Below are 55347 nucleotides of genomic sequence, written 5' to 3'. Positions count from 1 at the left end.
GCCCGGATATCTCGAAGCCGAGGATGCCGTAGACGCCGACCTGCATGGCGCTGTACGCGACGAGGGCGACCAGGGAGGCTCCGGCGCCCGCGGTGGGGCCGAGGCCGCGGGCGATGTAGGCGTAGAAGGCGCCGGCGTTGTGGACGTGCCGGCTCATCTCGGCGTAGCCGATGCTGAAGAGCGCGAGGACGATGCCGAGGATGACGAAGAGCAGCGGCTGGCCCACGACGCCCATGACGCCGAAGGTGGTGGGCATCACACCGGCGACCACCATGAGGGGGGCGCTGGCGGCGAGTACGGAGAGCAGCAGGCCGGCGGTGCCGAGGCGGTCGGCGCGCAGGGCGCGGTCCTGGCCCTTGTACGTGCGGATCTCGGCCGGGTCCTGGAGCGTGGTGGATCTGCCCGTCGGCATGGCGGGTCCGTCCTTTCGTGTGGGCTGGGGGTCGTCCGTGGGTGGTCCGGGGCTGGTCCCGGGGTGGTCCGGGGGCTGTCCCGGGGCGGTCCGGGCCGGTCGGCGGTCAGGCGGTGCCGAGCGCGGCGCGGCGCGCGGCGAGGAAGGCCTTGTGCGGGTCGAGGTCCGGGTAGGACCACGGCGCGGGGGTGGCGTGGCTGCCGATCCGGTGGAACAGGGCGGCGGCCTCGGCGGGGCGGCCCTCGCAGAGCTTGGCGTGGGCGAGGAAGTTGAGGTCGACGCGGTTGCGGGGGTGGTCCTCGCGCTCCCACTCCAGCCACCAGTCGAAGGCGGAGCGCAGCACCTGGCGGGCGCGGCGGCCGGACCAGTGCTGGGCGGCGTTGCTGAAGGTGTGCCCGTGCGTGGCGGCGAGCACCCGGTAGCGCTCGGCGTGCGCGATGACGGGGAGCACGGCGAGCGGGGAGTCGGCCGGGGACTCCTCGGCGGCCCAGGCGGCGAAGTCGTAGACCTCGTGGAGCGGGTCGTGGCCGGAGGCGGGGGTGCGCTCGGCCAGTCTGGCGACCATCAGGTGGTGGGCGTGGTGGTGCTCGCGGTGGCGGGCGCGGACCTGGTCGAAGTGGCGGCTGAACTCCTCTTCGGTGCCGAAGGCCCGGGAGAGGAGGAGCAGGGCGAGCCAGGGGGTGGGGTCGGCGGGGAGCAGGACGGCGGCACGGCGGCAGGCCTCCTCGGCCGCGGCCGGGGTGCCCTTGCGGCGCAGGGCGGTGAAGACGGCGGCGCAGGCGAGGAGGGTGGCGGCGTCGGCGCTCTCGGGTTCGGCGAGCAGCCATTCGCGGGCCCAGGCGGTGGCCGCCGGGGTCTCGGCGAGGACGACGATGCGGTGGCCGCGGCGGTCCCAATCGTCGCCGGTGCCGACCAGGAGGGACCGGGCCTTGGCCCACCGCCCCTGGGTGAACTGGGTGCGCACGTCGACGAGTTCGGCGTCACAGAGGGCGGGATCGAAGAGCTGGGCGTCCCGCTTGCGGGCGCGGCCGAGGGGCGGCGGAGGCGGGGACATCCGCGGGTTTCCCTCCAGGGCGCGGGCGGACGAGGGGTGCTGATGAGCGGTGGCCGGAAACGTGCATGATGCACGGGGGTGGTGCGGCCGTGTGGTGTGCGGATCCTGCCGGTGAGCGAACCGGTGATCACTGACAGCAAAGCGGTACGCACAGCTCCGAGTCAAGGTCCAGTCCACTGCGTGGCGGGTTTCAACTGCTGCGGCGATGGTGTGAGTTGGGCTGGTTGACCCGGTTCTGAGGCATCGGCACGGCACCGTAGGGTGGCGCCATGGCTGCATACGATGATCTTCCGCCGTATCTGATGGCGTTTCCCGGTCCCCTGCGCGATCAGCTGGTCGCGGCCGTCCTGAGCGGGGCGAAGACCAGCACCACGGGCCTGCTCGCCGCGTACGAGGCGGAGGCCGAGCCTTTGCCGGAGCCCGGCGCCCGGTGCCTGCTGGTCGACTCCGAGGAGCAGGGGGTGGCGGTGGTGGAGGTGACGGCCGTGGACGTGCTGCGGCTCGCCGACGTCGGGCTGCAGCACGCGCTCGACGAGGGCGAGGGGTTCGCGTCGGTGGCCGAATGGCGTACGGCACACGAGGCGTTCTGGCACGGCGAGCCGATGCGCGCGGTGCTCGGTGACCCGGGATTCACGGTCGACGACGACACCCTGGTCGTCGCGGAGCGTTTGCGGGTCACCGAGCGGCTGGCCTGACGCCCTTCCAGGGTGCGCGGCCCACCGTACCGACCGGCCATCGCACCGCGTCAGCGGGCGCCGGGACCGCGTCAGCGGGCGCCGGGACCGTGTCAGCGGGCCGCCGGGACCGCGCAGGCCGGCCGCCCGGGCCCCGTCAGCCGACCGCCCGGGCGGCCGCCCGCCCCGCCGCCCGGCCCGAGAAGAGGCAGCCGCCCAGGAAGGTGCCCTCCAGGGCCCGGTAGCCGTGCACCCCGCCGCCGCCGAAGCCGGCCGCCTCGCCCGCCGCATAGACGCCGGGCAGCGGCTCGCCGTCCGCCGTCAGGACGCGCGACGAGAGGTCGGTCTCCAGCCCGCCCAGGGACTTGCGGGTCAGGACCGACAGCCGTACGGCGATCAGCGGCCCGGCCCCGGGGTCCAGGATCCGGTGCGGCGCGGCCGTGCGGATCAGCTTGTCACCGAGGTACTTGCGGGCCCCGTGGATGGCCGTCACCTGGAGGTCCTTGCTGAACGGATTGGCGATCTCCCGGTCCCGGGCGGTGATCACGCGGCGCAGTTCGGCCTCGTCGATCAGGTTCTCCTTGGTGACGGCGTTCATCCCGCGCACCAGGGCGGACAGGTCCCGCTCGACGACGAAGTCGGCGCCGTTGTCCATGAAGGCCTTGACCGGCGCCGGGACGGCCTGGCGGGCGCGGTTGATGACGTCGCGGACGGACTTGCCGGTGAGGTCGGGGTTCTGCTCGGATCCGGAGAGGGCGAACTCCTTGCCGATGATGCGCTGGTTGAGGACGAACCAGGTGTGGTCGTGCCCGGTCTTCATGATGTGGTCGAGGGTGCCGAGGGTGTCGAAGCCCGGGAAGAGCGGTACGGGCAGCCGCCGGCCCGTCGCGTCCAGCCAGAGCGAGGAGGGGCCGGGCAGGATGCGGATGCCGTGCTTGGACCAGATCGGCTCCCAGTTCGCGATGCCCTCGGTGTAGTGCCACATCCGGTCCTTGTTGATGTGGCTGGCGCCCGCCTCCTCGGCGATCCCGAGCATCAGGCCGTCCACGTGCGCGGGGACCCCGGAGAGCATCCGCTCGGGCGGGGTGCCGAGCCGGGCGGGCCACTGCGCGCGTACGAGGTCGTGGTTGCCGCCGATGCCGCCGCTGGTCACGATCACGGCCTGGGCCCGCAGGGAGAAGGCCCCGGTGGTCCCGCGGCTGCTCGCGGCGCCCCGTACGGCGTCGGAGGGCTCCAGGATCTCGCCGGTCACGGTGTCGACCGCGCCCGCGGTGCGGGAGAGCCCGGTCACCCGGTGACGGAACCTCAGCTCGACCAGGCCGCGGGCCACACCGGCCCGGACCCGGCGCTCGAAGGGTTCCACCAGGCCGGGGCCGGTGCCCCAGGTGATGTGGAAGCGGGGGACGGAGTTGCCGTGGCCCTCGGCGTCGTAGCCGCCGCGCTCGGCCCAGCCGACCACCGGGAAGAAGCGGACGCCCTGCGCGTGCAGCCAGGGGCGCTTCTCACCCGCGGCGAAGTCCACGTACGCCTCGGCCCAGCGGCGCGGCCAGCCGTCCTCCGCGCGGTCGAACCCGGCGGTGCCGAGCCAGTCCTGGAGGGCGAGGTCCCGGCTGTCCTTGATCCGCATGCGGCGCTGCTCGGGCGAGTCCACGAGGAACAGCCCGCCGAAGGACCAGTGGGCCTGGCCGCCGATGGACTGCTCGGGCTCCTGGTCGAGCAGGATCACCTTCCGGCCCGCGTCGACGAGTTCGGCGGTGGCCGCGAGCCCGGCCAGCCCGGCCCCGATCACGATCACGTCTGCGTCGTACGTCATGCGTATACCCGTCCTCCGTCGGTGGTGGGGCAGATCCTTGGCTACGGAGCGGTAACCAGTCAACAGCGGTGGTTGGATGAACCGTGTGAGTGCCGCTGATGAAGTACTGGACGTGGTGGACCGGGACGACAGGGTCGTCGGACAGGCTCCGCGGGGCGAGGTGTACGCGCGGGGGCTGATCCACCGCTGCGTGTTCGTGCAGGCCGCGGACGCGCGGGGGCGGATCTTCGTCCATCGGCGCACGGCGTCGAAGCTGGTGTTCCCCTCGCACTACGACATGTTCGTGGGCGGGGTGCTGGGCGCCGGGGAGGGCTACGCGCGGGCCGCGCTGCGGGAGGCCGAGGAGGAACTGGGGGTGACCGGGCTGCCGCAGCCGGTACCGCTGTTCAAGTTCCTGTACGAGGGCCCGGGCGGGGCCTGGTGGTCGTACGTGCACGAGGTGCGGTGCGAGCTGCCAGTGGCTCCGCAGGAGTCGGAGGTGGACTGGCACACCTTCCTCCCGCCGCAGGAGCTGGACCGGCGCGTGGCCGACGGGGAGTGGGCCTGGGTGCCGGACGGGCTGGAGGCGTACCGGCGGCTGCGGGAGTTCCGCCGTAGATTGCCCCTGTGATCGACTTCGTCAAAGACGTCCGCCTCTGGTTCGCGCCGCAGGGCCTCCAGGACGAGGGCGAGACCCCCGACTACCGCTTCTCGCTGGCCAACGAGCGGACCTTCCTCGCCTGGATCCGGACGGCGCTGGCCCTGGTGGGCGGCGGTTTCGCCGTCGACCAGTTCCTGCCGGACCTGCGGTGGGGGGTGCGGGTCGGGATGGCCTTCGCGCTGCTCGCGGTGGGCGCGGCGTGTGCGCTGCGGGCGGTCAACCACTGGATGCGGTGCGAGCGGGCGATGCGGCGGGGCGAGGACCTGCCGGTGTCGCGGTTCCCGGTGGTGCTGAGCATGGGGGTCGGACTGGTCGCGGTGGCGATGGTGGTGGTCGTGGCGCTGGGCTGGACGTCGGGGCGGTGAGCCCGTCCCGGGACGGCGAGGTGCGCGACGCGGGACTGCAGCCCGAACGGACCCGGCTGGCGTGGCGGCGTACGACGCTGGCCTCCGCGGTGGTGGCGGTGCTCGCGCTGCGGCAGGCGCTGCGCGGGGCCGGGCGGCCGCCGGAGGTGGCCGGAGCCGCGGTGATCGCGCTGGTCTGGGTGGCGTTCCTGTGGGTGGCGCACCGGCGGATCCGGGCACTGGCGGCGGGCCGGCCGCCGGAGCTCGCGCCGCGCGCGGCCCTGGCGGTGGTGGCCTGCACGATGGCACTGGCGGCGTTCGCGATGGCCATGATCGTCTGAGCTGACGGTCGGACGGTCCGGTTTCCCCGCGCCGTCCGGACACCAACCGGACAGAACGGGCGATCCTGGATGATCCGCACTAGCCTCGGCCCCATGACGACTCAGCACCTGGAACACCCGACGCACGCGCACACCCACGGCCCCGACTGCGGGCACCAGGCCGTCGCACACGGCGACCACGTCGACTACGCGCACGACGGCCATCTGCACCGGGAGCACTCCGGGCACTGGGACGAGTGCGAGAGCAGCGGGCACACGGCCCACGACGGCCACAGCCACGTGCACGGATCGGACTGCGGGCACGCGGCGGTCCGGCACGGGGACCACGTGGACTACGCGCACGACGGACACCGGCACGCCGAGCACGACGGGCACTACGACGACCACTGATGCGCCGGGCTGCTGACGTACGCGACCGCCGGCGCACGCGCCGCTGACGCACGCGCCGCTGACTGGAAATTCACGCAGGAGCGAACCCGCCCTCCCCCGGAGCCGCGACGGCTGGCAGGATGCCGACCGCCCGTCAAAGCGACCCGGGGAGAGCGCAGATGACCGTCGACAGGCCGTACCTCGTCGAGCCCGCACCGGGGGTGTACGCGTACGTCCAGCCGGACGGCGGCTGGTGCCTCAACAACGCCGGCTTCGTCAGCGACGGCGGCCGGACCCTGCTCGTCGACACCGCCGCCACCGAGCGGCGGGCCCTGGCCCTGCGCGAGGCGGTGACGGCGGCCGGGGTGCCGCTCCCCCGCACCGTCGTGAACACCCACCACCACGGCGACCACACCTACGGCAACGGCGTGTTCACCCCCGGGGCGCTGGTGCTCGGGCACGACAACGCGCGGACCGAACAGCTCGCCGCCGGGCACCAGCTGGAGATGATCTGGCCCGCGACCGACTTCGGCGCGATAGAGATCACCGCGCCCGACATGACCTACAGCGACCGGATGACCCTGCACGTCGGCGGGACGGAGGTGCGGGTGATCCACCCGGGCGTCGCGCACACCACCGGCGACTCGATCGTGTGGCTGCCCCGGCAGCGGGTCGTGTTCACCGGGGACCTGGTCTTCGCCGAGGGCACGCCCTTCCTCGCGATGGGCTCCCTGGCCGGCTCGCTGCGGGCGCTGGAGCTGCTGCGCTCCCTGGAAGCGGAGACCGTCGTACCGGGACACGGGCCGCTGACCGACGCCTCGGCCTACGAGGCCACCGGGCGCTACCTGCGGTTCGTGGCCGAGCTGGCCCGGGAGGGGCGGGCGGAGGGCCTGACCCCGCTGGAGACGGCCCGCCGGGCCGATCTCGGCGAGTTCGCGGCGTGGCGGGAGAGCGAACGGCTGGTGGCGAACCTGCACCGGGCCTACGCGGAGCTGGCCGGGGAACCGGAGGGTGCCGCTCTGGACATCCTGGCGGTCCTGCAGGACATGACGGTGATGAACGGCGGGACGCCGATCCTCTGCCACGCCTGATCCCGCCCGACACGACTTCTTCGGCAGGCGCTCTGGACTACATACCGACTGGTCGGCATGATGGCTTCCGATCCGAGTGAACAGTCACCGTCTGACTCCGTACGGAGGTGCCACCCATGACCCCAGCCCCGGACGATCCGCGAGGCCTCGATCTGGAACGGCTGCGCGGCCATCTCGACACCGCGCGGCCCGGGCTCGTGGCCGGGGCGCTGAGCGGCCGGCTGATCGAAGGGGGCCGGTCGAACCTCACGTACGAGGTGACCGACGGCTCCGCCCGCTGGGTGGTGCGCCGCCCCCCGCTCGGCCACGTCCTGGACACGGCGCACGACATGCGGCGTGAGCACCGGGTGATCGCGGCCCTGCACGGGACGGCCGTGCCGGTGCCCGAGCCGGTGCTGCTGTGCGAGGACGAGTCGGTGCTCGGCGCGCCGTTCTACGTCATGGAGTACGTGGAGGGGGTGCCCTACCGCACGGCGGGCGAGCTCGCCGCGCTCGGCCCCGAGCGCACCCGGCGGGCGGTGCTCGGCCTGGTGGACACGCTGGTCGACCTGCACGCGGTGGACCCCGGGGCCGTCGGCCTGGGCGACTTCGGCCGCCCCGAGGGCTTCCTGGACCGGCAGCTGCGCCGCTGGGGCAAGCAGCTCGCGGCCTCCCGGGGGCGGGAGCTCGCCGGGATCGAGGAGCTGCACGGCGCGCTCGGCCGGACCCTGCCCGGCTCCCCCGCGCCGACCGTCGTGCACGGGGACTTCCGACTGGACAACGTACTGATCGGCGGTCCGGACGACAGGATCCGGGCGGTGCTGGACTGGGAGATGTCCACACTGGGCGATCCGCTGACCGACCTCGGGCTGCTGGTGATGTACAGCTCCGACCTGGGCCTGCCTGAATCTCCGGTCAGCACCACCAGCGGGGCGCCGGGGCATCCGACGCCCGCAGAGCTGGTCGAACGGTACGCGGCCCGTTCCGGCCGGGACACCGGCGCGATCGCCTGGTACACGGCCTTCGCCTGGTTCAAGCTCGCGGTGATCCTCGAGGGGATCCACTACCGCTACACGCTCGGGCAGACCGTCGGCGCGGGCTTCGACCGGATCGGCGAGCTGGTCCCGGTCTTCATCGAGCACGGTCTGACCACCCTCCAGGCCCCCCACACCTTTCAGAACCGCCACGAAGGCTGAGGCACGCAACCCATGGACTTCGCATTCGACCCCCGGACCGAGGAACTCCGCGAGCGGCTGCTCGCGTTCATGGAGGAGTACGTCTACCCGGCGGAGCCCGTCGCCGCCGAGCAGCGCGCGCGGCTGGCCTCGCCCTGGGACACCCCGGCCGTCTTCGGTGAACTGAAGGCCGAGGCACGCCGCCAGGGCCTGTGGAACCTCTTCCTTCCGGACTCCGGGTACGGCGCCGGGCTGACCAACCTCCAGTACGCCCCGCTCGCCGAGATCACCGGCCGCAGCCCGCACCTGGCCCCGATGGCGACCAACTGCGCGGCCCCGGACACCGGGAACATGGAGCTGCTCGCCCAGTTCGGCAGCGAGGACCACAAGAAGCAGTGGCTGGAGCCCCTGCTGGCCGGGGAGATCCGCTCCGCGTTCGCGATGACCGAGCCGGAGGTGGCGTCCTCGGACGCGACCAACGTCGAGACGCGGATCGAGCGTGTGGGTGGCGGGGCCGACGAGTACACGGTCACCGGGCGCAAGTGGTTCATCTCCGGGGCGATGAACCCCGACTGCAAGATCTTCATCGTGATGGGCAAGACCGACCCGGAAGGCGCCGATCCGCGCCGCCAGCAGTCGATGATCCTGGTGCCGCGCGACACCCCGGGGGTCGAGGTCCGCCGGGCCATGACGGTGTACGGGTACGAGGACCACGACCACGGCGGGCACGCCGAGGTGGTCTTCGACGGGGCGCGGGTCCCGGCCGCGAACCTGATCGGCGGGGAGGGCACCGGCTTCGCCATCGCCCAGGCCCGGCTCGGGCCGGGCCGTATCCACCACTGCATGCGGCTGATCGGCATGGCGGAGCGGGCGATCGAGCTGATGTGCCGGCGCGCCGTGGAGCGTACGGCCTTCGGCAAGCCGCTGGCCGCCCAGGGGGTCGTACAGAACTGGATCGCGGACGCCCGGGTGACCGTGGAGCAGTTGCGGCTGCTGGTGCTGAAGACGGCCTGGCTGATGGACACGGTCGGGAACCGGGGCGCGCACACCGAGATCCAGGCCATCAAGATCGCGACCCCGCGGGCGGTGGTGCGGATCCTCGACGACGCGGTGCAGCTGCACGGCGCGGGCGGGGTGAGCCAGGACTTCCCGCTCGCCGAGCTGTGGGCCGCGGCGCGGACGCTGCGGCTGGCGGACGGGCCGGACGAGGTGCACCAGCGGTCGCTGGCACGGCGCGAGCTGAAGCAGTACATGTAGCGCCGGGAGGCAGGCGCCGCACCCGTACGGGTGCGGCGCCTGCGGGAGCCGCCCCCGGGGCTGCGGACCTAGGGACGCAGTGCGCGCAGCAGCAGGTCGGCGAGGTGATCGGCGACCTGCTGCGGGGTGAGCGGCCCGTCCGCGCGGTACCAGGTCGACAGGTGGTGCACGGAGCCGAAGTGGTAGTCGACCACCAGGTCGGCGGGGGTGGCGTCGGAGAACACGCCGGTGCGCTGGCCCTCCTCGATCAGCGCCCGGAAGCGCTCGTGGTAGCGCCGGCGCTCCGCCCGCACCTGCTTGAACTTCTCCGGGCTGAGCTGGTGCATCGACCGGAAGAAGATCATCGCGTCGTCGAGGTTCTCGATGGTGGTGACCACCACGTCGGCGGCGGCCGCCCGCAGCCGGTCCTCGACCGGTGCGTCGGATCCGGCCACCGCGTCGAGGCGCTGCTGCTGCCGGCGCAGCATGCGCGCGTACACCTCGTGCAGCAGGTCGTCCTTGGACCCGAAGTAGTGGTAGAGCGCACCCTTGGTGACCCCGGCCGCCTCGACGATCTCCTGTACGGAGGTGCGGTCGTAGCCGCGCTCGGCGAACAGCCGGGTGGCGACGGCCAGTAGCCGCTGCGGTACCGGGGCCTCGTGCGTGCCTTCGGGTTCCGTGGTCCTGGCAGCCATGGCGCCGACCTTCCCTTCCCAATCCAGCTGTACGACCATCCGACTGTTTTCAGCCGCGATCGCGCAGTTCCCGTCGCAGGATCTTGCCACTGGTGGTCTTCGGCAGGACAGGCAGGATCTCCACCTGGCGGGGGTACTTGTAGGCGGCGATGCGCTCGGCGCAGTAGGCGGACAGCTCGGCAGGCTCCGCGCGGGCGCCGGGGCGGAGGCTGACGTACGCCTTCACGCTCTCCCCGCGGTAGGGGTCGGGGACGCCCACCACGGCCGCCTCGCGGACCGCCGGGTGGGTGTAGAGCACGTCCTCGACCTCGCGCGGCCACACCTTGAAACCGGAGGCGTTGATCATGTCCTTCTTGCGGTCGACGACGTAGAGCCAGCCGTCCGCGTCCATGAAACCGACGTCCCCGGTGCGCAGTTCGCCGTCCGGGAACGCCTTGGCGGTGTCGGCGGGCAGGCCCCAGTAGCCGGGCACGACCTGCGGGCCGCGGACGGCTATCTCACCGGTCTCGCCGAAGGGCACCTCGGCGCCCTGCTCGTCGAGGATGCGGACGACGGTGTCGGCGCCCGGGAGACCGACGGAGAGGGTGCCGGAGGCCGGGTCTACGGGGGCTTCGAGGTGCGGGGGGACGCTGGCGCAGGGGGCGGTGCACTCGGTGAGGCCGTAGCCGTTGCGCAGGTAGAAGCCGAAGGCGCGGCGCAGCCGTTCGACGAGCGCGGGCGGCAGCGGGGCTCCGCCGGAGGAGATCACCCGGAACGAGGCGAAGTGGTCCCGGGTGACCTCCGGGCGGGCGGCCAGGGCCATGAAGGCGGTGGCCGGGCCGACGGTGTAGGCGGGGCGGTGCTCCAGGAAGGCGTCGAGCACGACCGCGGCGTCGAAGCGGTGTGCGAGGACGAGGGTGCCGGCGTTGGCGAAGCAGGCGGCGAGCTCGCAGACCATGCCGGTGATGTGGAAGAGGGGCGCGAGCGCGAAGTAGGTGGCGCCCTCGGGGAGGGGGTGGGCGGTGACCTGGCGGACGGCGTTGTACGTGAGGGCGCCGTGCGGGTTCAGGGCGCCCTTGGGGGTGCCGCTGGTGCCGGAGGTGTAGCTGATGAGGGCGGTGTCGGCGGCGGTGAGGTGCGGGTCGGCCGGCGCGGGCCGGCCCTGGCGGGCCACGGTGGCGAGGTCTGCCGTGTGCCGTCCGGGCAGGGGGGCGGGCCCCGCGACCGACGGGGAGGACCGGGCCGGGCCGCCCCGGCGGACCGTGGTCGCCGCGTCGGCCGCGTCCCCGGCCGAAGGGCCCGGCGGGCCGAAGACCCGCGGGTCGTTCCTGGTCTGGAAGTCCAGGTCGGAGGCGGTCAGGACGGTCCGTACGGCCGTGCCCTCGACGGCCTCGCGGAGGTACGCCGACCACGCGCGGCCGTCGCAGACCAGCGCGGCGGCCCCGGAGTCGCGCAGGATGTGCCCGACCTCGCCGGCCTTGTACATGGGGTTGAGCGGGACGACGACGGCCCCGGCCTTCCAGGCGGCGAGGACGGCCAGCACGAAGTGCGGGGTGTTCTGGAGCATGACGGCGACCCGGTCCCCGCGGCCGATGCCGCGCGACGCGAGGTGCCCGGCGACCGAGCCGGACAGCGCGTCGGCCTCGGCGTAGCCGGTGCGGCCGTCGAAGTAGGCGAGCGCGGTCCGCTCGGGGGCCCGGGCCACGGCCTCGCGGAAGGCGTGCAGCACCGTCGGCGGCGGGGTGACGGGCGCCCGCTGGGCCGGACTGAGCAGCGCGCGCCAGGGTTGGGCGGCGTACGGGGAGCTCACCGGGTCTCCCATGTCCGCTGGAGGTGGTTCATGCCGCTCAGCCAGCGGTCCGGGTCGGTGGCCCGGGCGGCGTAGAAGTCCGCGACCTCGGGGTGCGGGAGGATCAAGAACCGGCCCTTCTCCATGCCGTCGAACAGTGCGTCAGCAACCGCTTCCGGCTCGATCGCGGTCGGCGCGAGGACGAGCTCACCCGCCGATCCCGCGGCCGTCAGCATGTCGGTGCGCACGCCCTGCGGGCAGATGGCGTGGACCTGGACACCGCGGTGGCGGTAGGTCAGCGAGAGCCATTCGGCGAAGGCGAGCGCACCGTGCTTGGTGACACTGTACGGCGCCGCCCCGATCATGGTCAGCAGTCCGGCGGCGGAGACGGTGGACACGAAGCGGCCGCTCCCCCGCTCCAGCCAGTCCGGCAGGAGCAGCCGGGCCGCGCGGACGTGGGCCATGACGTTGGTGTCCCAGGCCGCCTCCCAGACGGCTTCGTCGGCGAACGCGTCGCCGCCGGAGGCCAGTCCGGCGTTGGCGCAGTACACGTCGATCCCGCCCCCGAGGGCCTCCCGGGCCTCGGCCGCGATCGCCGACGCGTCGCCGGGGACGGGGATCGCGCGGGCGCCGATCGCGCCCGCCACCGCGGCGGCCTTGGCGGGGTCGAGGTCGTTGACGACCACCGTGGCGCCCTCGGCGGCGAAGCGGTGGGCGAGGGCGGCGCCGATTCCTCCGCCCGCGCCGGTGACGACGACTCGCTGGTCCTGGTACGCGTTCGCGCTCACGGGGATCACCTTTCGGGGGACGGACGGCTGGGAACGGCGGCTGGGAACGGGCAGCCGGGGACGGGCGGCCGCGGATCGTGGGCATACTAACCAGTCGGTATGTCGGGGTGGAAGGGGCTTGCGCCCTAGCGTGGCCGGATGACTCTCTCGCGACGCGGGGTACTGGGACTGGCGGGGGCCATCGGTACGGCAGGGGCCGTGGGGGCTGCCGGGGCCGTAGGGGTTGCCGGGGCCGTCGGGGCGGACCGGCCGGCGGGCACGGCGGCCGGTCCGCGGGCGGCGCAGGTGCGGACCGGATTCGAGCGCCTCGCCGCGGACGGGTACGCCGAACTCGCCGGGCAGAAGGTCGGCGTGGTCACCAACCCGACCGGGATCACCGCCGACGCCCGCCACCTGGTCGACGTACTGCACGCGGACGACCGGGTGGACCTGGTCGCGGTGTTCGGCCCGGAGCACGGGTTCCGCGGGACGGCGCAGGCGGGCGGCTCCGAGGGGGCCTCCCGGGATCCCGCGACCGGGCTGCCGGTGTACGACACGTACGACAAGAGCGGGCAGCGGCTCGCGGACGTGTTCACGGCAGCCGGGATCGACACCGTCGTCTTCGACATCCAGGACGTCGGAGCGCGCTTCTACACCTACATCTGGACGCTCTACGACTGCATGCGCGCGGCCGCCCTCGCCGGCAAGGCCGTGGTGGTGCTGGACCGCCCCAACCCGGCGGGCGGCCGGCGGGCCGCGGGGCCGGTGCTGGAGCGGCCGTACGCGAGCTTCGTGGGCCGGGAGCCGATCGCGCTCGCGCACGGGATGACGGCGGCCGAGCTGGCGCTGCTCTTCAACGGCGAGTTCCTGTCCCGACTGCCTGAAAAATCAGTCAGGCTGCGCACGGTGGCGATGGCCGGATGGCGGCGGGATGCGTTCTTCGGCGGGATCGGGCTGCCCTGGGTGCCGCCCAGCCCGAACATGCCGACCCCCGACACGGCCCTCGCGTACGCCGGCACCTGTCTGTTCGAGGGGACGAACCTGTCCGAGGGCCGCGGCACGACCACCCCCTTCGAGGTGCTGGGCGCGGAGGGCGTCGACCGGCGGTGGGCGGAGGCGGCGAACGCGCTGGACCTGCCGGGGGTGTGGTTCCGGGAGGCGTACTTCACGCCGTCCTTCTCCAAGCACGTCGGGAAGGTGTGCGGCGGGGTGCGGCTGATCGTGCACGACCGGGAGGCCTTCGATCCGGTACGGGCGGGGATCGGGCTGCTGGTCACGGCCCGGCGGTCGTGGAGCGGCTTCGCCTGGCGCACGGACCACTGGATCGACAAGCTGACGGGCTCGGACCGGGTGCGGAAGCTCGTGGACGCGGGGGCCGGGGTGGACGAGATCGCCGGTGACTGGGCGGCGGGGCTCGCCCGGTTCGAGGCGGTGCGCGCGGAGTACCTGCTCTACGGATGAGCCGGTGGCGTCCGGGGTCTGGCCGGGCGGGCGGACCCGCAGGATGCTGGATCCACCGGGCGCACGGCGTGGAGGGGGACGTGTCATGGCGGACAGCGGAGCCGGGATCGGGATTGGGGCCGGGATCAGGGCCGGGGTCGCGGCCGGGGTCGCGGCCGGGATGGGGATCGGGGTGGGGCCGTACGCGGAGCTGACCTTCGACTCAGAGGGCGACGTGGACCGGGGCACACAGGCGGCGGTGGCCCGGATCGATGCCACGGACCTGCTGGTCTTCGCGCACGGCTGGAACAGCGACCGGTCCACGGCGACCCGGCTCTACGACCGCTTCTTCGCGCCCTTCCCCGGGCTGGTGGGGGCCGGGGTACGGCTGGGATACGTGGGCGTCGTGTGGCCCTCGATGCGCTTCTCCGACGAGCCGATCCCGGACTTCGAGGAGCCGGGCGCGCTCGCGGACCCCGGCTTCGGAGCCGCGCTTGGTCCCGGGACCCGTCAGGCGCTCGGGGAGTTCTGGCCCGGGCGGCAGGCGGAGCTGGACCGGGTGGCCGAACTGCTCGAGGAGCGGCCGGAGTCGGAGGCCGCCTTCATCGAGTTCGGGGCACTCGTACGGGAACTCGCGGGTGTGGACGTGGTGGACGGCGTTCCCGCGGTCGGCATGCCTTCGGCCGAGCCCGTGCCCGCCGTGTTCGCGGAGGACGTGCTGGAGGTCTGCCGGGCCCTGACCGACGCGCTGGTCGAGGCGGGAGCGCCGCCGGGGGACTCGCCTGGGCGGGGCCTCGCGTTCGGCGGCGGGCTTCGCCCGTTGTGGAGCGGCGCGAAGGAGCTGCTGCGGCAGGCCACGTACTACAAGATGAAGAAGCGCGCGGGTGTGGTCGGCGAGCGCGGCCTCGGCCCGGTCCTGGCCGACCTGGCGGCCCGTCGTCCGGGCCTGCGGATCCATCTGGTCGGGCACAGCTTCGGCGCGCGGCTGGTGTCCTTCGCGCTGCGTGCCGTACCCGACGGCGCCCGGTACGTGGCATCCCTGACCCTGCTTCAGGGAGCCTTCTCCCACTACGCGTTCTCGCAGCGGCTGCCGCACGACGGGAGCCGCGGCGGCGCCCTGGGCGGCCTGCAGCGCAAGGTCCACGGACCGGTGGTGGCCTGCCACTCCCCGCACGACACCTCCCTGCGGGTGTTCTACCCGCTGGCCTCCCGGATGGCGGGCGATTCGGCCGGACTGCTGGGCTTCGACGAACGCTGGGGCGCGATCGGGCACGACGGGGTGCAGGCCGTACCGGGTGCGCCCCGGCTGACCCTGGACACCGCCCTGCGCGAGGGGGTGCCCGCGACGGGCTGCGTCAGCGTGGACGCGGGCTCGGTGGTGCGGCGCGGCGGCGCTCCCTCGGGGGCGCACAGCGACATCTGCCACGAGGAGCTCGCCCGGCTGGTGGTGGTCGCGGGGCGCATGGGGCGCTGACTTCCGGCCATGTGCCACCCGCACGCCTCGACCGCCCCCGCATGCGCCCGGCACCCGCAGGGCATGTTGGGCACATCGGTGGAGGTGAAGGTGTGATGGCGGGATTCCGGAGTCTGGCCTACCAGGTGCGCGATGCGCGCAACGACCGGGCCCTGCGGCGCCATTCGCTGCGCCGCTGCCTGGAGCGGTTCGCTCCCTACGGGCACCGGGCCACGTGGTGGCACCTGTGCGACCGGCACGGGATCGCCCCCGAGGACCGGGGGGCCGACCCCCTGCGGCTGGTCGCCGCGCTGGAGGAGCTGGAGGACGCGCGGGCGGTCTGGCTGGAGTACGAGCGCCAGTTCGCGGAGCGGCGCCGGCGGGAGAAGCACCACGGGCTGCGCCGTCCGGAGTGGGCGTGGGGCGGGAGCGGGGACGCGGTGGTGCGGTGTGCGGATCCGGGCGTGCGGCCGGAGGGGGCGCTCGGCGAGGTGCTGCGACGGCTGGTGAGGGCGCTGGAGTCGGCGCCGGGGACGGCGTGCCCGGTCTGCGGTGAGGAGGAGCTGCGGTGGCCGGCCGCGCCCGCCGTCGGCGCCTGGGAGGGGGCGTGGGCCTGGGACGGTCCGGTGTGCGCGGGCTGCGGGATCGTGGTGCCGAGACCGGCGCTGGCGGACACCCCGACGGCGGGCGCGGCGTGAGGCCCGCGGCGCCCGCGCCGGGGGTGTCGCTGAACGGTGCCCGGAGCGCCGCCGACGGGGCGGCCGTGCCGATGTCGCCCCGGGACCTGGCGGAGGCGGCGCTGGCCGCGGTCGCCGCGGGGGCCGGGGAGGTACTGGTGAGTCCGCGGACCCCGTGCGGACGGCAGAGCCTGTCGCCGCGGGTGGTCGGGCCGGTGCTGGACGCGATGCGGAGCACGGGGGTCTCCGTACCGCTGTCGGTGCCGGTGAGCGTGGAGAGCGAGCCCGATCCGGCGGGGCGGCTGGAGCGGGTCCGGTCCTGGACCGTGCTGCCGGACCGGGCGGAGGTGGGCTTCGCGCAGGCGGGGGCCGTGGAGTTGGCGGAGGCGCTGCTGGCCCGGGGGGTCGCGGTGGACGCGGTGGTTCCGCTGGGCGGACCGGGCGGACCGGCCGGACCGGAGCCGATGGCCCGGTTCCTGGCCTGGCCGGTGCGGTCGCCCGGGCGGGTGCGGCTCGCGGTGGAGCTCGCCGCGGCCGATCCGGCGCTGGTGGCCGGGCTGCGCGGGCTGCCGCCGGTGGCGGTGGTGCTGTACGGGCGGGAGGCCGCCGCCTGGCCTGTGCTGCGGCTGGCCGCGCGGTGCGGTACGGGCGCGCGGACCGGTGTCGGCGATGTGCTGCACCTGCCGGACGGGCGGCCTGCGCGGTCGAACGCCGAACTGGTGGCGGCGGCCCGGGAACAGCTGGCGCGGCACTCGCCGGTTACAGCCGCGAGCCGGTGAGCCGTTCGCCGAAGACGTCGTCCGGGTTGGACAGCGCACAGGTCTCCATGGAGAGGCAGCCGCAGCCGATGCAGTCGGTCAGATGGTCGCGCAGCCGGCCGAGCTGGCTGATCCGCTGGTCGAGTTCGGTGCGCCAGGCCTCGGAGAGGCGGGCCCAGTCCTCGCGGGTGGGGGTGCGCTCCTCGGGGAGTTGGGCGAGTGCGTCGCGGATGCTGGCGAGCGGGATGCCCACGCGCTGGGCGGCGCGTACGAAGGCCACCCGGCGCAGCGCGTCGCGGGTGTAGCGGCGCTGGTTGCCGGAGGTGCGCCGGCTGCTGATCAGGCCCTTGGACTCGTAGAAGTGGAGCGCTGAGACGGCGGCGCCGCTGCGGGCGGACAGCTGGCCGACGGTGAGTTCGTGGATTTTCTCGGGAATCTGCGGCACCCGGTCGAGGGTAGTCGGCGGTCCGTTGACATACACATACGGTCCCAGCATGCTGAGCAAGCGCTTGTTCGCCCCGGCGCAATCCGTGAGTGAGAGGCAGGAGCAGGGCATGGCCGAGCCGAGGATCTTCACGTCCGCCGAAGAGCTGCGTGCCGGGACGGGCGAGCCGCTCGGGCCCAGCGGGTGGCTGGAGGTGGACCAGAAGCGGATCGACCTCTTCGCGGACGCCACCGGCGACCACCAGTGGATCCATGTGGACCCGGAGCGGGCGGCGAACGGACCCTTCGGCTCCACGATCGCGCACGGCTACCTGACCCTGTCCCTGCTGCCGAGCCTGGTGCCGCAGATCATGCGGGTCGAAGGCCTGAGGATGGGCATCAACTACGGCGTGGACAAGGTGCGTTTCCCGGCACCGGTGCCGGTCGGATCGCGGCTCCGCGCGACCGCCGTGATCACGGAGGTCGCGGAGGCCGGGGGCGGCGTACAGGTCGCGGCCACCGTCACGGTGGAGCGCGAGGGCGGCGACAAGCCGGTGTGCGTGGCGGAGTCGGTGTCCCGCTACTACTTCTGAGCCGCCTGCGGGCTACGTGCGGGGCCGCGCGCCCACCATGCGGAGCACGAGGTCGGCGTAGAGGGCGCCGACCTCGTCGGGCGTGCGGTGCCCGGACACGCTGAACCAGCGGGCCACGTCGATGCAGAGCGACAGCACGGCGAGGGTGGTGCCGGGCAGGTCGGGGACGGCGAACTCGCCCGCCTCGACGCCCTCGGCGAGGATGCGGCGCACGGCGGCGTCGCTCTGGCGGCGCAGTGCCACGATTTCGGAGCGGTGCTCCGGAGCGAGGGCATCGAGCTCGTACTGGACCACGCGCGCGGTGGTGTGATGCGCGGCGTGCCACCGCACGAAGGACCGTACGGCGGCATCGAGCCGCTCGGCGGCGCTGCCAGGACCCTCGGCCGCGGTGGTGAGGATCTCCAGGGCCTTGTCGTGGCCGATCCGGCTGATCCGGTGGAGCAGTTCTTCCTTGGTCTTGTAGTGGATGTAGAGGGCGGCCGGGCTCATCCCGGCGCGGCCCGCGATGTCACGTGTGGTGGTCGCGTGGTACCCGCGCTCCGCGAAGGCCTCGACGGCGGCGACGAGCAGCCGCCGCGCGGCGTCGGGCGTGACCTCGGACCACGGCTGGTAGCCGCCGGCTGTCTCCGCCGCGCTGTCCATCGCTCACTCACCCTCTTCGCCGTGTGGAAGTGAACACCTTACCGGAGGGTGAGCAAGCGCTTAGCGCGCCCGCGCGGACGTACGTGCTCAGAAGGCGGAAACGCCCGTGCGGGCCCGGCCGATGAGCAGCTTCTGGATCTGGCTGGTGCCCTCGTAGAGGGTCATCACGCGGGCGTCGCGGAGCAGCTTGCCGGCCGGGTACTCGTCGATGTATCCGTAACCGCCGTGCACCTGGAGGGCGTTGCTCGCGGCGCGGACGGCGGCCTCGGAGGCGAAGAGCTTGGCGGTGGAGGACTCGGTGGCGAAGGGCTGCCCGCGGTCGATGAGGTCCGCCACCCGCCAGGTCAGCAGGCGGGCGGCGTCCACGTCGACCGAGATGTCGGCGATCAGCTCCTGGACCAGCTGGTGCTGGGCGATCGGCTTGCCGAACTGCTCGCGCTGGGCGGCGTACGAGACGGCCGCGTCCAAGGCCGCCTGGGCGATGCCGACGCAGCCGGCGGCGACCGACATCCGGCCCTTGGCCAGCGCGGACATGGCGACCGAGAAGCCCTTGCCCTCGGGGCCGAGCAGGGCGGAGGCGGGGACGCGGACCCCGTCGAGGGCGAGCTCGGCGGTGGCCTGGCCGCGCAGGCCGAGCTTGCCGTGGATCTCGCGGCGGGTGAGGCCGGGGGTGTCGGTGGGGACGAGGAAGGCGGAGACCCCGCGGTGGCCGGGCTCGTCGCCGGTGCGGGCGAACAGCAGCACGACGTCGGCCCAGGTGCCGTTGGTGATGAACATCTTGCTGCCGGTGAGGACGTACGCGTCCCCCTCGCGCACGGCGCGGGTGGTGAGGCTGCCGGCGTCGGAGCCGGTGCCGGGCTCGGTCAGGCCGAAGCAGCCGAGCGCGTCCCCGGAGCACAGGCGGGGCAGCCAGGCGTGCTTCTGCTCCTCGCTGCCCCAGGCCGCGATGGTCTTGGCGACCAGCCCGAGGGAGACGGAGACGATGCCGCGCACGGCGGAGTCGCCCCGTCCGAGCTCCTCGGTGACCAGGACGTACGCGAGGTGGTCGCCGCCGGAGCCGCCGTACTCCTCGGGGACGGTCAGGCCGAGGAAACCGAGCGCCCCGAGCTTCTTCACGATGCCCCGGTCCACGCTCTCGGCGCGGTCCCACGCGGCGGCGTACGGGGCCACCTCGCGCTCGGTGAACTCGCGGGCGAGCCGGCGTACGGCGCTCTGCTCCTCGCTCAGCTCCAGGTTCACCGGGCACCTCCGGGCGTCTCGTCCGGGCCGTTAACTAGCACCGGTAGTTTATGGCGGGCAGGCCCTACTATGTGGCGCATGGCCAGACCGCGCAAGCCCCTCCTCAGCAGAGCCCGCATCGTCGAGGCGGCGGGTGCGCTGGTGGACGCCGAGGGACTGGAGGCGGTGTCGACGCGGCGGCTGGCAGCCGCGCTCGGGGTCAGCGGGCCGTCCCTGTACAACCACTTCCGCACCAAGGACGAGATCCTGGACGCGGTGGCGGACGCGGTGAGCGCGCGGGTCGACTTGTCGATGTTCGAGGCCGACCGCCTGGACTGGCGGGGCGCTTTGCACGCCTGGGCGCACTCGTACCGGGACGCCCTGTCCGACCATCCGAACATCGTCCCGGTGCTCGCACGGGGCCCGGGCCGCCGCCCGGCGGGCCTCCGGCTGGCGGACGCGGTCTTCGGCGCGATGACGGAGGCGGGCTGGCCCCCGGCACAGGCGACCCGGATCGGCGCGCTGATGCGGTACTTCATCCTGGGATCGGCGATGGCCTCGTTCGCCCGGGGCTTCGTGGACGACGAGACGGCATACGACCCGGCGGACTACCCCCACCTGGGCCAGGCCCACCTGCTGGCAGAGCGCCGGCAGGAGGTGGACGAGGGCGCCTTCGAAACGGGCCTGGCGGCCCTCCTGGACGGACTGGCCCTCCAGTTCGAGGCGCTGGCGCGGGGGAAGACCGGGGCCTAGCGGACTTCGGCCCCCCGGAACTCCGAGGGGGGCCGGTACCGGCGGGCGGCCTAGAAGACGACGAGCGAGCGGCCGCCCTTGCCCGCCAGCATGGCGTCGAACGCGGCCGGGATGCCGTCGAGGGTGATGCGGTCGGTGACGAGGGAGCCGAGGTCGAGGCGGCCCGCGCGGACGTGCTCGGCGATCACCGGGAGGTCGCGGGCGGGGTCGCTGTTGCCGTAGACGCAGCCGGTGAGGGTGCGCGCGAAGTGGAAGATCTCCAGGGCGTGGAAGGCGACCTGCTGGTCCTTTCCGCCGATGCCGACCACCGTCGTGCGGCCGCCCCGGCGGGTGGAGTCCCAGGCCGCGCGGATGCTCGCCGCCCGGCCGGCGCATTCGACGGCGACGTCCGCGCCCTGGCCGCCGGTCAGGGCGCGGATCTGCTTCGCGGTGGTGTCGTCGGAGGCGAGCACGAACTCGGTGGCTCCCGCCGCCCGCGCCAGCTCCTCCTTGGCCGGGGAGACGTCGACGGCCACGACGGGGCCCGCCTGGGCGATGCGGGCGGCCTGCAGTGCGGCCAGGCCGACCCCGCCGACGCCGAACACGGCCACCGACTCGCCCGGGCGGACCTGGGCGCTGTGGTGGACGGCGCCGTAGCCGGTGAGGACCGCGCAGCCGAGCAGGGCGGCCTCGGCGAGCGGAATCCCGGCGGGCGCGGGCAGCACGCAGTTGGCCGCGACGACGGTCTCCTCGGCGAACGCGGCCACGTTCAGCCCCGGGTGCAGCTCGGTGCCCTGCGCGTCGTGCGCGTAGACGGCCCCGACGCCCGTGAGCGCCTGGGCGCAGAGCCAGACCTCGCCGATGGAGCAGTGGTGGCACTGCCCGCAGGACGGCGCCCAGTTGAGCACCACCCCGTCGCCGGGGGCGACGTGGGTCACTCCCTCCCCGACGGCGAGGACCGTACCCGCGCCCTCGTGGCCGAGGACGGCGGGGACGGGCACCCGCATGGTGCCGTTGGTGAGGGAGAGGTCGGAGTGACAGACCCCGGCTGCGGCGAGCCGGACCCTGACCTGCCCGGGGCCGGGATCGGGCAGCACTATCTCCCGTATCTCGAGCGGGGCTCCGACGGCGGGCAGGATGGCGGCGCGGACCATGGTCGTCTTCTCCGAATCGCGGCGGCTCAGAACGGGCGGGACAGCTTAGAACTGCAGGGACTTGGTCTGGAGGTACTCCGCCAGACCGTGCGGGCCCAGCTCCCGACCGACGCCCGACTGCTTGTAGCCGCCGAAGGGCGCGAGCACGTTGAAGCGGCCGCCGTTGATGTCCACCTGCCCGGTGTCCATACGGCGGGCGAAGGCCACGGCCGTCTCCTCGTCCGCGGCCCAGACCGCGCCGCCCAGGCCGTAGACGGTGCCGTTGGCGATGCGCAGCGCGTCCTCCTCGTCCTCGTAGGCGAGGATCGACAGCACGGGGCCGAAGATCTCCTCCTGGGCGATGGTCATGTCGGGCGTGACGTCGGCGAACACGGTGGGGGCGACGAAGTACCCCCGCTCGTGGGGTGCGTCGGCGCCGCCGGCGACGAGGCGAGCGCCTTCCTCGACACCCTTGGCGATGTACCCGCGCACGCGCTGGTGCTGCTTGGCGTTGATGACCGGGCCCAGGCGGGTGGCCGGGTCGGTGGGGTCGCCGGTGGGGTACGCGGCGACGGCGGCGGCCGCGAGCGAGACGGCCTCCTCGTACTGGTCCCGGTGGACGAGCATGCGCGTGAGCGCGTTGCAGCTCTGGCCGGTGTTGTTCATGACATGGCCCACGCCGGTGGCGACGGCCTTGGCCAGGTCGGCCCCCGGCAGGATGACATTGGCCGATTTTCCGCCCAGCTCGAGGGCGACCCGCTTGACGGCGGCGCCAGCGGTGGCGCCGATCTGCTTGCCGACGGCGGTCGAGCCGGTGAAGGAGACGAGGTCGACCCCCTCGTGCGCGGCCAGTGCCTGCCCGGCGACCGGACCGGTTCCGGTCACCAGGTTGAACACTCCGGCCGGGATGCCCGCCTCGTGCACGGCTTCGGCGAAGAGCTGTGCGGTCAGCGGGGTGTCCTCAGCCGGCTTGAGGACGAGGGTGCAGCCGGCGGCGAGAGCGGGCGCCACCTTTGCAACGACTTGGTGCAGCGGATAGTTCCAGGGCGTGATGGCCCCGACCACACCGACCGGTTCGAGCAGCACGGTGGAGTTCCCGAGCCGCTGCTCGAAGGCGTACGAGGCGCCGAGTTCGGCGTACGAGGAGGCCACCGCGAGCGGCGCCCCGACGTGGACCATTTCCGCGAAGCCGAGCGGGGAGCCGAGCTCTGCGGTGATGGTCTCGGCGATCTCGCTCTTGCGGGCGGCCAGCACGTTGCGCAGGGCGCCGATCAGCGCCGCCCGCTCGGCCGGAGCCGTGGCCGCCCAGCCCGGGAAGGCCGCGCGGGCCGCGCGTACGGCGGCGTCCACGTCCTCGGCGGTGCCGGCCGGAACCGCGCCGATGACCGTCTCGTCGGCCGGGTTGACGACCTCGATGCGGTCGCGTCCGGCGGCGGGCCGCCAAGCGCCGCCGATGTACATCCCGTCGTGGGCCTTCATGGCATTCCTCCCGAGCACGCACGAGCGCGTAGACCAGACCTCGCGGACACCCTACAAACTAGCGTCGGTAGTTTTCGGCGCGCCAGGGGCGGCCGGGATCAGATGATGCCGAAAAGCATCCCCGCCGCGAGGACCACCAGGGAGGTCAGGGCCGCCCATTTCACGGTGAAGCGGGTGTGGTCGCCGAACTCGACCTTGGCCATGCCGACGAGGACGTAGACGGCCGGAACCAGCGGGCTCGACATGTGCAGCGCCTGCCCGACCAGGGAGGCGCGGGCGATCTCGAGCGGGGAGACGCCGTGGGCGGCGCCGGCTTCGGCGAGGACGGGCAGCACGCCGAAGTAGAAGCCGTCGTTGGACATGAAGTAGGTGAGCGGCAGGCTGAGCAAGCCGGTGACCAGCGCCATGTGCGGGCCCATGCCCTCGGGGATGGCGCCGACGAGCCAGTCGGCCATGTGTTTGACCATGCCGGTGCCGGAGAGGACGCCCGTGAAGACGGCGGCGGCGAAGACCATGCCGGCGACGTTGAGGACGTTGTCGGCGTGGGCGGCGATCCGCGCCCGCTGGTCGGGCATGTGCGGGAAGTTGACCGTGAGGGCGAGGGCGGCGCCGAGCAGGAACAGCACCGGGATGGGCAGCAGCTCCATGATCATCGCGGTGAGCAGGGCGAGGGTGAGGCCGGCGTTGAACCAGTACAGGCGCGGGCGCAGGGTGGCGCGGTGGGGGTCGAGGCCCTGGAACCCGTCCTCGGAGCCGCCCGTCGCGGTGGACGGCGAACGGCTGCCGCCGGGGCCGGCCGGACCTGCCGGGCCCGACGGGCCGGCGGGGCTTTCGGCCGAGCCGCCCGTACCGGCGGCGACCAGCGCGGACGCGGTCTCCGGGGTGCGCTCGACGACGGTGGCGGTGGACGTGACGCCGTCGTCCTGCGGCATGACCAGGAGGCCGACCCGGCGGCGCTCCTTCACGCCGAGGACGTAGGCCAGCAGGAACACGAACAGCAGGCCCACCGCGAGGGCCGGGATCATCGGGACGAAGATGTCGCCGGCGTCGAGCTTGAGGGCGGTCGCGGCGCGGGCCGTGGGGCCGCCCCAGGGCAGGGTGTTCATGACGCCGTTGGCGGTGGCCGCGACGCCCGTCATGACCACCAGGCTCAGACCGAGCCGCTTGTAGAGCGGGTACATCGCCGAGACGGTGATCATGAAGGTGGTCGACCCGTCTCCGTCGAGCGAGACGATCGCGGCGAGGACGGCGGTACCGACGACCACGCGCATGGGGTCTGCCTTGCAGAAGCGCAGGATGCCGCGCACGATCGGGTCGAAGAGGCCGACGTCGATCATCACGCCGAAGTAGACGATGGCGAACATCAGCATCGCGGCGGTCGGCGCGAGTTTGCCGACGCCGTCGATGACGTAGTCGCCGAGGTGGGCGCCCTTTCCTGCGAACACGCAGAACAGCGCGGGGATGAGGACGAGCGCCGCGATGGGCGACATTTTCTTCAGCATGATCAGGACCAGGAAGGTCGCGATCATGGCGAAGCCGAGGATGGTCAGCATGGAGGGAACGTAGGTGCCTCCTCCTTCCGCCAACAAGACGTCAACGCGTGAGCAATACGAGCAAAACCCCAGCTCAGGGCAGGGGTGCCAGCACGACGGGGAAGCCGTTGAGCACGGCCGTGCCCGAGAGCGGGTCGAGCCGGGTGCCGTCGAGGAGCTGGTTGACGTTCACGCCGGGTGCGGCGGCGGCCACCGAGAGCCGGACCCCCGCGCGGTCGTGGCCCCAGCCGTGCGGGAGGCTCACGACTCCGGCGCGCAGGGTGTCGGTGATCTCCACGGGGACGTCCAGGCTGCCGCCGTCGGCGGTGATCCTGGCCCGGCCTCCGTCGGTGAGCCCCAGCCGGTCCGCGTCCTGCGGGTGGACCTGGAGGGTGCACCGGTTGGAACCTCCGGTGAGGGCCGGGACGTTGTGCAACCAGCTGTTGTTGGACCGCAGATGGCGGCGGCCCACGAGCACCAGGCCGGCGGGGCGGTCGGCGAGCGCCGCCCGCAGCCCGGGGAGCTCGGCCGCGATCGGGTCCGGGAGCAGCTCGATCCTGCCGCTGCGGGTCTTCAGCACGCCCGGAAGCCGGGGCTCCAGCGGGCCCAGGTCGATGCCGTGCGGGTGCTCGAGCAGCCGCTCCAGGCTGAGGCCGGGCGCACTGGGCGCGGCGGGCGCGACGGAGAGGTCCGCAGGTGACTCGACCGCGGAGTCAGCAGCGTTTCCGGCAACGGACTCGGCGGAGGGGGCGGCAAGGGGCTCGGCAACGGGACCGGCAACGGCAAGGCCGAACCGGTCTCCGTACGGCCCGAGTCGGAGCATCAGATCGAGCCGTCGCTCCGGGCCGCTCCCGCCCGCGAGCAGGCCGGCGAGGCGCGCCGGGTCCTGCCCGTGCAGCGGGGAGTGCGCGGCGGCGGTCTCCTTGGCCAAGGCGGACTGGATGGCCAGCTCGTCGACGCCCGCCGGGTCGGCGGATCCGTGCAGGCCGGAGACGGCGAGGATCAGCCGCGCGTGGATCTCGCACTCGTCCATGCTCCCTTCCCCCAGCGGGACTGCGGCGGGCGAGTAACGGGCCTGGTTGCGTACGGCGAACCCGTTGAACGCGAAGTCGAAGTGCGCGCTCTGGGAGGGCGGCGGCGGGGGCAGCACGACATGGGCGTGGCGCGAGGTCTCGTTCAGGTAGGGGTCGACGGAGACCATGAAGTCGAGCCCGGTCAGCGCCCGGTCGAGCCGGTCGCCGTCGGGTGCCGACAGGACGGGGTTGGCGGCGATGGCGAGCAGCACCCGGATCTGCCCGTCGCCTGGGGTCTCGATCTCCTCCGCGAGCGCGGCGGTGGGGAGTTCGCCCTTGGCCTCGGGGTGGCCGCTGACCCGGCTCACCCAGCGGCCGAGGGCGAACCCCTTGCCGGGACCGGGCGGCCGGGAGCCCGGGGCCGTCGCGGAGAGCGGGAAGAGGGCTCCGCCCGGCCGGTCGAGGTTGCCGGTGAGGATGTTCAGTACGTCGACCAGCCAGCTGGCGAGCGTGCCGTACTCGACGGTGCAGCTGCCGATGCGGGCGTACACGGCGGCGGTGGGTGCGGCCGCGAGCTCGCGGGCGAGGGTGCGGATCTCGGCGGCCGTGAGGTCGCAGGCGGGTGCTACGGCCTCAGGAGTGAAACTCCCGAGCGCGGCGGCGAGTTCCCCGATCCCCTCGGTGTGTTCCTCCAGTGCGCCGGGGGCCGCGAGCTTTTCCTCGATCAGCGTGTGCGCGAGGGCGGCGAGCAGCAGCGCGTCGCTGCCGGGGCGCGGCGCGAGGTGGCGGTCGGCGAGCTTGGCCGTGCGCGTGCGGCGCGGGTCGACGACGACGAGGGTGCCGCCCCGTGCGCGCAGGGCCTTGAGCCGGCCCGGGAAGTCCGGGGCGGTGCACAAGGAGCCGTTGGACTCGACCGGGTTGGCGCCGAGGAGCAGCAGGAAGTCGGTGCGGTCGAGGTCGGGGACCGGGATGGCGAAGGGGTCGCCGAAGAGCAGCCCGCTGGAGACGTGCTTGGGCATCTGGTCGAGCGTGCTGGCGGTGAACAGGTTGCGGGTACCGAGCGCCTTGAGGAGCAGCGGCGGGTAGAGGGCGCCCGCCATGGTGTGGACGTTCGGGTTGCCGAGGACGAGGCCGACCGCCTGGGGTCCGTACTCCCGGACGAGAGCGGGGACGGCGGCTGCGATGGCGTCGAAGGCCTCCTCCCAGGTGGCCTCTTGGAGCCGGCCGTCGCGTCGGACGAGGGGGGTGCGCAGCCGGTCGGGGTCGGAGTCGAGTGCTCCGAAGGCGGCGCCCTTGGGGCAGATGAAGCCGTTGCTGAAAACGTCCTCGCGGTCACCGCGGGCGCCGGTGACGGCGGCGCCTTCGATGGTGAGCGTGAGGCCGCAGGTGGCTTCGCACAGGGGGCAGATGCGCAGGGCGGTGCGGGGCATGGGCCCTCCAGGGGCGGCAGGCTGCGGCACGGGCACGCGGGTGCACCGAGCATACCGACCGGTTGGCACGGAGGCGAGAGGTCTTGGGGCGCCGGTCGGCTTGGCGTGGCGTCGGTGGGGACGGCAGGTGGGTCGACGGCCGGAGCCGGGCCCGGAGCGCAGCCGGGGCGCATGGGCGGGGCGCATGGGCGGGGCGTCAGTCCAGTACGCGCGCCAGGTAGGCCTGCATCATCGCCCGGGTCTCCGCGACGATGCCGGGATCGCCTGCCGGGTCGGACCGGAAGGCCAGTTGGATCAGCGCGTCCGTGGCCTCGACGGCGACGAGGACGGCCCGGCGCAGAGTGGCGTCGGGGGTCAGGCCGAGGTGTGCGCAGAGCAGTTCGGTGAGGCGGGCGGCGACCAGGTGGTTGGGGTCGGCCTCCGGACCCTCGGGCGGCGGCGCGGGCACGCCGAAGTCGACGAGCGCGAAGCCGGGAACGCTCCGCTTCATGGCCAGGTACTCGTCCAGTACGGCGTCGACGACGGGTCGCCAGTGGGTGGCGGGGAGGTCGGCGAGCCGGTCCGCGATGCCGTCGGCGTAGCGGTCCAGGTTGCGGTGGGCGAGGGCGATGGCCATGGCCCGCTTGTTGCCGAAGAAACGGTAGACCGAACCGATCGGCACGCCGGCGCGCAGGGCGACGGCGCGGGTACTGAGGTTCTCGTACCCGGTCTCGTCGAGCAGCTCGGCGCAGGCGTCGAGGATCCGGGCGAGCCGGTCGGCGCTGCGCTGCTGGATCGGGGTGCGGCGCAGGGAGTGGGCGGGAGGCACGGGGTCCATCATGCCGCTCCTCGCTTCTGTGTCGAGCGGGGGCTCAGTTCAGCAGGAGGCTCAGCCCGCCGATGGTGTACGTGATCATCAGCGCGAGCAGCGGCAGCTGGCCGGCCACGGCCTTCGCGGGCGGGAAGAGCCGCACGGACCGGTCGTGGGCGGCGACGACGCCCAGGACGTGGCCGGTGACGACGGCGATGACCTGGAGGGCGGCGAGGCCGCCTGGACCCAGGAGCGGGACGGCTTCGGGGGCGTTGTCAGTGCCGAGTGCCATGCTTACTGTGCGTGGTCCTTCGGTTACGAGAAGGGAGAAGTAATGGGCGATGAGATAGCCGAGAGAGATCGGCACGAGTGAGTGCGCGAAGGCGGTGAGCGGTCCGGGGTGCGGGCCGCCGACCAGGCGGGTGGCCGCCGCGCAGAGGCAGTACAGGGTGGCGACGAGGGCGACGGAAGCGAGCAGTCCGAGTGTGGCCGTGGGGGTGCGGCCGAGGGGGGAGGTCTGGAGGACGTTGATCCAGGAGGGGTTGTCGGAGAAGCCGTCGTAGGCGGTGGAGCCGAGCAGGACGCAGACGGTGGCGACGAGTCCGGGCCGCTCGGGTGTCGCGTCGAGTCCGTGGAAGGGGTTACGGAGAACCAGGTGGCCGTCGCTTCGACGGCCGAGGGGGGAGAGGCGGGCCAGGAGGGCGGAGTAGGCCTCGAAGGCGTCGGCGTCGTCGAACCAGCGCTCGCCGAAGCGGGCGGCGAGCAGCAGGTGGGCGCCGGCGTAGGTGGTGAGGGCGATCAGGAGGGTGGTGGTGGATGCGGGATCGGGAGCGACGAGTTCGAGCCAGGTGAAGGCGAACAGCCCAGCGGCGGCCGGCCATTGGCCGAGCCGGGCGGGGAGGGGGCGGTCGGGGACGGGGCGGTCGGGGACGGGGCGGTCGGAGGCGCGGTGGCGGCGGGCCCGGGTGAGCAGGCGGTGCAGGGTGCGGAGCGGGTTGAGCAGGCGCCAGACCGGGCCGAGGAGAAGGGAGGCGGGGACGAGTCCGACCCAGAAGAGGACGTAGACGGCTCCGGGAGCGGGGTTGCGCGCGGGGTCGTCGGGACCGAGGAGGAGGTGCAGGAGGACGGCGAGGGCGGCGGCGAGGCCGAGTCCGCGCAGGGCGGTGCGGGTGGCGGGGGCGTCGGCGGCCCGCTGGAGGGCGGCGGGCAGGGGGTGCCCCGAGCGGTCGCCGCGGAATCGGGAGGTGGACCAGAGCAGGCCGAGTGCGAGGAAGGAGACGAAGAGCGCGGCGAAGGCACCGGCGAATGCGTAGAAAGGAGAGATCGGCAGATCGTGCTGGGACCCGATCCCGTGCGCGAGCGCGGTGAGCGGATCGGCCGGGTGCAGGACCACGCCCTGGCCGGCGCCGCCACCGCCGGCGCCCGGGGCGGGAACCGGACCGGCGGGGGTCAGCATCGGCCCTCCCATGGCCCGGCACCTGGGGCCGCCGCTCCCCCGGCCCGGGGCGGAGTGGGCGGCGCCGGCGGGGTCATCGGACGAGGAGCTGGGTCAGGACGAGGGCGGACTCGTGGGTCTCGACCTCGAAGAGGCCCGTGCGGTCGGCCGTCAGGACCAGGGTGGCCTCCTGGCCTGCGGGCAGGGCGAGTTCCTTGTCGTAGCCGTGGACGTGCAGGACGTCCGCGCGGTCGCTGGTGACGCGCAGGGCGACCCGTTCGCCGCGCCGCAGCTCGGTGCGGGCGGGAGCGGGGCTGACCTTGCCGTCCCGGACGCTGACGGTGACCGTCCGGTCGGCCTGCTCCTGCGGCGTGCTGCCGTGGTCGTGGCCGCCCGGCTGCCCTGGCGCCGGGGCGGTAGCAGTGAGCTGGGTCGCGCCCTCGACCGGCTTGCCGGAGACCGCCCAGGCCGTGTGGTCGTCGGCGTACAGGCGGACGGTCAGGGTGTGCGAGCCCTCGGGGACCTGGGCGGCGGACAGGTGGAACCAGGGGCCGTACAGCCGGGCCAGTTTGCGGCCGTCGAGCTCCAGGTGGGCGTGGCCCGCGCCCGGGAGGGCGGCGCCGCCGGCGCTGTCGGGGGTGAAGCGGAAGTTCTTCACGGCCAGTTGGAGGTTCCAGCCGTCCTCCGAGTCCGGGCGGGCGGTCAGCCGCACCTCCGGTGCACCACCGGCCGGGACCTCGCGGAGCCGGTGGCCGGCGCCGTCGTCGGTGGTGAGCAGCGTGCCCGTGTTCCCGGAGGCCTGCTCGTGGCTGGTGCCGGGCTTGTGGTGGGTGGTGGCCCGCCCACCGCAGCCCGTCACCGCCGCGCAGGCGAGCAGCAGGGCCAGGCCGAGCAGGACCGCGGTGCGCGCCGGGCCGGCGGTCACGGCCGGCCTCCCTTGGGCGGGGCGATCGGGTGGGCCCTGGGTTCCGGGGGCGGGGCGGGCGGTCATGGGTGGGCTCCCGGGGTGGGGGCTGCCGAGTCCGGGCCTGCGTCGGGCCGGGGTTCGGGGGCTGCCGCGGCGAGGGTCGGGGAGGGGTCGGTCGGGGCCGGGCCGCGGTCGCCCGCGGGGTCGGGGCCGGGGCCGGAGGGCTGGACCGGGGCTTCGGGGCGGGCCGAGGCGACCACGGCCCACAGGACCCAGACCAGGGCGAGCAGCGCCCGTACCCAGGCGGGGCTCAGCGGGGTCCAGGGGATCATCAGGACGGCCTTGTCGAAGGCGTCCAGCAGGGTCAGCCCGGCCAGCAGCAGGGTCAGGCGGGCCAGCCAGGGGCGGGTCGGGCGCAGGGCCAGCCCGACTCCCGTCCACCACAGGCCCAGGAGGAGGAGGGCCAGTGCCGGAACGAAGGTGGCGACCAGCCCGGCCGTGGAGCCGGCCACGTCCAGGGCCAGGCCCGCCAGGCCCAGCAGCGAGGCCGCCGTGCCCAGGTGCGAGCCGCGCAGCCGGCGCCACCACAGCACGCCGCCGACCAGGAGCAGGACGCCCGCCACGGCGAGCGCGATCTGGGTCTCGACCCGTTCCAGACCGCGGGCGCCGTACCAGTCGCAGCCGGCCGGGAGTTTGCGCGCCTGGACGCTGTAGTCAGCGCAGACGAGCAGTTGGACCAGCTTGACCGGTTCGCCGACCAGGCGGGCCGAGGCGCCCGAGACATCGCCGCGCGCGCCCCCGCACTGCGGCACGGTGCCCGGGGTGGAGCCGTCGGGGCCCTCCTGCCAGCAGTTGCCGCGGCCCTGGCCGTCCCACCACACGTCCATGCCGTTGGGGCGGGCGGCACCGGTCTTGTCCTTGCCCAGGGTGTTCCCGGCATAGCGGTTGTGGTGGGAGGTGTCGGCCTGCTTCGACCACTGCTCCTCGCCGCGGATGAAAGCGGGGACCGCGCTGAGGAAGAAGCCCGCGCGCTGGTGCCCGTACACCCAGTTGTCCTCGTAGATGTTCCAGTTGCCGCCCGCGGTGATGATGCCGGTGCCCGGCGGCATGGAGATCTGCGGGCAGACGACGCCGCGTTCGTAGCCGCGCTCGACCGGCGGCTTGGCGCAGGTGCCGTCGGCGACGTACCGGTAGTAGTCCTGGTTGTTGTCGTGGATCAGGTTCCGCTCGAACTTGGCGTGGTTCTGCGGGAGTCCGGGGTGGCCGGGGAAGGCGCTGTCCATCGAGGCGCCGCCCATGTTCTGGTCGAACTCGTTGTCGTGCACCCACACCGAGTCGCCCGCGGTACCGGAGTAGCCGACCATGTTGTGGTGGCTGCGGCAGCCGGTGATCTCGATGGAGTAGCGGGGCACGTCGTAGCCGCGGCCGTCGTTGATGTTGGACGCGCTGCCGGGGTAGATGCCGGAGTCGCCGTTTCCGTACGACTCGCAGTTCTTGTAGAGCCCGTGGTCGCTGGCGAAGGTGAGGAAGCCGTACTCGTCGTTCCAGCGGGTCAGGACGTCGTCGATGACGAAGCCGTCGCCGGCGAGGACGTACAGCGAGTTGAAGGTGGTGCGCTGGGCGGTGAAATTGCGGAAGTAGATGCCGTTGGACTTGTCCGCGCGGATGGCGTTGAGCTTCTGGTACTTGGCGTCGATGACGACGTCCATGCGTGAGGCGCCGGTGCCCTCGATCTGGAGGTTCGTCTTGCCGAGGATGGCGACGAGGTTCTGGTTGTGGCGGCAGGCCACCTGCTGCTCGTAGCTGAGGATCTGGTAGCCGAGCGAGGAGTCCGGGGCCTTGAGGGCGGCGCACTCCCCCGTCGGCTTTCCGAGCGAGGGCTCCTCCTCGTACAGGCCGGGGAGGATCGCGATGTTCATCCCGGGCCGGTCGACGGCGTCGACGGCCGCCTGGAGGTGGCGGTAGCCGCTCTTCTCACAGCGCTCGTACAGGGCGAGGTTGCGCTGCCTGAGCTCTTCCGGGAAGGCGGATATCCGGCGTTCGAAGTCGGGCCGCCCGGTCTTGCAGACCACGAGGTCGGGCTCGGCCTTGCGGTACTCGGGTACGGAGCCGGAACCGTCCGGGAGGGTGACGGGGCGCTCCTCGTGCGCGCGGGCGGCGGGCGCGGCGGCGAAGAGGGACAGGAGGGCGAGGAGGGCGGCGAGGAGCGCCGCCGGCACGGCAGGGAACCTGCGGGTCCACGACATGCGCGTGAGAGTAGAGCAATGTTCATCTTTTGGGACCCCCCTCTGCGCGAATCCGTTGCGCCCGGCGGGGGCCGCCGCGCCAAGGCCACCGTTGACGTGCGGGCCGCGGAATCCTACTGTCGACCATAGGATTCCTTCGACGGAGCGGGAGCAGCACATGAGCGAGCAGGCCAGGAAGACGGCGGAGGGGCTGGAGTACCTCACCGGCTTCGGCAACGAGCACAGCTCGGAGGCCGTCCCCGGCGCCTTGCCGCTCGGCCGGAACTCGCCCCAGCGCGCCCCCCTGGGCCTCTACGCCGAGCAGCTCAGCGGCTCCGCCTTCACCGAGCCGCGCACCCACAACCGCCGCTCGTGGCTGTACCGGATCCGCCCCTCGGCGGCGCACCCGCCCTTCACCCGGATCGACAACGGGGCCGTGCGCACCGGGCCCTTCACCGAGATGGCGGCGGACCCGAACCGGCTGCGCTGGAACCCGCTGCCCGAGCCGGCCCCCGGCACCGACTTCCTGGCCGGTCTGTGGACCCTCGGCGGCAACGGCGACGCCACCCAGCGCACCGGCATGGCCATCCACCTCTACGCCGCCAACGCCTCCATGGCCGACCGGGTGTTCAGCGACTCCGACGGCGAGCTGCTGATCGTCCCCGAGCGCGGCGGGCTGCTGCTGCGCACCGAGTTCGGCCTGCTCGGCGCGGGCCCCGGCGAGGTCGCCCTGATCCCGCGCGGCGTGCGCTTCCGCGTCGAACTCCTCGGGGACGATGCCCGCGGCTACGTCTGCGAGAACTACGGCCAGCCCTTCGAGCTGCCGAACCTGGGCCCGATCGGGGCCAACGGCCTCGCCGCGGCACGCGACTTCCGGGCCCCGGTGGCCGCGTACGAGACCCCCGACCTGCTCGACCGCCCGACCGAGGTGGTCAACAAGTTCTGCGGCAACCTCTGGTCCGCCACCTACGACCACTCGCCGCTCGACGTCGTCGCCTGGCACGGCACCCACGTCCCGTACGTCTACGACCTGCGCCGCTTCAACGTCCTAGGCTCGATCAGCTACGACCACCCGGACCCGTCGATCTTCACGGTGCTGACCTCGCCCTCCGACACCCCGGGGCTGGCGGGCGTGGACTTCGTGGTCTTCGCCCCGCGCTGGCTGGTCGGCGAGGACACCTTCCGCCCGCCGTACTTCCACCGCAACGTGATGAGCGAGTACATGGGCCTGATCGAGGGCGCCTACGACGCCAAGGCCGAAGGGTTCGTACCGGGCGGCGGCTCGCTGCACAACATGATGTCCGCGCACGGCCCGGACCGGGAGACCTTCGACCGGGCCAGCGCCGCCGAGCTGAAGCCGCAGAAGATCGACGACGGCCTGGCCTTCATGTTCGAGACCCGCTGGCCGATCACCGCCACCGCCCAGGCGGCCGGCGCGGATCACCTCCAGCGCGGGTACGACGACGTGTGGCAGGGCCTGCAGCGCCACTTCCGTGCCTGACCTGCACTGCATACCCTGCGTACCGCGCCTGCGCCGCGCAGCATCGCCGTCCAGCCGTACGGAGAACCACCCGTGACCGCCTTCGCCCCCGACTCACTGGTCCTGAACCGGAAACTGCCCCTCTGGTACCAGGTGTCACAGTCGTTGCGCGCCTCGATACTGGGGCGCACCCCGGACGCCTCGCTGCGCCTGCCCACGGAGGAGCAGCTGGCCGAGCACTACGGGGTGAGCGTGCTGACCATGCGGCAGGCGCTCAAGGAGCTGGAGGGCGAGGGGCTGATCAGCCGGCACCGGCGGCGCGGCACCTTCATCGAGCCGGGCGCGCGGCGCGGCTCCCCGGTGCGGCTGCTGGGCTCGGTCGACGCGATCGTGGCCCAGCAGTCGGGCGACCGTACGACGATTCTCGGCCACGGGCGCACGGTGGTGTCCGGGGAGCTGCTGGAGCACTTCCCGGGCACGCCCGAGGTGGTCACGTACCGCCGGCTCCGCCACGACTCCGCGAGCGGCGAGCCGACCAACTGGGTCGAGAACGCGGTCCTTCCGGAGCTCGCCGAGGCGGTCCGGCTCGCCGATCTCGAACGGTGGCCGATGACGAAGGTCCTGCGGGACGTCGTCGGGGTGCGCATCAGCCGGATCACCGACACGGTGGAGGCGCGGCTCGCCGATCCCGAGACGGCCGAGCTGCTCCAGGTGCCGCTGCTCAGCCCGATCCTGCACTACACGGGCGTGACCTACGACGAGGACGGGCGGGTGGTGGACGTGGCCCGCATCCGCTACCGCGGCGACCGGTTCTCGTTCACGGTGACGGTCGACGCGCACTGACGGGGGTCACTTCTCCACGCCACGTCTCCGAGTCACTTCTCCTCGCCGCTTCTTCTCTTCTTGTCGCTTCTTCTCGTCACTTCTTCTCGTCGTCGTCCTTGCCGCGCTCACCCTCCGCCTGCGACGGCGTGGTCCGCTTCGTCTGGGGGTGCAGCTGCTTGCGCTGGGCCTCGTCCATGTCCTCGTCCAGCCGCTCGCCCTCGGCCTGCGAAGGAGTCGAGTATTCGTCGTACTGACTCATGGCCGTCTCCTGTTTCCTCGGTCGATACGGTACGTATACGTACATAAGGAGCGTAGCGCTTCGGCCTGGACACAGCCCGGCCACCGGATCCCGTCGCTACCATCGGCGGCGTGAGCGAAGACGTACCGCTGCTGGACGATCTGATGCCCTGGGCCGTGGGCGGCCTGCGCCTGGGCCGGGACTGGGTGGCCGCGCCCGATCCGGCCGCCCTGCGCGCCCGCTGGGCTGCCCTGACCAGCGCCGAAGGGGCCGAGCGGGACCGGCTGTTCCGGCCGAGCCGCAGCCGTACGCCCGCCGCCGGCGCGGCCGCGCTGCCCGGCCAGCGCTCCGCGGCCACCGCCCGTTTCACCGATGGGCCCGGCCCGTGCCCCGATCCCGTACGGGTGCTGCGCGAGCCCTTCGACGAGCAGTGGCTGCTGCCGGACCAGCGGCTCATCGACACGGCCCGCCCGGAGCTCTGGCGGGTCCTGGACGAGCACCAGCTGTTCCTCCTGGAGACCCCGGATCCGCTGGTCACCGCCCACCTCCCGGCCGGCCGCCTCGGCCGGATCCGCCCGCTGCACCGGCGCCCCGGCGGCGCCGAGCCGAACCTCGCCCCCGGCCTGCTGCCGCTGCTGGGCGAGCGGTACGGCGGCTGGGTCGCCCCCGAGGACGTGCTGTGCTGGATCCTCGCGGCGGGCCGCCCCGGGCCGCGGGGGTACGAGGTCCCGTTCGCCGCCGATCCATCGCGCTGGCGGGCCGGCCTGGAGCTGGGGCACCGGCTGCTCGCGGTCCAGCTGCGCGCGGCCCGCGGGGGCGAGCCGCCCCGGCTGCCGGGCGGGCGCCGCCCGTACGTCCGCTCGGCGGTCACGGCATGGCCGCACGAGGTCGCGTACGACGCCGGGAGCGAGACGCTGAGCCTCGGCGGCGGGACCGTGTCCCCCGTGCCGACCGGCGCGTGGGAGTACGAGGCGCAGGGCGTGCGGGTGCTGGAGGCCTGGTTCGCCGCCCGCGGCGCGCACCGCGACCCGGCCGCCGACGGGCTGGAGGCGCTGGGTCCGGCCGAGTGGCCGCAGGCCTGGACCTCGGAGCTGCTGGCCCTGGTCACCACCTTGGCGCTGCTGGCCGATCTGGCCCCGGAACGGGCCGCCTTCGCACCCGGCCCCGCCTTGTCCGCGGCCGAGCTGCGCACGGCCGGGGTGCTGCCGCCGCCGCGCTGGACCAGGCGCCCGGCCTCGGTCCTGGACCACCAGGAGGAGGGCCCCGGCGGGCAGTTCGCGCTGCTCTGAGGCGCTGCCGAGCCGCCGCAAGCCGCCGAGCCGCGCCCGGCCCTACGGACCCCAGGCCTCCAGCAGCCGCGACATCGAGCGGTCGAAAATGGCGGCCATGTCCAGCCCCGCACCGGGGACCGGGCCGCCGCCCTTGACGGCCGCCGCCAGCCGCGGGTACTGCCCGGTCGCCAGGCGCGAGCCGAGCCAGGCCGTCCGTACGCGCTGTTCCTCCGCCTCGCTCCAGGGCAGCGACCGGGCCCGCTCGGCCAGTGCCAGTTCGCCCGCCACGTAGGTGGCGACGGTGCCGTTGACCGCCGCGACCAGCTCCAGCTTCTCGGCGTCCGGCGCGTCCAGCGGCGCCAGGCAGTCCAGGCTGTACTCGAGGTAGCGCAGGGCGTTCGGGCTGAAGCCGTAGACGGGGCTCAGCAGGCGCGGCAGCCACGGGTGGCGGTGCATCAGCGCCCGGGTCTGGCGGGCCAGCGCGAGCACGTCGGCCCGCCAGTCGCCGGTCGGCGGGGGGAACTCGTACTGCCCGCCGACCGCGTCGACCATCAGCTCGTACAGGTCCTCCTTGCGCGGCACGTAGTTGTAGAGGGACATGGTCCCCGCACCGATCCCGGCCGCCACGCGCCGCATGGAGACGGCTTCGATCCCCTCCTCGTCGGCGATCCGCACCGCCTCGGCGGCGATGGACTCGCGGCTGTGCGCGGGCCTGGGTCCGCGGCCGGCCCGCTGGGGGCGGGACCAGATCACTTCGGGTTCAGCGGGTCGCCCGCCGGCTGTCATCGCTCAGATCACCTCGTCGTCTCGCCCCCATCTTAGTTACGTACACCGTACGTAGTGAGGTACGGTGTCGCACATGACGACTACGTACGCTGTACTTAGTGAGGGTTTGGAGAAGAACTACGGGGAGGTCCACGCGCTGCGCGGCCTCGACCTCGCCGTGCCCGAGGGCACGGTGTGCGGTCTCCTGGGCCCCAACGGCGCGGGCAAGACCACCGCCGTCCGGATCCTCACCACCCTCACCGCGCCCGCCGGCGGCCGCGCCCTCGTCGCGGGCCACGACGTCGCCCGCGACCCCGCGGCCGTCCGCCGCGCCATCGGCGTCACCGGCCAGTACGCCTCGGTCGACGGGGACCTGACGGGCCGCGAGAACCTGCGCCTCTTCGCCCGCCTCGCCGGACTGCGCGGCTCCGCGGGCCGGGACCGCGCCGACGCGCTGCTGGAGCGCTTCGGCCTCGCCGAGGCCGCGGACCGGGTGACCGGCACCTGGTCGGGCGGTATGAAGCGGCGCCTGGACCTGGCCGCCGGGCTGGTCACCCGCCCCCGCGTGCTCTTCCTCGACGAGCCCACCACCGGCCTCGATCCGGCGGCCCGGGAGCAGATCTGGACCGCCGTACGGGAACTGGCCGACGAGGGCACCACGGTGCTGCTCACCACCCAGTACCTGGAGGAGGCCGACCGGCTCGCCGACGACATCGTGGTCGTCGACCGCGGCCGCGCCGTCGCGCACGGCACCCCCACCGACCTCAAGGCGCGGATCGGCGCCTACGCCGAGGTCACCGTCCCCGCGCGCGAGGCCCTCCCCGGCGCCGCCGCCGTACTGGACCAGCTCACCGGCGGCCGGCCGGTGCTCGACGAGGAACGACTGACGGTCGGCGTCACCGTGCTCGACTCCGGGCTCACCCTGCCCCGCATCATCCGCGAACTCGACGGCTCCGGGGTCCCGGTCACCGACGCGAGCCTGCGCCCGCCCACCCTCGACGAGGTGTTCCTGCGCCTCACCCGAATCCCCGACGCGACGCAGAACGCGGCACAGAACGCGGCACAGAGCGGAACCCGGAACGGGACCCAGGGCAAGACCCAGAAGGAGAACGCGGCATGAGCACCCTGCTGTCCGACGGCGGAGCCGTCCTCACCCGCCAGCTCCAGAAGGCCCGGCACGCCCCCGCGCTGCTGATCCTCACCCAGACCATGCCGGTCACCATGCTGCTGTTCTTCGGCTACGTCTTCGGCAGCGCCCTCGCGATGCCGGGCGCCGAGTACCGCGAGTTCCTGGTCCCCGGACTGCTCGCCGCGACCGCCGCGAACGGCCTGATGACCGGTATGTTCACCGCCGCGCAGGACGCGCACCGCGGGGTGATGGACCGGTTCCGGACGCTGCCCATGAGCCGCAGCGCCGTACCGCTCGGGCAGACCGCCGCGGATCTGCTCACCACGGCGGTCTCCATGGTGCCGCTGATGCTGGTGGGGCTGGCGATGGGCTGGCGCATCGAGAACGGCCTGCCGGGCGCGCTGGGGGCCTTCGGACTGCTGCTGCTGTTCCGCTTCGCCACCGCGTGGGTCGGGACGTACCTCGGCCTGGTGAGCAGGAGCGAGGAGGCGGCCGGCCAGCTCGGCAGCGCCACCTTCGTCCTGCCGATGCTGTCCAGCGCGTACCTGCCGACCGCCGGCCTGCCCGGGTGGCTCCGTACGGTCGCCGAGTGGAACCCGATCAGCGCCGTCGCGACCGGCGTGCGCGAGCTGTGCGGAAACGCCGGGGCCGAGGACGTGGCGGGTGCCGCCTGGCCCGCCGCCCATCCGGTCGCCGGGGCCGTCGTGTGGTCGCTCGTCCTCCTCGCGCTCTTCGTGCCGCTGGCCACGCGCCGGTTCGCGCGCGGCCTCACCGCGTAGGTCCCGAGCGCGAGGGAGTCAGGGGGGTGACAGGACGGGGCCCGACGGGATAGGCATCGGTGCCATGGACACCGAAACCGCCGCGCCCGCATCAGAGCCCGAGCCCCTCCCCCTCGCCGGTATCACCGTCGTCGCCGTCGAACAGGCCGTCTCGGCCCCCTTCGCCACCCGCCAGCTCGCCGACCTCGGCGCCCGGGTGATCAAGGTCGAGCGTCCCGACGGCGGCGACTTCGCGCGCGCCTACGACACCACCGCGCACGGCCTCGCCTCGCACTTCGTGTGGGCCAACCGCGGCAAGGAGTCGCTCGCGCTCGACCTCAAGGACCCGCGCGGCCGGGAGATCCTGCACGGGCTGCTGGCCGGCGCCGATGTCTTCGTACAGAACCTCGCGCAGGGCGCGGCGGCCCGGCTCGGGCTCGACTCGGCCGCGCTGTGCGCACGGTACCCGCGGCTGGTCGCCGTGGACGTCTCCGGCTACGGCGCCGAAGGCCCGTACGCCCACAAGCGCGCCTACGACATGCTCGTGCAGTGTGAGGCGGGCCTGGTCTCGGTGACCGGCACCCCGGAGCAGCCCGTCAAGGCGGGGATCCCGGCGGCCGACATCGCGGCGGCCATGTACGCCTTCTCGGGGGTGCTCGCGGCCCTGTTGCGGCGCGGTGTCACCGGGCGCGGAGGCAGGGTGGAGGTGTCCATGCTGGACGCGCTCGCCGAGTGGATGGGGCATCCGCTGCACCACACCATGCACGGCGGCGAGCAGCCCGTGCGGACGGGTCTCGCGCACGCGGTGATCGCGCCCTACGACGCCTACCCGACGGCCGACGGCGACCGCGTGCTGCTGTCGGTGCAGAACGACCGGGAGTGGCAACGCCTCGCACAACAGGTGCTGGAGCGCCCCGAGTTGGCACAGGACCCGGCCTTCGCGACGAACGCGGCGCGCACCGGCAACCGGGAGAAGACCGACGCGGTGGTGGCGCAGGCCCTGGGCCGGCTGGACGCGGACGAGGCGATCGGGCGGCTGGAGGCGGCCGGCCTGGCCTGCGCGCGGCTGAACTCGGTGGCCCAGCTGGCCGGCCACCCGCAGCTGGCGGCCCGGGACCGCTGGCGGGAGGTGGGATCACCGGCCGGTCCGCTGCGGGCCCTGCTCCCGCCGATCGGACTGCCGGGCGGCGCGGCACCGCACATGGGTGCGGTGCCCGCGCTGGGTGAACACACCGAGACCCTGCTGCGCGCCCTGGGGATGACGGGCGCGCAGATCTCGGAACTGCGCCGGGAGGGTGTGGTGGCGTAGGGCCGGGGAGCCGGAGCCGAGCCGAAGGGAAGGCTGCGGTACGGGGACTGTTACGAGCGGCGGCTGCCGAAGAGCGTGCGACGCAGACGGCGCAGCGGCGCGAAGAGCGAGACGCGCGCGCTCCGGCTCCGCAGACGGTGCGTGTGGTCGCGGGAGGTGAGCTCGCGCATCAGCAGGGTCGCCTCGGCGGTCTCCCGGTGCGGGACGGCAGGTCCGCCCAGCACGGCGAGATGGCGGTCGAGGCGCGAGCTGGTCGCGTTGCTGCCGCAGGTGATGGCAGGCACGCGAGGCGGCCTGCTGCGCATTGCTATCTGTTCCATGTTCTCTCCCCACCCGTACGAGGGCACCCGGCCCGGGCAGGTTAACCCTATCGTCCCCGCGTCGCGCTCGGGTATCCCGGTGGTGTGAATTACCCCTATCAGTACGGGGAGTTGACGGTTACTCAGCGGAGTCGACAGTCACTCTCCGCACAGGCGCGCCGGTTTCGGAGGTCCGGTGCGCGAGTCGCGTCACGACAGGGGCCACTTCACGCGCCCTGCGCTAACTTGAAGTGATCGCCTGGTGACCCCTGGGGGCGCGTGTGAGTGGGAATGTGGCCGATGTGGACGGGGAATCGAGCGGGGAACCGGGTCCCGATCGTGTCATCGCCGGCCGGTACCGCCTGTTGGATCCCCTCGGCCGCGGGGGGATGGGCATCGTGTGGCGGGCCCGGGACGAGGTACTGGCCCGCGAGGTCGCCGTCAAGGAGGTACGGGCGCCCGCCGGACTGGAGCCCGCCGAACTCCAGCGGATGTACCGGCGGCTGGAGCGGGAGGCCTGGGCGGCGGCCCGGGTCTCGCACCGCGGGGTCGTCACGGTCTACGACGTGGCCTCCGAGGACGGCCGGCCCTGGATCGTGATGGAGCTGGTGCGCGGGCTCACGCTGGCCGACGTACTGGAGGCCGAGGGGCCGATGACCCCGCAGCGCGCCGCGCACCTCGGGGAACAGGTGCTGGCCGCGCTGCGCTCCGCGCACGAGGCGGGGGTGCTGCACCGGGACGTGAAACCCGGGAACGTGCTGATCGCCAACGACGGCCGGGTGGTGCTGAGCGACTTCGGGATCGCGAGCCTGGAGGGCTCCTCTGCGATCACCATGACGGGCGAGGTGGTCGGCTCCCCCGAATTCCTCGCCCCGGAGCGGGCGTTGGGGCGCGATCCGGGGCCCGAGTCGGATCTGTGGTCGCTCGGGATCATGCTGTACGCGGCCGTCGAGGGGGTCACGCCGTTCCGCCAGGGGACCCCGCTGGACACCCTGCGGGCCGTGGTGGACGCGGAGTTGCCGCCGCCGCGCCGGGCCGGGCCGCTGGAGCCCGTACTGGTGGGGCTGCTGCGGAAGGACCCGGCCGAGCGGCTGCCCGCGGCGGAGGCGGCCCGGATCCTGCGGGTCGTGGGCGCGGGCGGGGCCGTACGGGCCTCCGGCGGGCCGGTGTCGGGGCCGGACTCGCCGACGGCCGTCGCGCAGCACCACCGGCAGCACCACCGGCAGGAACCGCGGCCGGCGTACGGGGAGCCGTACGGGGAGCCCACCCCGCCGATGCCCGCACCCGCGCCCCCGCCCGCGTCCGGGCAGCCGCCGCGCGACGGCCGGGCCGGGGCGGTGCTCACCGCCGGGATCGTGGTGCTGCTGCTGGCGCTGGCCGCTCTGGGATGGGTGCTGCTGAAGGAACGGCAGGACGCGGACGGCAGCAGCGGCGGGGTCGGCCCGACCGGCACGGCGACCACCGCCCGGGCCGCCACTCCGGCTTCCGCGCCCCCGTCCGACCCCGTGTCCGCATCCGCATCCGCTTCGGCTTCCGCCACTGCGGGGCAGCACGTCTCCGTGTACGTGGACACCGTGCGCGCCTCGTACCGCGGCAGCTGCCCGCCGCCCGCGGACCGCGCACCCTCCTTCACCGCCACCGTGGAGGTGGAGAGCGCCCCGGTCCGGCTGGAGTACCGCTGGGCCACCCGGAGCGGAAAGACCTCCGGCCCGGGCTGGCAGGCCCTCACGTACGAGGAGGGCGGGCCGAGGAGCCGGCGGCTGGAGCACGCCGAGCTCACGCACGTGCCGGGCGCGGGCTACGAGGACGCGGTCCGGCTGGAGGTACGGGGGCCGGCCGAGGTGGCCACGCAGTGGGTCGCCGTCTCCGTGACGTGCGAGGAGGAGGCCCCGACGGGCGGGGCCCCCTCCCCTGGCGCCAGTACGTCTCCGAGCCCGCCGGCCGGGGAGGACCCGTCGGCGGGACCGTCCGTCAGTCCCTAGCGGGTCAGGCGGCGTTGGTGAAGACCGGCAGGTAGCCGCTGGACTGTCCGGCGGCGGTCGGGTGGTACGACTCGCCGATGTTGAGCCAGTTGACGCTGTGCAGCCACGCGCTGCCGGAGCAGATCTCGTGGCCCGTGAAGGCTCCGACGACCGAGGCGTAGGCGAATCCGTGGTCGGCGGCGCGTTTGGCGATGGCGGCGTTGAGGTGGTCGGCCGCGCCGTTGATGGCGGCGCGCTCGCCCTCGGTCAGGCCGGCGGTGCAGGTGCCGTTCAGCTTGTAGAAGCGGGGATAGCCGATGACGACGACACGGGCGTTCGGGGAGCGGCTGTCGATCGCGTTGTAGACCTGGTCGAGCTGGCCGGGGAGGGTGGAGTCCACGTACGCCTTGGCCTGGTTGACGCGGCTGACGCAGGTGGACTCGGACTGGAGCACACAGGTCGTCATGACGTCGGAGAATCCGGCGTCGTTGCCGCCGATGGTGATGCTGACCAGGTCGGTGCCGGAGTTCAGCGGGGTGAGCTGGTTGGCGAGCACATCACCCGTGCGGGCGCCCGAGCATGCGGTGAAGGAGAAGGTCTGCGGGGCGTGGGCTGCGGCCCACAGGGCCGGGTAGGCGCGGGTGGTGCGCTTGCAGGCGCCGCTCCCGCTGTCGTAGTTGCCGGCGCCGACGCCGGAGGAGTACGAGTCGCCGAGGGCGACGTATCCGAAGTCGGCCTGGGCGGCGGCGGCCGCCTGGCCGGCGCCGAACAGGGCGGCGCCCGCGGCCAATAACAGGGTGGAGGCGAGCGCGGCGAAGCGCGGCATTCTCATGCTCATGTGTGCGGCTCCTTGTGGGGGTTACTCCTGAGTCCGTGGTACAAGGAGCCGGGGTTGGCTGGAAGTGTTCATGCCAAGAATTTTCGGAACAGAGTTGCTGTCCGAATCTTCACTCCCGAGGTGTTTGAAGAGGGAACCCGTCCACCCGATCCGGCGAAACACGGGTGCACGAGGGCATCGCGTGCCGGATCATGGGCGCCATGCCAGCCAACCCGCATGACGCGCTGCCGATCCGGCTCAACGTCGACGACAGCGATTCGCCGTCGGACGTCGTCGATGCGCTGTTCCTCGGCCGGTTCGCGTCCGGTGAGCAGCCGTTCTCGCACAGCGTGTCGATCGACCGGGTCAAGCCGGATGTCACCCTGCTGCCGCCCGAGGCCACGGTGTTGCGCTCGGCACGCGACAGCGATCGCAGTGCCACCCTCGCCGAGGGCGAGGGCTGGACCATGCTCGTGTCCCGCTGGAGCCGGGGCGCGGACGTCACGGTCACGGCGGTCAGCGACGAACTCGCCGCCGGTGTGCTCGGACAGGCCACGGAAGGGGCGCAGGACGATCCCGAACCGCAGCCGGAGAACGTCACGATGGGGTTCTGGTACGTCTCCCCGCGCCGCGGCCCGTACCGGACGACCCGCCAGATCGCGGCCGGGACCTGGGCCGAGGTCCGGCCCAACTACACGGCGCCGGTGGCCGGGGCGATGGACCGGCTGATGAAGGTGACCCCGGACGACATCGCGGGCCGGCTGCTCCTGCTGCACGGTCCGCCGGGGACGGGCAAGACCTCGGCGCTGCGCACGCTGGCCCGTTCCTGGCGGGACTGGTGCCAGGTGGACTGCGTCCTGGATCCGGAGCGGCTGTTCAACGACGTGGGCTACCTGATGGACATCGCGATCGGCGAGGAGGAGGGCACGGCGAAGGGCCGCTGGCGGCTGCTGCTGCTGGAGGACTGCGACGAGCTGATCCGCGGCGAGGCCCGGCACACGGCCGGGCAAGCGCTGTCGCGCCTGTTGAACCTGACGGACGGTCTGCTGGGGCAGGGCCGCAACGTCCTGGTCGGCGTCACCACCAACGAGGACCTCGAGCGGCTCCACCCGGCGGTGGTCCGGCCGGGGCGCTGCCTGGCCCGCATCGAGGTGGGCCGGCTGACCCACCGCGAGGCGGTGGACTGGCTGGGCACCGACGAGGGCGTCTCCCGCGAGGGCGCCAGCCTGGCCGAACTCTTCGCCCTCCGCCGCGGGACCGGCCCGGCCGCGGTCCTCCCCCCGCAGCCGCACTCGTCCGAGGCGGGCCTGTACCTGTAACCGCGGCTCCGCTAGTCGGCGGCGTAGCGGGCCCGCAGTGCTTCGGATGCGGCCGAGAGGGCGTCGGCCTCGGTCAGACCCAGGCGGTGCGCCCGGTCGGCGAACGCCTGCGCGGCGGCTGCGGCCTCCCGGGAGGCGCCTTCCCCGGCGGCGATGAACGTCCCGTTCCGGCCCCGCGTCTCGATCACCCCGTCCGCCTCGAGCGCCCGGTACGCCTTCGCCACGGTGTTGGCCGCCAGCCCCAGCTCCTCCGCCAGCCCCCGCACCGTCGGCAGTTTGAAGCCCGCCGGCAGCCTGCCCGACCGGGCCCGGTCGGCGATCTGCGCGCGCAGCTGTTCGTACGGCGCGGCCGAGCCCGCCGCCGCATTGATGGTGATCTTCAGGTTCGTCGAGGTCACGGCGCGATTGTCCCCCATCGCCGGATAATTGGGAGGCGCGGGACGCGCCCCCGCCCGTAGCGTCGGCCACATGACTGTTCTGATCCGCGACCTCCGACCGAGCGGGCCCGGCCGAGCGGACGACGCGGAGTCCGTCGTACGAGTACGCCGCTCGGCCCTGCCCTTCCTGATCGCCACCGCGGAGGGCGTCGCCTTCGAGGTCGACTCCGCCCACCCCGACGCGCACTACCGCCTCCTCCTCGCACACACCGGCGAGGGACTCGTCATCGGCACCGCCCAGGTCGGCATCGCCCACGACAGCCCCGAGCCCGGCCAGTCGTACGTCAACGCGTTCGTCGACCCCGCGCACCGCGGCCTCGGCGCCGGCAGCCTGCTGCTCCGTGCGGCCGAGGAGCACCTCGCCGCCCACGGCGCGGTGGACACGTACGCCTGGGTCCTCGACGACCCCGCCCACCGCGCCTTCGCCGAGCGGCGCGGCTACCGCCCCAGCCGGTCCGCGCACTTCCTGCGCCTGGACCTGGCGGCGGGCACCCTGCCTCCGCTCCCCGCGGCCCTCCCGGCGGGGGTCGAGCTGCGCCCCGCCTCCGCCTTCGCCGCGGACCCGCGTCCGCTCTTCGAGGCCGACGCGGAGACGACCTCCGACGAACCCGGCGATGTGGCGGCCGAGTTCGACGACTACGAGGAATGGCTCGCGCACACCTGGAACAGCCCGGACCTCGACAAGGAGCTGACCGTCGTCGTCCTCGTCGACGGCGCGGTGGCGGCCTTCACCGCCGCCAAGACCGACGGCGCCACCCGCTACGCCACGGCGATGACTGGCACCCTGCGCGCCTTCCGCGGCCGGGGCCTGGCCAAGCTCGCCAAGACGGCGTCCCTGCACCGGGCCCGCGCGGCCGGGTACACCGAGGCCTTCACCGGCAACGACGCGGCCAACGGCCCGATGCTCGCCATCAACAAGTGGTTCGGATACGAGATCTGCGCGAGCGAGACGCGCTACACGAGGAAGCTGGAGACCGCATGGCCGAGCAGCTGACCGTCGTCCTGACCAAGGCCGGCCGGACCAAGATCCGCTACCCGGCGGCGCGCGTCGCCGACGACGGCGACCGGATCTCGGTGCGGGCCCCCTGGGCGGCCGAGGGCGTGCGGGACTTCGGCTTCGTCCGCTTCGAGCCGGGCGACGTGTTCGTCGAGCACTTCTGGCGGACCCGCTGGTACGCGGTCAAGGAGGTGTGGACCGGCGACGGCGTCCTGAAGGGCTGGTACTGCGACGTCACCCGCCCGGCCCTGGTGCGGGGCGGGGAGATCCTCGTGGACGACCTGGACCTCGACCTGTGGGTCTCCGCGGACGGGTCCTGCGTACTGCGCCTGGACGAGGACGAGTTCGCCGGGAGCGGGCTCACCACGAGCGACCCGGAGGCCGCCGCCCAGGCCATCCGCGCCCTCGACGCCCTCGACGACCAGGCCAGGACCCCGGCGGGCCTCCCCGCGCTCCTCGCCTAGCGGGCCCCGGAAGGCGTCTTCTGTAGGCCCCGCTTAGCGCTTCCTTAAGCGGATCCTAAGGATCACCGGGTGGGGGCCGATCGCGGGGAAACGCGGGGTTCGGGGGGCTAGCTTGGCAGGGCCAGGACAGGAAGGGCCGGATGTGGCGCCGCCGGGGGGCGGCGCCGCAGGGCCCGCTTCCGATTCCGCTGGCGCGCCCCTGCCTTGTGCCCGAAGGAGACCCGCCCATGTCCGCACGCCGCCGTACCGTGACGCTGACCCGTATCGCCGCCGCCGGCCTCGCCCCGCTGGCGGTGGCCGCGTACGCCGCCGCTCCCGCGGTCGCGCACGGCTCGATGACGGACCCGGTCAGCCGGGTCGCGGCGTGCTACGCGGAGGGCCCGGAGTCCCCGCGGTCCGCGGCCTGCAAGGCGGCGGTCGCGGCGAGCGGGGCCCAGGCGTTCTACGACTGGAACGCGGTGAACATCGCCAACGCCGCCGGCAACCACCGGGCGCTGATCCCGAACGGGCAGCTCTGCTCGGCGGGCAACGACAAGTACCAGGGACTGGACCTGGCGCGCGCCGACTGGCCCGCGAGCCCCATGACGGCCGGCGCGCACACCTTCCGCTACAAGGGGACCGCCCCGCACAAGGGCTCCTTCGAGCTGTACGTGACGAAGGACGGGTACGATCCGGCGAAGCCGCTGGCCTGGTCGGACCTGGAGCCCGCGCCGTTCGCGAAGGTCACCGACCCGGGGATGCAGAACGGCGACTACGTGTTCTCCGGGACCGTCCCCGCCAAGTCCGGCCGCCACCTGATCTACAGCATCTGGCAGCGCTCGGACAGCCCGGAGGCCTTCTACACGTGCTCGGACGTGGTCTTCGGGAAGGACAACGGCGGTTCGGGCACCAAGCCGAGCGGCAAGCCCAGCGCCAAGCCGAGTGCCGAGCCGAGCGCCAAGCCCGGCGACGCCAAGCCGGCCGGGGCGACCTCCGACACCCCCTCGGCCCCGAGCGACCAGCAGATCGCCGACGGCGCGGACAAGTCCACCGTGGAGCACAACGGCCACGACGACAACGACCCGAAGACGAACGGGAGCGCGGCCGCGGCGTCGTCCCCCGCCCCGCAGAAGGACAACCTCGCGGAGACGGGCGGCAGCAGCGCCACCCCCGCGATCGCGATCGGTGGCGCCGGCGTCCTGGCCGTGGGTGCGGCCGTGCTGTTCGGACTGGCCCGCCGTCGCGCCACCGGGGGCTCCCAGCGGTAGCCGGGGGAGACGGGCCGCCACGGCCTAGCCGCACCCTCGCGGGCCGCGTGCGCGTCAGTCGAAGACCGACGCGCACGTGGTCCGTTCTGCGTGTGCCGGGTCGAGGGCGTTCAGCGCCTCGTGCCAGGCGATCCGGTCGGTGAGCCCGATGGTGACGTGCTCCGAGAAGTCCAGGGCGCACAGGTCCTGGAGTACGACGTTCTTGACGTTCGGCCCGTCCAGGAACGCGCTCCGGTACGGGGTGACCACCTCGTCGTACTTGGTGGCGATCACCGTGTACTTCACCCCGGGCACGGTGTCCCCGCCCTCGTTGAGCTTCTGCTGGAAGGGCGATCCGGCGATCTGGTCGGCGAGGCCCGGGGTCGCGGTGCTGATCAGGTCCTCTGCCCCGGGGAAGTACGGGAGGAGCTTGGTGAGTCCGAGCAGGGTGGTGCCGTGGTTGTCGGGGGCGAGTCCGACCAGCGCGTTGACCTTCTCGGCGCCGCCGAGGAACTTCAGGTAGTAGCGCGGCATCATGCCGCCCTGCGAGTGCCCGATGATGTCGGTCTTGGCGGAGCCGGTGGCGGCGAGCACCTTGTCGACGAAGACGTCGAGCTGTCCGGCGGACTTGTCGATGGGTCCGAGCCCGTTGAAGAGGGGCACGCCGGGCAGTTGCCCGTAGTCGAGCGAGTAGACGCAGTAGCCGCGGTGCACGAGGTACGGCGCGAGGCCGAGCCAGTTGTCCCACGAGTTGCCGAAGGTGCCGTGCACCAGGACGACGGGGCGCGGATGCGCGGCGGACGGTTTGCAGGACCAGTCGTTCCAGCCGCTGCTGGGTGCGGTCGCGGCCTGCGCGGCGCCGGTGGGGGCGACGAGTGCGGCGGCGGTGAGGGTGAGGACGGCCAGCGGGCGGAGCAGGCGTCTCCAGGGCAGCATCGTGTGATCTCCTTGCGGGTCGACTCAAGGGGATGGAGCGTGGGGGTTCGTCCCGTGATCCGGATCACAAAGGGGCGCTGCTGCCGCTAAATTACGGGTGAGTAGCAACACAGGGAAGTTACGCGTCGGTAAAAACTCGCGTGTCTTGCGATTCTCGATGCTCGCTCAGGCCGCGAGCGAGCCGCGGGCGATGGCGTGCGGCCCGAACCGGGCGCGGACGCGGTCCGTGACGGCCTCCAGGCGGCGGGCCTTCTCGTCCTCGGGGTCGAGGCTGAGCTGCCGCGCGGCCCGTTCGGCCGGGATCAGGTCCTCGGCCCGCAGGGACAGCGCGCGGACCCGGGCCCGTTGCAGGCCGAGGCCCTCGTAGAGGGCGTAGGCCGTGGCGGTCAAGGTGGCGCAGTGCGCGGTGGGTTCGGCCAGGGTGCGGGTCCGCGTGAGCGTGGTGCGGTCGGCGCAGCGGACGGTGAGCGAGAGGGTGCGGCAGACCTGGCCCCGGCCCTCTTCTTGTGTACGAAGCGTACGGAGCTTCGTACCGAGCTCGTCGGCCAGCGAGAGCAGGGCCCGCCGGTGCCGTACGGGATCCAGCTCGTCCCGGTCGAAGGACCGCTCGGCGGCGACGGCGCGGGCGGCCGCGCCGGGCCGGACGGGGGTCCTGTCGATGCCGAGGGCGCGCTCCCGCACCTCGCGGCCCAGCCGGGCGCCGAGGATCCGCCGCAGGGCGGCGGGCGGGGCGGCGGCGACCCGGCCGACGGAGTCGAGGCCGTAGGAGCACAGGGTGCGGGCGGCCTTGGGGCCGACGCCGTCGAGGGCGGTGACGGGCTTGCCGGCCAGGAACGCACGGACGGCGGCGGGCTCGTCGGGGACCACCAGGGTCCCCCCGGGCCGGGCCTCGCGGGCCGCCGCCCGGGCCAGCATGGGGTTGCCGGCCACGCCGACCGTGCAGTCCACGCCGTACAGGGCGAGGGCCCGGACCCGGATCACGGCGGCCAGCCGGTCGGCGTCGCAGCCGAAGTACCGCAGCGCGGCCCGCACATCGGCGAGGGCCCCGTCGGGCGGCAGGGCCTGCACGGCCGGCGTGACCCCGCCGAGCAGCGCGAGGACCCCGGCGTACTCCGGAGCCCCGAGCGGCCCCTCGTCCGCGGGGTGCAGCCGCAGGCACATCACGGCCCGGTCGGAGGTCATCCCGCGCTCCCCGGGCTGGAGTGCCACAGCTTGCGGCCCGTCGCGGGGCCGGTGCCGGGGGGCTGGAGGTCTGCCCAGGGGCTCATCTCGTACCCCGTGGAGAAGTGGATCCGGCGGCCTGCGCCCCGCTCACCCGGCGCGCCGTCGCCGTCGCCGTCGACCACGCCGCCGTGGTCGCCGCCGCCGTCACCGGCACCACCGCCGGAGGCGGCCAGGCGGGCCGCGACCGCCTCCAGGCCGCCGGCCGTGCGCAGTTCCACCAGTTCCGCCAGGTTCCACGCCGCCGCCCCGACCACGCTCAGGCTCTGCGGGCCCCGCCGCTGCACGACGCCCCGTACCAGCAGCAGGAAGGAGTGGAAGACGGTGTGCGCGCACCGCTCGTGGCTGTCGTCGAAGAAGGCCAGGTCCACCAGGCCCGTCCCGTCGTCCAGCGTCGTGAAGATGACCCGCTTCCCGGACCGGATCGGCGGGGTCTGGGTGGCCGCCTTGGCGCCCGCGACCAGGACCGTCTGCCCGTGCCCGGCATCGCGCAGCCGCCGCGCCGGGATCACCCCCAGCTCGGCCAGGAAGGCGTGGTGGTCCACCATCAGGTGCCGCGAGGCGTCCATCCCGAGGACGCCCAGCTCGGCGCTGAGCCGTTCCGCGTCGGTCAGGTCGGGCAGCCCGACGGAGGCCGTGGAACGGCCGCCCTCCAGCGGGAGTTGGGGGCCGCGCACACCGGCCGCCCGCTGCGCGCCGTGCAGTTCCGTCAAGTGCAGCAGCAGGTCCCGCCGGTTGGTGCCGAACGCGTCCAACGCCCCGACCTGCGCCAGGCGTTCGGCCACCGGCCGGCCCGGGTGCGCCCGGTCCCAGAAGTCGCGCAGGGAGGCGTACGGCTGCCCGGCCGCGATGCGGCCCGCCTCGGCCTCGCTGATGCCGTGGACGTCGGACAGCCCGAGCCGCAGCCCCCACACACCGGCCGCACCTTCGTCGGACACCAGTTCGATGCGGTGGGCGGCCGCCGACCGGTTCACGTCCAGCGGCAGCACGGGCACGCCCCGCCGCCGCGCGTCCGCCAACAGCAGCCGCTTCGGGTACATCCCCGGATCGTGGGTCAGCAGCCCCGCGTAGAAGGCCGCCGGATGGTGCGCCTTCAGCCACGCCGACTGGTACGTGGGCACCGCGAAGGCCACCGCGTGCGCCTTGCAGAAGCCGTACGAGCCGAAGGCCTCCACGACCTCCCAGGTACGGGCGATCACCTCCACGGGGTAGCCGCGCTCGCCCGCCTTCGCCGCGAACCAGACCTTGATCCGCCCCTGCGACTCGGGATCGGACAGCCCGCGCCGCACCCGGTCCGCCTCGTCCCGTCCGCAGCCGGTCATGATGTGCACGATCTCGATGATCTGCTCGTGGAAGACCACCACCCCGTACGTCTCGCGCAGCGCGTCGGCCAGGTCCGGGTGCGGGAAGCGCACCGGCGCCCGCCCGTGGCGGGCCTCGATGAACGGCCGCACCATGTCGGCGGCCACCGGGCCCGGCCGGAACAGCGAGATGTCGACCACCAGGTCGTGGAAGGTCGACGGCTGCAGCCGCCCCACCAGGTCGCGCTGGCCCGGCGACTCGATCTGGAAGCAGCCCAGCGTCTCGGCCGAGCGGATCAGCTCGTACGTGGCCCGGTCCCCCGGCGGCACCTGCGCCGGGTCGTCGAGGTCGAGCTCCCGGCCCGAGCCGCGCCGGATCTCGGCGACCGCGTGGGCCATCGCCGACTGCATCCGTACGCCGAGCACGTCGAGCTTGAGCAGGCCGAGCTCCTCCACGTCGTCCTTGTCGAACTGGGACATCGGGAACCCCTCGCCGCTGGTGGGCACCACCGGCGTACGGGCGAGCAGGGAGGCGTCGGAGAGCAGCACTCCGCACGGGTGCATGGCGGTCCCGCGCGGCAGCGCGTCCAGCGATTCGACGAGCTCCCACAGCCGCCCGTACGACTCCCCGCGCACGTCGCGCAGTTCGGGGAGCTCCTGCAGCGCGGCGCGGGCGTCGCGGGCCCGGATGTGCGGGAAGGCCTTGGCGAGCCGGTCGACGACGGCCGGGTCCATGGACAGGGCGGCGCCGACGTCGCGGATGGCGTGCCGGACCCGGTAGGTCTCGGGCATGGAGACGGTGGCGACGCGCTCGGTGCCGAACCGGCCGATGATCCGCCGGTAGACCTCCAGCCGGCGGGCGGACTCCACGTCGATGTCGATGTCGGGCAGGACGCGCCGGCGCTTGGACAGGAAGCGCTCCATCAGCAGGCCGTGCGCGACGGGGTCGGCGTGCGCGATGCCGAGCAGGTGGTTGACGAGGGAGCCGGCGCCGGACCCGCGGGCGGCCACCCGGATGCCCATATCCCGTATGTCGTCCACTACTTGAGCGACCGTCAGGAAGTACGAGGCGTAGCCGTGGTAGGCGATGATGTCGAGCTCGTGGTGCATGCGCTCCCAGTACGCGCGGTCGTCCGCGTAGCCGCGCAGCACCATGCCCGCCGAGGCGCGGGAGGCGAGGACCCGCTGGGCGCTGCGGTGGGCCGCGCCGACGAGGCGGGCCTCGGGGAAGTGCACGGATCCCATGCCGAGGTCGTCCTCGGGGTCCACCGCGCAGGCCTCGGCGGTGTGCCGGGTCTCCGCGAGGAGGCGCCGTGCATCGGCGGGGCGCAGGCCGGCGGCTTGGGCGATCCGGTCGGCGGCCCCGGCCATGGCGGCCGGGTCCTTGAGCCAGCGTTCGCCGCTGTCGAGGGGGCCGCGGGGGTCGATGGGGACCAGGCGGCGGGCCGCGTCGAGGATGTCGGCGACCGGGCCCTGGCCGGGGTCGGCGTAGCGGACGGCATTGGTCAGTACGGCCGGGACGCCCTGCTCGGCGGCGAAGCCGACGGTACGGGCGGCCAGCCGGAGCGAGCCGGGTCCGGTGCCGGTGCGGCCGTGGTGGACGGCCTCCAGGCGCAGGGAGTCGCCGAAGACCTCCCGCCAGGGGGCGAGCAGCCGGGCGGCCCGGTCGGGACGGCCCGCGGCGAGCGCCCGCCCCACCTCGGAGCCGGGGCCGAGCAGGACGAAGACGCCCTCTCCGCGCAGGGCGTCCCAGGGCAGCAGCGGCACCTCGGCGGCGCCCGCGTGGGCGGCGGTGACCATCCGGCACAGTTCGGCCCATCCGGCGGCCCCGTCCCGGGCCAGGAAGACCGCGCGGGGAGCGGACTCGTCGATGAAGGCGCCGCCCTTGACGGGGTTGCGCCGCCGGTACGAGGCCTCGCCGGATCCTGCCCGGTCCGCCGGTCCGGACCCCGCCCGGTCCGCCGGTCCGGACCCGCGGACGCCCGTACGCACGCCGCCTCCGGCGGGGTCGGCCGAGCCCCCCGACCCGGCCGGCCCCGCCGGAGGCGACACGGCGAGGTCCACCCCGAACAGGGGCCGGATCCCGGCCTTCGCCGACGCGTTCGCGAACCGCACCGCCCCCGCGAGGGTGTCGCGGTCGGTCAGGGCGAGGGCGTCCATGCCCCGGTCGGCGGCACGTTCCGCCAGCTGTTCCGGGTGCGAGCCTCCGTAGCGCATGGAGAACCCCGAAACGGTGTGCAGATGCGTAAAACCAGGCACCCGCGGCCTCCTGCTTCCCTCGTATGAACACCTCCCCCGCTCTCCACCATAGAGCAATTCGAATATCCGTGCGAAACACTTGTTCGATCATCCGGGGAGGTCATCCGTTCGGCCCACCCCCTGCTGCGACCTATCCCCCGTACGCCGAGCGTGGGGGCATGACCCAGCCCACCGAGAGCACCGACGCAGGCCCGTCCGGCGGCTTCCTCGCCGAGATCAAGGACGCCGTGACCACCCGGGCAGCGCTGCTGGTCCTGGGGGTGCTGGCCCTCCAGCTCGCCTTCATCACCTCGTACATCGGTGCCTTCCACCACCCGAAGCCCAGCGAGATCCCGATCGCCGTGTCCGCGCCCGCCGCACCGGTCGCCGAGCAGTCCGCGCAGCGGCTCGCCGCCCTGCCCGGCAAGCCGCTCGACCCCCGTACGGCCGAGGACGAGGCCGCCGCGATCCGCATGATCGAGAACCGGGACGTGGACGGCGCGCTGATCGTCGACCCGGCCGGGCGCACCGACAGGCTGCTGGTCGCCTCCGGAGGCGGGGCCTCCCTCTCGCAGGCCCTCGAAGAGATCGTCGGCGCGGTGGAGAAGGCCCAGGGGCGGACCGTCCGGGTCACCGACGTGGCCCCGGCCGAGCGGGGCGACAGCCGCGGCCTGAGCTCCTTCTACCTGGTCGTCGGCTGGTGCGTGGGCGGCTACCTGTGCGCCGCGATCCTCGCCATCAGCGCCGGCGCCCGGCCCGCGAACTCCGCCCGCGCCGTCATCCGGCTCGGCGCGCTGCTCGTGTACGCGATCGCCGCGGGACTGCTCGGCGCGGTCATCGCCGGGCCGGTCCTGGACGCGCTGCCCGGCTCGCTCACGGCCCTGTGGGGACTGGGCACCCTGGTCGTCTTCGCGGTGGGCGCGATCACCCTGGCCTTCCAGGGGCTGGCGGGCGTGGTCGGCATCGGCCTGGCGATCCTGCTGGTGGTGGTGTTCGGCAACCCGAGCGCGGGCGGCGCCTACCCGTACCCGCTGCTGCCGCCGTTCTGGAGGGCCATCGGCCCGGCCCTGCCGCCGGGCGCCGGTACGTACGCCGCGCGCTCCATCGCGTACTTCAAGGGCAACGGCACGACCGGGCCGATGCTGGTACTGGCCGCCTGGGCGGTGGCCGGCTCGGCGATCACGATCGCCTGCGCGCTCTTCCGCGGGGGCCGGCCGGGAGCCGCCGTGGGCAGCGGCCTCCCCGACGACGCGCCGTCGGTCGCCCGGTTCGCGGGCGAGGGGACGGAAGCCCGGTGATCAGCGGCGCGGTGGTGGGCGGCCGCGTGCTCGGCCGGCCGCTGCGCGATCCGCTCCGCGACCGCGTCGAAGACCACCGCGGGCTGCTGCTTCTGAGTGGCCGTCACGGGTCCCCCTCCGGGTCGTGGCTGTGCTTCCATCAAAAGAGTCGTCGTCATGAGACCAGGGACATCGGCAGGAAGCCGGAAGACCGCGGAGGTGTCGTGCGCGTTGAGGTGAAGGCAGAAGACGGACGTCTGATCGTGGCCGAGGTCTGGGGAGCGCCGGACGGGGTTCCCGTGCTCCTGCACCACGGAACACCGGGATGCAGGCTCGGGAGCGCGCTGCGCGACATCACGGAGATCCGTCCGGACCTCCGCTTCTTCTCCTACGACCGGCCCGGCTACGGGGACTCCGAGCGGGCCCCGGGGCGGACGGTAGCCGACGCCGCCCGCGACTCCGCGGCCGTCGCGGACGCCCTGGGCGTGGACACCTTCGCCGTCGTCGGCCGCTCCGGGGGCGGTCCGCATGCCCTGGCCTGCGCGGCGCTGCTCCCGGAGCGGGTGACGGGGACGGCCGCCCTGGTCAGCCTCGCGCCGAGCGACGGGGCGGGGCTCGACTGGTTCGGCGGCATGACCCCCCACAACGTGGAGCACTACCGCCTCGCGGTCGACGATCCGGCGGCGCTGGAGCGCCGGCTCACTCCCCGGGCGGCCGCGATCAGCCGTGATCCCGGCCGGCTGCTCGATGAGCTGCGGAAGGAACTCGCCGACGACGACTTGCGGGTCCTCGCCGACGGCCAAGTGCGCCAGTCGATCCTGGACAGCTACCGGGAGTCGCT

At 73.6% G+C, this 55347-nt stretch carries 52 protein-coding genes (2 of these 52 running past the window's edge); 27 read left to right on the top strand and 25 right to left on the bottom strand.

The features are described from left to right. Both ACIPUC_RS34700 and ACIPUC_RS34695 read right to left on the bottom strand, forming a co-directional pair. Positions 1–412 carry the start of an APC family permease gene (locus tag ACIPUC_RS34700; RefSeq protein WP_446594354.1) on the bottom strand. The gene continues 1133 nt to the left of window position 1, outside the view, so 412 of the gene's 1545 nt are visible here — the first part of the coding sequence; the start codon lies at positions 410–412; the stop codon falls past the left edge of the window. 106 nt (positions 413–518) lie between these two features. Then, a complete protein-coding gene (locus ACIPUC_RS34695; RefSeq protein ID WP_446594353.1) occupies positions 519–1466 on the bottom strand; it encodes a hypothetical protein in 948 nt (315 codons plus the stop codon). A 269-nt stretch (positions 1467–1735) separates the two neighbouring features. On the opposite strand from ACIPUC_RS34695, the gene ACIPUC_RS34690 reads away from it, so the two are divergent. After that, on the top strand, positions 1736–2161 hold the full coding sequence (locus ACIPUC_RS34690; protein ID WP_446594352.1) for an ASCH domain-containing protein: 426 nt from the start codon (positions 1736–1738) through the stop codon (positions 2159–2161). Positions 2162–2297: 136 nt separating this feature from the next. Here the strand turns inward: ACIPUC_RS34690 and ACIPUC_RS34685 are convergent, their stop codons facing one another. Beyond that, entirely contained in the window at positions 2298–3953 is a 1656-nt protein-coding gene (locus ACIPUC_RS34685; protein ID WP_446594351.1) for an FAD-binding dehydrogenase, read from the bottom strand. 76 nt (positions 3954–4029) lie between these two features. Between ACIPUC_RS34685 and ACIPUC_RS34680 the strand changes: the two genes are divergently transcribed. The 7 genes from ACIPUC_RS34680 to ACIPUC_RS34650 all read left to right on the top strand — a co-directional run bounded on the left by ACIPUC_RS34680 (position 4030) and on the right by ACIPUC_RS34650 (position 9149). Further along, on the top strand, positions 4030–4563 hold the full coding sequence (locus ACIPUC_RS34680; RefSeq protein ID WP_446594350.1) for an NUDIX domain-containing protein: 534 nt from the start codon (positions 4030–4032) through the stop codon (positions 4561–4563). Beyond that, positions 4560–4958, top strand: a complete 399-nt coding sequence (locus tag ACIPUC_RS34675) for a YidH family protein (RefSeq protein ID WP_446594349.1) — start codon at positions 4560–4562, stop codon at positions 4956–4958. Before ACIPUC_RS34680 ends, ACIPUC_RS34675 begins: the two co-directional genes overlap by 4 nt. After that, positions 4955–5278, top strand: a complete 324-nt coding sequence (locus ACIPUC_RS34670) for a DUF202 domain-containing protein (RefSeq protein ID WP_446594348.1) — start codon at positions 4955–4957, stop codon at positions 5276–5278. Before ACIPUC_RS34675 ends, ACIPUC_RS34670 begins: the two co-directional genes overlap by 4 nt. Positions 5279–5371: 93 nt before the next feature. After that, on the top strand, positions 5372–5668 hold the full coding sequence (locus ACIPUC_RS34665; protein WP_446594347.1) for a hypothetical protein: 297 nt from the start codon (positions 5372–5374) through the stop codon (positions 5666–5668). A gap of 158 nt (positions 5669–5826) precedes the next feature. Beyond that, complete coding sequence (locus ACIPUC_RS34660) at positions 5827–6738, top strand: MBL fold metallo-hydrolase (protein WP_446594346.1); 912 nt, start codon at positions 5827–5829, stop codon at positions 6736–6738. 116 nt (positions 6739–6854) lie between these two features. Further along, on the top strand, positions 6855–7913 hold the full coding sequence (locus ACIPUC_RS34655; protein WP_446594345.1) for a phosphotransferase family protein: 1059 nt from the start codon (positions 6855–6857) through the stop codon (positions 7911–7913). A 12-nt stretch (positions 7914–7925) separates the two neighbouring features. Beyond that, on the top strand, positions 7926–9149 hold the full coding sequence (locus tag ACIPUC_RS34650) for an acyl-CoA dehydrogenase family protein (protein WP_446594344.1): 1224 nt from the start codon (positions 7926–7928) through the stop codon (positions 9147–9149). Positions 9150–9217: 68 nt separating this feature from the next. Here the strand turns inward: ACIPUC_RS34650 and ACIPUC_RS34645 are convergent, their stop codons facing one another. Genes ACIPUC_RS34645 through ACIPUC_RS34635 form a run of 3 tightly spaced genes read right to left on the bottom strand, consistent with a single transcriptional unit; the run spans position 9218 to position 12379 of the window. Then, positions 9218–9823 carry a TetR/AcrR family transcriptional regulator gene (locus tag ACIPUC_RS34645; RefSeq protein ID WP_446594343.1) on the bottom strand — a complete coding sequence of 202 codons (606 nt, stop codon included), beginning with the start codon at positions 9821–9823 and terminating at the stop codon, positions 9218–9220. 49 nt (positions 9824–9872) lie between these two features. Beyond that, the gene (locus ACIPUC_RS34640) at positions 9873–11624 is read right to left on the bottom strand and encodes a class I adenylate-forming enzyme family protein (protein WP_446594342.1); all 1752 of its coding nucleotides are present in this window, start codon (positions 11622–11624) and stop codon (positions 9873–9875) included. Then, positions 11609–12379: an SDR family oxidoreductase gene (locus tag ACIPUC_RS34635; protein ID WP_446594341.1), complete on the bottom strand. Its 771-nt coding sequence runs from the start codon at positions 12377–12379 to the stop codon at positions 11609–11611. Before ACIPUC_RS34635 ends, ACIPUC_RS34640 begins: the two co-directional genes overlap by 16 nt. Before the next feature lie 138 nt (positions 12380–12517). Between ACIPUC_RS34635 and ACIPUC_RS34630 the strand changes: the two genes are divergently transcribed. The 4 genes from ACIPUC_RS34630 (at position 12518) to ACIPUC_RS34615 (ending at position 16707) form a co-directional block, all read left to right on the top strand. Next, positions 12518–13819, top strand: coding sequence for an exo-beta-N-acetylmuramidase NamZ family protein (locus ACIPUC_RS34630; protein ID WP_446594340.1), 1302 nt, complete (start codon positions 12518–12520; stop codon positions 13817–13819). 160 nt (positions 13820–13979) lie between these two features. Beyond that, positions 13980–15272, top strand: coding sequence for a serine-threonine protein kinase (locus ACIPUC_RS34625; RefSeq protein ID WP_446594383.1), 1293 nt, complete (start codon positions 13980–13982; stop codon positions 15270–15272). Positions 15273–15367: 95 nt separating this feature from the next. Further along, entirely contained in the window at positions 15368–15949 is a 582-nt protein-coding gene (locus ACIPUC_RS34620) for a hypothetical protein (RefSeq protein WP_446594339.1), read from the top strand. 71 nt (positions 15950–16020) lie between these two features. Next, a complete protein-coding gene (locus tag ACIPUC_RS34615) occupies positions 16021–16707 on the top strand; it encodes a 3-keto-5-aminohexanoate cleavage protein (RefSeq protein ID WP_446594382.1) in 687 nt (228 codons plus the stop codon). Here ACIPUC_RS34615 and soxR read toward each other — a convergent pair. Further along, positions 16688–17131, bottom strand: coding sequence for a redox-sensitive transcriptional activator SoxR (soxR, locus tag ACIPUC_RS34610; RefSeq protein WP_446594338.1), 444 nt, complete (start codon positions 17129–17131; stop codon positions 16688–16690). The two genes, ACIPUC_RS34615 and soxR, sit on opposite strands and share 20 nt — an antisense overlap. Before the next feature lie 109 nt (positions 17132–17240). Here soxR and ACIPUC_RS34605 point away from each other — a divergent pair, with 109 nt between their 5' ends. Then, positions 17241–17702, top strand: coding sequence for a MaoC family dehydratase (locus ACIPUC_RS34605; RefSeq protein WP_446594337.1), 462 nt, complete (start codon positions 17241–17243; stop codon positions 17700–17702). 12 nt (positions 17703–17714) lie between these two features. On the opposite strand, the gene ACIPUC_RS34600 is transcribed toward ACIPUC_RS34605, so the two are convergent. Together ACIPUC_RS34600 and ACIPUC_RS34595 are read right to left on the bottom strand one after the other, a co-directional pair. After that, positions 17715–18344, bottom strand: a complete 630-nt coding sequence (locus ACIPUC_RS34600; RefSeq protein WP_446594336.1) for a TetR/AcrR family transcriptional regulator — start codon at positions 18342–18344, stop codon at positions 17715–17717. An 87-nt stretch (positions 18345–18431) separates the two neighbouring features. Next, the gene (locus ACIPUC_RS34595; RefSeq protein ID WP_446594335.1) at positions 18432–19583 is read right to left on the bottom strand and encodes an acyl-CoA dehydrogenase family protein; all 1152 of its coding nucleotides are present in this window, start codon (positions 19581–19583) and stop codon (positions 18432–18434) included. Positions 19584–19661: 78 nt separating this feature from the next. Between ACIPUC_RS34595 and ACIPUC_RS34590 the strand changes: the two genes are divergently transcribed. After that, on the top strand, positions 19662–20315 hold the full coding sequence (locus ACIPUC_RS34590; RefSeq protein ID WP_446594334.1) for a TetR/AcrR family transcriptional regulator: 654 nt from the start codon (positions 19662–19664) through the stop codon (positions 20313–20315). Between the two features lie 50 nt (positions 20316–20365). Here ACIPUC_RS34590 and ACIPUC_RS34585 read toward each other — a convergent pair whose 3' ends face one another. The 8 genes from ACIPUC_RS34585 to ACIPUC_RS34550 all read right to left on the bottom strand — a co-directional run bounded on the left by ACIPUC_RS34585 (position 20366) and on the right by ACIPUC_RS34550 (position 32259). Beyond that, positions 20366–21448 carry a Zn-dependent alcohol dehydrogenase gene (locus ACIPUC_RS34585; protein WP_446594333.1) on the bottom strand — a complete coding sequence of 361 codons (1083 nt, stop codon included), beginning with the start codon at positions 21446–21448 and terminating at the stop codon, positions 20366–20368. Positions 21449–21493: 45 nt separating this feature from the next. Beyond that, positions 21494–22906, bottom strand: coding sequence for an aldehyde dehydrogenase family protein (locus ACIPUC_RS34580; protein ID WP_446594332.1), 1413 nt, complete (start codon positions 22904–22906; stop codon positions 21494–21496). Between the two features lie 98 nt (positions 22907–23004). Continuing rightward, positions 23005–24459 (bottom strand): CitMHS family transporter, encoded by a 1455-nt coding sequence (locus tag ACIPUC_RS34575; protein WP_446594331.1) that lies wholly within the window; start codon positions 24457–24459, stop codon positions 23005–23007. 73 nt (positions 24460–24532) lie between these two features. After that, positions 24533–26881, bottom strand: coding sequence for a molybdopterin oxidoreductase family protein (locus tag ACIPUC_RS34570; RefSeq protein WP_446594330.1), 2349 nt, complete (start codon positions 26879–26881; stop codon positions 24533–24535). 196 nt (positions 26882–27077) lie between these two features. Beyond that, positions 27078–27698: a TetR family transcriptional regulator gene (locus ACIPUC_RS34565; RefSeq protein ID WP_446594381.1), complete on the bottom strand. Its 621-nt coding sequence runs from the start codon at positions 27696–27698 to the stop codon at positions 27078–27080. Between the two features lie 34 nt (positions 27699–27732). Continuing rightward, a complete protein-coding gene (locus ACIPUC_RS34560; protein WP_446594380.1) occupies positions 27733–29064 on the bottom strand; it encodes a hypothetical protein in 1332 nt (443 codons plus the stop codon). Positions 29065–29200: 136 nt separating this feature from the next. Continuing rightward, positions 29201–30031, bottom strand: a complete 831-nt coding sequence (locus ACIPUC_RS34555) for a hypothetical protein (RefSeq protein WP_446594329.1) — start codon at positions 30029–30031, stop codon at positions 29201–29203. A gap of 62 nt (positions 30032–30093) precedes the next feature. Beyond that, positions 30094–32259, bottom strand: a complete 2166-nt coding sequence (locus ACIPUC_RS34550) for a right-handed parallel beta-helix repeat-containing protein (protein WP_446594328.1) — start codon at positions 32257–32259, stop codon at positions 30094–30096. A gap of 157 nt (positions 32260–32416) precedes the next feature. Here ACIPUC_RS34550 and hmgA point away from each other — a divergent pair, with 157 nt between their 5' ends. After that, the gene (hmgA, locus tag ACIPUC_RS34545) at positions 32417–33739 is read left to right on the top strand and encodes a homogentisate 1,2-dioxygenase (protein ID WP_446594327.1); all 1323 of its coding nucleotides are present in this window, start codon (positions 32417–32419) and stop codon (positions 33737–33739) included. Between the two features lie 72 nt (positions 33740–33811). Beyond that, a complete protein-coding gene (locus ACIPUC_RS34540) occupies positions 33812–34561 on the top strand; it encodes a GntR family transcriptional regulator (RefSeq protein ID WP_446594326.1) in 750 nt (249 codons plus the stop codon). Positions 34562–34637: 76 nt separating this feature from the next. Here the strand turns inward: ACIPUC_RS34540 and ACIPUC_RS34535 are convergent, their stop codons facing one another. Then, positions 34638–34802: a hypothetical protein gene (locus tag ACIPUC_RS34535; protein ID WP_446594325.1), complete on the bottom strand. Its 165-nt coding sequence runs from the start codon at positions 34800–34802 to the stop codon at positions 34638–34640. 143 nt (positions 34803–34945) lie between these two features. Between ACIPUC_RS34535 and ACIPUC_RS34530 the strand changes: the two genes are divergently transcribed. Beyond that, positions 34946–36070, top strand: a complete 1125-nt coding sequence (locus ACIPUC_RS34530) for a type ISP restriction/modification enzyme (protein WP_446594379.1) — start codon at positions 34946–34948, stop codon at positions 36068–36070. Between the two features lie 42 nt (positions 36071–36112). Here ACIPUC_RS34530 and ACIPUC_RS34525 read toward each other — a convergent pair whose 3' ends face one another. Beyond that, the gene (locus tag ACIPUC_RS34525; protein ID WP_446594324.1) at positions 36113–36838 is read right to left on the bottom strand and encodes a TetR/AcrR family transcriptional regulator; all 726 of its coding nucleotides are present in this window, start codon (positions 36836–36838) and stop codon (positions 36113–36115) included. 73 nt (positions 36839–36911) lie between these two features. Between ACIPUC_RS34525 and ACIPUC_RS34520 the strand changes: the two genes are divergently transcribed. The 3 genes from ACIPUC_RS34520 (at position 36912) to ACIPUC_RS34510 (ending at position 40013) form a co-directional block, all read left to right on the top strand. Next, the gene (locus ACIPUC_RS34520) at positions 36912–37937 is read left to right on the top strand and encodes an ATP-binding cassette domain-containing protein (RefSeq protein WP_446594323.1); all 1026 of its coding nucleotides are present in this window, start codon (positions 36912–36914) and stop codon (positions 37935–37937) included. Beyond that, positions 37934–38725 (top strand): ABC transporter permease, encoded by a 792-nt coding sequence (locus ACIPUC_RS34515; RefSeq protein ID WP_446594322.1) that lies wholly within the window; start codon positions 37934–37936, stop codon positions 38723–38725. The genes ACIPUC_RS34520 and ACIPUC_RS34515 overlap by 4 nt, the downstream gene beginning before the upstream one ends. A 64-nt stretch (positions 38726–38789) precedes the next feature. Next, on the top strand, positions 38790–40013 hold the full coding sequence (locus ACIPUC_RS34510; protein WP_446594321.1) for a CaiB/BaiF CoA transferase family protein: 1224 nt from the start codon (positions 38790–38792) through the stop codon (positions 40011–40013). A gap of 50 nt (positions 40014–40063) precedes the next feature. Here ACIPUC_RS34510 and ACIPUC_RS34505 read toward each other — a convergent pair whose 3' ends face one another. Then, positions 40064–40333 (bottom strand): hypothetical protein, encoded by a 270-nt coding sequence (locus tag ACIPUC_RS34505; RefSeq protein ID WP_374773277.1) that lies wholly within the window; start codon positions 40331–40333, stop codon positions 40064–40066. A gap of 281 nt (positions 40334–40614) precedes the next feature. On the opposite strand from ACIPUC_RS34505, the gene ACIPUC_RS34500 reads away from it, so the two are divergent. Continuing rightward, positions 40615–42294 carry a serine/threonine-protein kinase gene (locus tag ACIPUC_RS34500; RefSeq protein WP_446594378.1) on the top strand — a complete coding sequence of 560 codons (1680 nt, stop codon included), beginning with the start codon at positions 40615–40617 and terminating at the stop codon, positions 42292–42294. Between the two features lie 4 nt (positions 42295–42298). Here the strand turns inward: ACIPUC_RS34500 and ACIPUC_RS34495 are convergent, their stop codons facing one another. Next, positions 42299–43105, bottom strand: a complete 807-nt coding sequence (locus ACIPUC_RS34495; protein WP_446594377.1) for an SGNH/GDSL hydrolase family protein — start codon at positions 43103–43105, stop codon at positions 42299–42301. A 206-nt stretch (positions 43106–43311) separates the two neighbouring features. Here ACIPUC_RS34495 and ACIPUC_RS34490 point away from each other — a divergent pair, with 206 nt between their 5' ends. After that, positions 43312–44409, top strand: coding sequence for a DUF5925 domain-containing protein (locus tag ACIPUC_RS34490; RefSeq protein ID WP_446594320.1), 1098 nt, complete (start codon positions 43312–43314; stop codon positions 44407–44409). 11 nt (positions 44410–44420) lie between these two features. On the opposite strand, the gene ACIPUC_RS34485 is transcribed toward ACIPUC_RS34490, so the two are convergent. Continuing rightward, positions 44421–44807 (bottom strand): GntR family transcriptional regulator, encoded by a 387-nt coding sequence (locus tag ACIPUC_RS34485; protein WP_446594319.1) that lies wholly within the window; start codon positions 44805–44807, stop codon positions 44421–44423. A gap of 70 nt (positions 44808–44877) precedes the next feature. On the opposite strand from ACIPUC_RS34485, the gene ACIPUC_RS34480 reads away from it, so the two are divergent. The 3 genes from ACIPUC_RS34480 (at position 44878) to ACIPUC_RS34470 (ending at position 47554) form a co-directional block, all read left to right on the top strand. After that, positions 44878–45840 carry an N-acetyltransferase family protein gene (locus ACIPUC_RS34480; RefSeq protein ID WP_446594318.1) on the top strand — a complete coding sequence of 321 codons (963 nt, stop codon included), beginning with the start codon at positions 44878–44880 and terminating at the stop codon, positions 45838–45840. Beyond that, positions 45825–46307, top strand: coding sequence for a DUF402 domain-containing protein (locus ACIPUC_RS34475; RefSeq protein ID WP_446594317.1), 483 nt, complete (start codon positions 45825–45827; stop codon positions 46305–46307). The genes ACIPUC_RS34480 and ACIPUC_RS34475 overlap by 16 nt, the downstream gene beginning before the upstream one ends. A gap of 227 nt (positions 46308–46534) precedes the next feature. Continuing rightward, positions 46535–47554: a lytic polysaccharide monooxygenase gene (locus ACIPUC_RS34470; RefSeq protein WP_446594316.1), complete on the top strand. Its 1020-nt coding sequence runs from the start codon at positions 46535–46537 to the stop codon at positions 47552–47554. Positions 47555–47608: 54 nt separating this feature from the next. Here the strand turns inward: ACIPUC_RS34470 and ACIPUC_RS34465 are convergent, their stop codons facing one another. From ACIPUC_RS34465 to ACIPUC_RS34455, 3 genes are all read right to left on the bottom strand, one after another. Next, a complete protein-coding gene (locus ACIPUC_RS34465) occupies positions 47609–48469 on the bottom strand; it encodes an esterase/lipase family protein (RefSeq protein ID WP_446594315.1) in 861 nt (286 codons plus the stop codon). A gap of 165 nt (positions 48470–48634) precedes the next feature. Continuing rightward, positions 48635–49651 (bottom strand): DNA polymerase Y family protein, encoded by a 1017-nt coding sequence (locus ACIPUC_RS34460; protein ID WP_446594314.1) that lies wholly within the window; start codon positions 49649–49651, stop codon positions 48635–48637. Continuing rightward, positions 49648–53250, bottom strand: a complete 3603-nt coding sequence (locus ACIPUC_RS34455; RefSeq protein ID WP_446594313.1) for a DNA polymerase III subunit alpha — start codon at positions 53248–53250, stop codon at positions 49648–49650. The genes ACIPUC_RS34460 and ACIPUC_RS34455 overlap by 4 nt, the downstream gene beginning before the upstream one ends. Before the next feature lie 158 nt (positions 53251–53408). On the opposite strand from ACIPUC_RS34455, the gene ACIPUC_RS34450 reads away from it, so the two are divergent. Beyond that, positions 53409–54527 (top strand): DUF3533 domain-containing protein, encoded by a 1119-nt coding sequence (locus ACIPUC_RS34450; protein WP_446594312.1) that lies wholly within the window; start codon positions 53409–53411, stop codon positions 54525–54527. A gap of 203 nt (positions 54528–54730) precedes the next feature. Next, positions 54731–55347: the 5' portion of an alpha/beta fold hydrolase gene (locus ACIPUC_RS34445; protein ID WP_446594311.1), read on the top strand. The gene runs 244 nt beyond the window's last position; 617 of the gene's 861 nt are visible here — the first part of the coding sequence; the start codon lies at positions 54731–54733; its stop codon lies beyond the right edge, outside the window.

The sequence above is a fragment of the Streptomyces sp. LARHCF249 genome (assembly GCF_052871255.1).
The sequence above is the reverse complement of the archived record's forward strand: the minus strand, read 5'-3'. Positions and strand labels throughout refer to the sequence as shown.

What these genes read in the sequence shown, in the direction of transcription:
- ACIPUC_RS34695 (WP_446594353.1), bottom strand. Translation starts at nt 1,466, where the DNA reads ATGTCCCCGCCTCCGCCGCCCCTCGGCCGCGCCCGCAAGCGGGACGCC.
- ACIPUC_RS34690 (WP_446594352.1), top strand. Translation starts at nt 1,736, where the DNA reads ATGGCTGCATACGATGATCTTCCGCCGTATCTGATGGCGTTTCCCGGT.
- ACIPUC_RS34685 (WP_446594351.1), bottom strand. Translation starts at nt 3,953, where the DNA reads ATGACGTACGACGCAGACGTGATCGTGATCGGGGCCGGGCTGGCCGGG.
- ACIPUC_RS34680 (WP_446594350.1), top strand. Translation starts at nt 4,030, where the DNA reads ATGAACCGTGTGAGTGCCGCTGATGAAGTACTGGACGTGGTGGACCGG.
- ACIPUC_RS34665 (WP_446594347.1), top strand. Translation starts at nt 5,372, where the DNA reads ATGACGACTCAGCACCTGGAACACCCGACGCACGCGCACACCCACGGC.
- ACIPUC_RS34660 (WP_446594346.1), top strand. Translation starts at nt 5,827, where the DNA reads ATGACCGTCGACAGGCCGTACCTCGTCGAGCCCGCACCGGGGGTGTAC.
- ACIPUC_RS34655 (WP_446594345.1), top strand. Translation starts at nt 6,855, where the DNA reads ATGACCCCAGCCCCGGACGATCCGCGAGGCCTCGATCTGGAACGGCTG.
- ACIPUC_RS34650 (WP_446594344.1), top strand. Translation starts at nt 7,926, where the DNA reads ATGGACTTCGCATTCGACCCCCGGACCGAGGAACTCCGCGAGCGGCTG.
- ACIPUC_RS34645 (WP_446594343.1), bottom strand. Translation starts at nt 9,823, where the DNA reads ATGGCTGCCAGGACCACGGAACCCGAAGGCACGCACGAGGCCCCGGTA.
- ACIPUC_RS34640 (WP_446594342.1), bottom strand. Translation starts at nt 11,624, where the DNA reads ATGGGAGACCCGGTGAGCTCCCCGTACGCCGCCCAACCCTGGCGCGCG.
- ACIPUC_RS34630 (WP_446594340.1), top strand. Translation starts at nt 12,518, where the DNA reads ATGACTCTCTCGCGACGCGGGGTACTGGGACTGGCGGGGGCCATCGGT.
- ACIPUC_RS34625 (WP_446594383.1), top strand. Translation starts at nt 13,980, where the DNA reads ATGGGGATCGGGGTGGGGCCGTACGCGGAGCTGACCTTCGACTCAGAG.
- ACIPUC_RS34620 (WP_446594339.1), top strand. Translation starts at nt 15,368, where the DNA reads ATGGCGGGATTCCGGAGTCTGGCCTACCAGGTGCGCGATGCGCGCAAC.
- ACIPUC_RS34615 (WP_446594382.1), top strand. Translation starts at nt 16,021, where the DNA reads ATGTCGCCCCGGGACCTGGCGGAGGCGGCGCTGGCCGCGGTCGCCGCG.
- ACIPUC_RS34605 (WP_446594337.1), top strand. Translation starts at nt 17,241, where the DNA reads ATGGCCGAGCCGAGGATCTTCACGTCCGCCGAAGAGCTGCGTGCCGGG.
- ACIPUC_RS34600 (WP_446594336.1), bottom strand. Translation starts at nt 18,344, where the DNA reads ATGGACAGCGCGGCGGAGACAGCCGGCGGCTACCAGCCGTGGTCCGAG.
- ACIPUC_RS34590 (WP_446594334.1), top strand. Translation starts at nt 19,662, where the DNA reads ATGGCCAGACCGCGCAAGCCCCTCCTCAGCAGAGCCCGCATCGTCGAG.
- ACIPUC_RS34585 (WP_446594333.1), bottom strand. Translation starts at nt 21,448, where the DNA reads ATGGTCCGCGCCGCCATCCTGCCCGCCGTCGGAGCCCCGCTCGAGATA.
- ACIPUC_RS34580 (WP_446594332.1), bottom strand. Translation starts at nt 22,906, where the DNA reads ATGAAGGCCCACGACGGGATGTACATCGGCGGCGCTTGGCGGCCCGCC.
- ACIPUC_RS34575 (WP_446594331.1), bottom strand. Translation starts at nt 24,459, where the DNA reads ATGCTGACCATCCTCGGCTTCGCCATGATCGCGACCTTCCTGGTCCTG.
- ACIPUC_RS34570 (WP_446594330.1), bottom strand. Translation starts at nt 26,881, where the DNA reads ATGCCCCGCACCGCCCTGCGCATCTGCCCCCTGTGCGAAGCCACCTGC.
- ACIPUC_RS34565 (WP_446594381.1), bottom strand. Translation starts at nt 27,698, where the DNA reads ATGGACCCCGTGCCTCCCGCCCACTCCCTGCGCCGCACCCCGATCCAG.
- ACIPUC_RS34550 (WP_446594328.1), bottom strand. Translation starts at nt 32,259, where the DNA reads ATGTCGTGGACCCGCAGGTTCCCTGCCGTGCCGGCGGCGCTCCTCGCC.
- hmgA (WP_446594327.1), top strand. Translation starts at nt 32,417, where the DNA reads ATGAGCGAGCAGGCCAGGAAGACGGCGGAGGGGCTGGAGTACCTCACC.
- ACIPUC_RS34535 (WP_446594325.1), bottom strand. Translation starts at nt 34,802, where the DNA reads ATGAGTCAGTACGACGAATACTCGACTCCTTCGCAGGCCGAGGGCGAG.
- ACIPUC_RS34530 (WP_446594379.1), top strand. Translation starts at nt 34,946, where the DNA reads ATGCCCTGGGCCGTGGGCGGCCTGCGCCTGGGCCGGGACTGGGTGGCC.
- ACIPUC_RS34525 (WP_446594324.1), bottom strand. Translation starts at nt 36,838, where the DNA reads ATGACAGCCGGCGGGCGACCCGCTGAACCCGAAGTGATCTGGTCCCGC.
- ACIPUC_RS34520 (WP_446594323.1), top strand. Translation starts at nt 36,912, where the DNA reads ATGACGACTACGTACGCTGTACTTAGTGAGGGTTTGGAGAAGAACTAC.
- ACIPUC_RS34515 (WP_446594322.1), top strand. Translation starts at nt 37,934, where the DNA reads ATGAGCACCCTGCTGTCCGACGGCGGAGCCGTCCTCACCCGCCAGCTC.
- ACIPUC_RS34510 (WP_446594321.1), top strand. Translation starts at nt 38,790, where the DNA reads ATGGACACCGAAACCGCCGCGCCCGCATCAGAGCCCGAGCCCCTCCCC.
- ACIPUC_RS34505 (WP_374773277.1), bottom strand. Translation starts at nt 40,333, where the DNA reads ATGGAACAGATAGCAATGCGCAGCAGGCCGCCTCGCGTGCCTGCCATC.
- ACIPUC_RS34495 (WP_446594377.1), bottom strand. Translation starts at nt 43,105, where the DNA reads ATGAGAATGCCGCGCTTCGCCGCGCTCGCCTCCACCCTGTTATTGGCC.
- ACIPUC_RS34490 (WP_446594320.1), top strand. Translation starts at nt 43,312, where the DNA reads ATGCCAGCCAACCCGCATGACGCGCTGCCGATCCGGCTCAACGTCGAC.
- ACIPUC_RS34480 (WP_446594318.1), top strand. Translation starts at nt 44,878, where the DNA reads ATGACTGTTCTGATCCGCGACCTCCGACCGAGCGGGCCCGGCCGAGCG.
- ACIPUC_RS34475 (WP_446594317.1), top strand. Translation starts at nt 45,825, where the DNA reads ATGGCCGAGCAGCTGACCGTCGTCCTGACCAAGGCCGGCCGGACCAAG.
- ACIPUC_RS34470 (WP_446594316.1), top strand. Translation starts at nt 46,535, where the DNA reads ATGTCCGCACGCCGCCGTACCGTGACGCTGACCCGTATCGCCGCCGCC.
- ACIPUC_RS34465 (WP_446594315.1), bottom strand. Translation starts at nt 48,469, where the DNA reads ATGCTGCCCTGGAGACGCCTGCTCCGCCCGCTGGCCGTCCTCACCCTC.
- ACIPUC_RS34460 (WP_446594314.1), bottom strand. Translation starts at nt 49,651, where the DNA reads ATGACCTCCGACCGGGCCGTGATGTGCCTGCGGCTGCACCCCGCGGAC.
- ACIPUC_RS34450 (WP_446594312.1), top strand. Translation starts at nt 53,409, where the DNA reads ATGACCCAGCCCACCGAGAGCACCGACGCAGGCCCGTCCGGCGGCTTC.